Origin of the sequence: Pseudomonas sp. YNh (assembly GCF_037993085.1) — a bacterium.
GTDB lineage: Bacteria > Pseudomonadota > Gammaproteobacteria > Pseudomonadales > Pseudomonadaceae > Aquipseudomonas > Aquipseudomonas putida.
Genome location: NZ_JBBMRJ010000002.1, coordinates 342592 through 400262 on the forward strand (window position 1 = coordinate 342592; position 57671 = coordinate 400262).

Here is a 57671-nt window from a genome sequence, read left to right on the forward strand (position 1 = left end):
CTGAGGAGATAGCAAGATGCCCAAGGTCGGTATGCAACCCATCCGCCGCCAGCAGTTGATCGAAGCCACGCTGCAGGCGGTCGATCAGGTCGGTCTGGGGGACGCCAGCATTGCGCTGATTGCCCGTTTGGCCGGTGTGTCGAACGGCATCATCAGTCACTACTTTCGGGACAAGAACGGCCTGATAGCAGCGACGATGGGTTACATCATGAGCATGCTCAACGAAGGCGTCAGAGCACGCCGTCAGGCCCTGACGGACGACAGCCCGCGCGCTCACCTGAAAGTGATCATCGAGGGCAACTTCGATGCCAGCCAGGTGAACGGCCCGGCAATGAAAACCTGGTTGGCCTTCTGGGCTTCCAGCATGCACCAGCCCGATTTGCACAGGTTGCAGCGGATCAACGACCACCGCTTGTATTCCAACCTGTGCTGCCAGTTCCGCCGCGCCCTGCCGCTCTACCATGCGCGTAAGGCAGCCCGCGGCCTGGCAGCCCTGATCGACGGCCTGTGGCTGCGTGGCGCCCTGTCGGGTGATGCATTCGACACCGGCCAGGCGATACGGATTGCTTACGAATACATGGATCTACAACTGGCTAAACAGCACACCCTGGGCACAAACGACCAGGCCGCTGAACAAGCACGCACGGCCCTTGCCAACCCGGCAGGAGCGTGACGCGCAAGCCAAACCACACACTGCACTTGCGAGGACACTATGGCCCGTTTCGGAACGCAAAAACTCTACATTGATGGCGCTTACGTCGACGCTGGCAGCGATGCCACTTTCGAAGCCATCAACCCGGCTACCGGCGAAGTCCTCGCCCACGTGCAACGTGCCACCGAGGCTGACGTCGAGAAAGCTGTCGAAAGCGCCGAGCGTGGCCAGAAAGTCTGGGCTGCGATGACCGCCATGCAGCGTTCGCGCATCCTGCGCCGCGCCGTCGACATCCTGCGCGAGCGCAACGATGAGCTGGCCCAGCTGGAAACCCTGGATACCGGCAAGTCGTACTCCGAAACCCGCTACGTCGACATCGTCACCGGCGCCGACGTGCTGGAATACTATGCAGGCCTGGTGCCGGCCATCGAAGGCGAGCAGATCCCGCTGCGCGAATCGTCCTTCGTCTACACCCGCCGCGAGCCGCTGGGCGTGACTGTGGGTATCGGCGCCTGGAACTACCCGATCCAGATCGCCCTGTGGAAATCCGCCCCGGCCCTGGCCGCCGGCAACGCGATGATCTTCAAGCCGTCGGAAGTCACCTCGCTGACCACCCTGAAACTGGCCGAGATCTACACCGAAGCCGGCCTGCCAAATGGCGTGTTCAACGTTCTGACCGGCAGCGGCCGCGAAGTCGGCACCTGGCTGACCGAGCACCCGCGCATCGAAAAAGTCTCCTTCACCGGCGGCACCACCACCGGCAAGAAAGTCATGGCCAGCGCCTCCAGTTCCTCGCTGAAGGAAGTCACCATGGAACTGGGCGGCAAGTCGCCACTGATCATCTGCGCCGACGCCGACCTGGACAAGGCCGCCGACATCGCCATGATGGCCAACTTCTACAGCTCGGGCCAGGTGTGCACCAACGGCACCCGCGTGTTCATCCCGGCTGAAATGAAAGCTGCTTTCGAAGCCAAGATCGCCGAGCGCGTTGCCCGCATCCGTGTTGGCAACCCGGAAGACGAGAACACCAACTTCGGCCCGCTGGTCAGCTTCGCCCACATGGAAAACGTGCTGGGCTACATCGCCAAGGGTAAAGAAGAAGGTGCCCGCGTACTGTGCGGCGGCGAGCGTGTGACCGAAGGTGAATTCGCCAAGGGCGCCTTCGTGGCCCCGACCGTGTTCACCGACTGCACCGACGACATGACCATCGTCAAGGAAGAGATCTTCGGCCCGGTCATGAGCATTCTGTCCTACGAGACCGAAGAAGAAGTGATCCGTCGTGCCAACGACACCGAGTACGGCCTGGCCGCCGGTGTGTGCACCAACGACATCACCCGCGCCCACCGCATCATCCACAAGCTGGAAGCCGGCATCTGCTGGATCAACGCCTGGGGTGAATCGCCGGCCGAAATGCCGGTCGGTGGCTACAAGCAGTCGGGCGTCGGCCGTGAGAACGGCGTCAGCTCGGTGGCTCAATACACTCGCATCAAGTCGGTCCAGGTCGAGCTGGGCGGCTACAACTCGGTTTTCTAAGCCCTGTCTAGCCACGCCCGTGCCACTGTGCACGGGCGTTCCCGCTCCCTGATCACCGCCAACACGAGGGTACTTTCATGTCCCAAGAATTCGATTACATCATCGTCGGTGCCGGTTCGGCCGGTAACACCCTGGCTACCCGCCTGACCGAAGACGCCGGCGTCACCGTACTGCTGCTGGAAGCCGGTGGCCCCGACTACCGCTTCGACTTCCGCACCCAGATGCCAGCCGCCCTGGCCTTCCCGCTGCAAGGCCGCCGCTACAACTGGGCGTACGAGACCGACCCGGAGCCGCACATGGACGGCCGCCGCATGGAATGTGGCCGTGGCAAGGGCCTGGGTGGCTCGTCGCTGATCAACGGCATGTGCTACATCCGCGGCAACGCCATGGACTTCGACGGCTGGGCAGAGCTGCCAGGCCTGGAAGACTGGACCTACCTGGATTGCCTGCCGTACTTCCGTAAAGCCGAAACCCGTGACATCGGCCCGAACGATTACCACGGTGGTGAAGGCCCGGTCAGCGTTGCCACGCCAAAGGCCGGCAACAACCCGCTGTTCCACGCCATGGTCGAGGCCGGCGTGCAGGCTGGTTACCCGCGCACCGAAGACCTCAACGGCTACCAGCAGGAAGGCTTCGGCCCGATGGACCGTTCGGTCACCAAGAACGGCCGCCGCTCCAGCACCGCCCGTGGCTACCTTGACCAGGCCAAGAAGCGCCCGAACCTGACCATCGTCACCCACGCCCTGAGCGACCGCGTACTGTTCGACGGCAAGCGCGCCGTTGGCGTGACCTACCTGGTCGGCGACAGCGAAGAGCGTGTTGAAGCCCGTGCCCGCAAGGAAGTGATCGTCAGCTCCGGCGCCATCGCTTCGCCGCAGCTGCTGCAGCGCTCCGGCGTCGGCCCGCGTCACCTGCTGGAAAGCCTCGACATCCCGGTTGTACACGACCTGCCGGGTGTTGGTGAAAACCTGCAGGACCACCTTGAGCTGTACCTGCAGTACGCCTGCACCCAGCCGGTATCGCTGTACCCATCGCTGCTGTGGTGGAACCAGCCGGCCATCGGTGCCGAGTGGCTGTTCAACGGCACCGGCATCGGCGCCAGCAACCAGTTCGAGGCTGGCGGTTTCATCCGTACCCGCCCTGAATTCAAGTGGCCGAACATTCAGTACCACTTCCTGCCGGTGGCCATTAACTACAACGGCTCCAATGGCGTGAAGGAACACGGCTTCCAGGCGCACATGGGTTCCATGCGTTCGCCTGCCCGTGGTCGCATCCAGGCCAAGTCGAAAAACCCGCGCCAGCACCCGAGCATCCTGTTCAACTACATGTCCACCGAGCAGGACTGGCAGGAATTCCGCGACGGCATCCGCCTGACCCGCGAGATCATGGCCCAGCCGGCGCTGGACCCGTACCGTGGCCGCGAGATCAGCCCGGGCGCCGACGTGCAAACCGACGAGCAGCTGGACAAGTTCATCCGCGAGCACGCCGAAACCGCCTTCCACCCGTCTTGCTCGTGCAAGATGGGCACCGACGACATGGCAGTGGTCGACGGCGAAGGCCGCGTGCATGGCATGAAAGGCCTGCGTGTGGTCGATGCCTCGATCATGCCGCTGATCATCACCGGCAACCTCAACGCCACCACGATCATGATTGCCGAAAAGATCTCGGACAAGATCCGTGGCCGCAAGCCGCTGCCGCGCAGCACTGCCAAGTACTATGTGGCGGGCGATGCGCCGGTGAAAGGCAAGCCGATGCGTGAAGTGAAGCAGGGTTGAGACCTTGATCAGGGGCCGCACAGCGGCCCCTTTCACTTTTGCTCAGGTGGGCACCGCAAAGAAGGTGCGCATCAACGAGTCATCCTCACTGCCCAGTCGCACAGCCAGTGCCTGGCGGTCGAACAACATTCCGGTGCGCATCTCACGCACGGTATTCCCGCTTGGCGCCTGCGCCAGTGCCTTCAGGCACACCTCCGTAAAGTGATAGTTGTGCCCTTGAACGGCCGTTACCTTTTCCACTTGCAGGTAGCGCCCGGGCATCATCAAAGACTCTGCCTCATCTGGTCGCCTTGAAAAGGGCCCGATCGGCGTCGCCTGCATGTCCTCGCCTGGTTCCAATACATACACCAAGGCATTTTCATCAAAAGCACTCCGGCCACTGACCTGGGTCTGAGGGTCATTGAAAACCTCCCAGAGGGCATAGGGGTTTTCCGTGAATGACGTGAAGTCGGTGGTCACCAGTACATCACCCACTTCAATGGCACCCTCACCAGATACCTGAAAACCCGTGCCCCGCAGGCTGGAAGCCGCCCGGTACAGCCTCACCTGATTACTGACACCAATTTGCCCCAGTGCGCGGGCAAGGTCGTGGCTGCGCTGGATATTCCCGGCGCGACTGCCCTCTAGCGGCATGCCCCGCCACAGGTTGTTGTAGCGCTCCGGCGAGCTGGTGTACTCGGCAATGGCGGGCGAACCAAAGCCCTGCTCATCGCGATAGACGGGGTACGGCTCACTGAATGCATCCAGATACTCGCCATTGGCCCCCACGGCATCGAGATCAGCGCACGGCACCGCGCCCAACAGGGCTTCCTGCCGCGCCAGCGCCTTATCCGACGTAGCCAGCAATTCGTCTGCCGCCGGGGCCATGTAAGGCCCCCAGTCGACCTTGGCGGCAGAGGCTTGCGCCTGGCCAGCCACACGCGGGGGGATGTGGCCATCGGTGAACAGCTCGCTGGCACGCATCATGGCTATATCAAGCAGAATGAACAGAATATCCGTCAGTACTGACCACCATGCAGCTGTGCGCCAGGCCTGCTTGCCATTGATTGCCCGGTCCAGGTGCAGAGCCAGGCTTGCGGTACCCAGACCGAGCGATGCCAATATCACTGGCCAGCCAAGCGGCGTCATCGGCGCGATTATAAAACTCGCTGCTTGCAAGCCCGCCAGCCAATCGGCCTTGCGCAGTTGTGCGTTGGTGATCAGCCGCTCATGAGCATCGCTGGCCAGATCATCCATGACCGCATCGCGCAGATGTACGAACAGGTCCCCTGCAATGGCCGGCCCGGAAATCATGGTGTCGCCCCGCGACTGCGCGAACAACTTGAAGTAATTGCGTAAACGCGGGCGCAACGACTGCGCCAGTACCCCGTCCCCGACGAACAACCTGACCAGCCGCTCTCGCCCCACCTCCGTGGCTGCCTGGTCAGCCATCCATTCCTGAAACGCGTGGCGATCGTCGAATACCTGCACGACATCCTGTGCATCGGCAAGATAGAGGCACAACCTGCCAGTCTTCAGCTTATGCAGGAACAGCATCCTGGCGCTGATATCGCCGATGGCCAGTGCGCTCCATCCATGTTGGGCATTCGCTTGCTGGTCCTGTCGCAAGCCTTGCACGGTACTCGGCAAACCGGGTACAGCGACCGTTGCCATTACCAGCTCCTGGCGCTCAGGGTCGCTCAACGTAGATCGGCCCACAGCGGCAAGGAAGCGGGCGCGGGCCAAGACACAATAGTCTTCGCCATGGCGCGAGCGAAACTGGCGCAGTGCCTCGGTGTAGCGCCCCGCAAAATCCAATCGCCAGAACGCCGCCAAGACCTCCTGTGGGTCGAGCCGCACCTCGTTGCGCTCGTCATAGACCCTGTGGCTGGCATCGACCCGGTAGAAGCCACCGTAAATACTCAGCTCGTCAGCACTGGCCTGCTGCTGCGGGCTGAACCGCTGGATGACCAGCTCGGTCAGGCTCAAGGACCGCAGTGGCGGCCCGTTGTGGCACCAGCCAGTGAAGCTCGACGAACCACTGGCCGCAGACTGGAACTCGTGCCAGTAAAGCCCGTCCGGATCCAGCCAGTAACCTAGCTGGCGGCGAAGCACATGGCCCGCCGCCTGGCGCGCCAAGTTGTGCAAATCAGGAAATTGCCCGAGCAGGCGCTGGGCCACCTGGGCGAGAGAAATGGGTGCTTTGACGTTCATGTTACGCGGCTGCCTGATAGTGGGCGCACCATTGCAGCCGCAAGCCGCAGCAACGATGCGGTATCGCTTTACAGCCTGCGCTGGCCTCGGGTTAGAATCGATTGGCACGCGACCTGCTAGCTTTTGCTGAAAAACGCGCTACCACGTCCCTTCCCGCCGCTGTCTCGGAGTACCTGCCTTTGGATGCAAGCACCATCAACAGCCTGTTCTTGATCGGCGCATTGCTGGTGGGTGCAAGTATTCTGGTCAGCTCGCTGTCGTCGCGGCTGGGCATCCCCATTCTGGTCATCATCCTCGCCGTCGGCATGGTCGCCGGTGTCGATGGTGGCGGCATCATCTTCAACAACTACCCGACCGCCTACCTGGTGGGCAACCTGGCACTGGCCGTGATCCTGCTCGACGGTGGCTTGCGCACGCGCGTTGCAAGCTTCCGCGTGGCGCTGTGGCCGGCACTGTCGCTGGCCACGGTCGGGGTAATGATCACCACCGCCCTCACCGGCCTGGTCGCCGCCTGGCTGTTCAACCTGAGCCTGATACAGGGCCTGCTGATCGGCGCCATCGTCGGCTCAACCGACGCCGCTGCGGTGTTCTCGCTGCTGGGCGGCAAAGGCCTGAACGAGCGGGTTACCGCCACCCTTGAGATCGAGTCGGGCAGCAATGACCCGATGGCGGTTTTCCTCACGGTCACCCTGATCGACATGATCGCCAGCGGCCAGACCGGCTTGCACTGGAGCCTGCTGGGCCACCTGTTGCGCGAGTTCGGCATTGGCGGGCTGCTGGGCCTGGGTGGCGGCTGGGTGATGCTGCAGTTGGTCAACCGCATCAACCTGGCCGGTGGCCTGTACCCGATCCTGGTGGTAGCCGGCGGCCTGGTGGTGTTTTCGCTGACCAACGCCCTGCACGGTAGCGGCTTCCTCGCCGTGTACCTGTGCGGCCTGGTGCTGGGCAACAAGCCTATCCGCAGCCGCCACGGTATCCTGCACATGCTCGACGGCATGGCGTGGCTGGCCCAGATCGGCATGTTCCTGGTGCTGGGGCTGCTGGTCACGCCCCACGACCTGCTGCCCATCGCCTTGCCGGCGTTAGGCCTGGCATTGTGGATGATTCTGGTGGCGCGGCCGCTGTCGGTGGTCGCTGCACTGCTGCCGTTCAAGGCCTTCCATGGCCGCGAAAAGGGCTTTATCTCCTGGGTAGGCCTGCGCGGCGCGGTACCGATCATCCTGGCAGTGTTCCCGCTGATGGCGGGCCTGCCAGACGCCCAGCTGTTCTTCAACCTGGCGTTCTTCATCGTGCTGGTGTCGCTGTTGGTGCAAGGCACCAGCCTGCCGTGGATGGCCAAACTGCTGAAAGTGACCGTGCCGCCAGACCCGGCGCCGATCTCCCGCTCAGCCCTGGAAGTGCACATCACCAGCGAGTGGGAAATGTTCGTCTACCGCCTGGGCGCCGAAAAATGGTGCATCGGTGCCGCCTTGCGCGAGCTGAAAATGCCCGAGGGCACCCGGATTGCCGCCCTGTTCCGTGGCGAGCAACTGCTGCACCCCTCCGGCAGTACCGTGCTGGAAGTGGGCGACATGCTCTGCGTGATCGGTCACGAGCATAACCTGCCGGCGCTGGGCAAACTGTTCAGCCAGGCACCACAGCGTGGCCTGGACCTGCGGTTCTTTGGCGACTTCGTGCTCGAAGGCGATGCCGAACTGGGTGCGGTGGCAGCGCTTTACGGCCTGAAACTCGATGGCCTGGACGCGAAAATGCCGCTGGCGCAGTTCATCCGACAGAAGGTCGGAGGCGCTCCAGTAGTAGGTGACCAGGTCGATTGGCATGGCACGATCTGGACCGTGGCAACCATGGACGGGAACAAGATCCAGAAAGTAGGCGTCAGATTCCCCGAAGGAACGCGACCCGGACCAGGATTGTTCCTCTAAACTTCGTTTCTGCCGGATCCACAAGTAGTCTGCCTATGTCCCTGCGCGTGTACCTTCGCACAGCCCTGCTCGGGCTGTGCCTGTCCCTTTCCTTTGCGGCCACCGCAGCAGAGGCCCCGACCACCGCCAGCATCCAGAACAGCCTCGACAAGATCGCCGAGCGCAAACTGCCCGAGGCTGACCAGAAGGCCCTGCAGCAAGTGCTCGAACAGACGTTGAGCCTGCTTGCCAGCAAGGAAGACAACGAAAGGAAGCTCGCCGCGCTCAAGCAGCAGCTGACCAGCGCCCCCAAGGAAACCAGTGACAGCCAGAAGGAACTGGCCAGGCTCAAGGAAAGCAAGGCGCAGCCTGTCGCTCAACGCTACGCCGCCCTCAGCGTGCCACAGCTCGAGCAAATGCTCAGCGAACGCAACACCCAGCAGGGCGAGCTGCAGAAGGCGCTGTCCGAAGCCAACAGCCTGATCATCAATTCACAAACCCGCCCGGAACGCGCCCAGGCCGAAATCAGCAACAGCCAGGCCCGTACCCAGCAGATCAACAGCATCCTCAAAACCGGCAAGGATGGCGGCAAATCGATCAACGCCGACCAGCGCAACCAGCTCAATGCCGAGCTGGCCTCACTCAACGCACTTACCTTGCTGCGCCGCCAGGAACTGGCTGGCAACAGCCTGCTGCAAGACCTGGGCAACGCCCGCCACGACCTGCTGATCGAGCGTGCCGCGCGCCTGGAGCAGGAAATCCAGGACCTGCAGACGCTGATCAACGATAAACGGCTGGCCCAGTCGCAAGAGGCGGTTACCCAGCAATCGATCGAGGCCCAGAAAGCCGGCGGCAGCAGCCTGCTGGCCAGCGAGAGCGCGGCCAACCTCAAACTTTCCGACTACCTGCTCAAAAGCACCGACCGCCTCAACGAGCTGACCCAACAGAACTTGCGCACCAAGCAGCAACTCGACAGCCTGACCCAGGCCGATCAGGCGCTGGACGAGCAGATCAGCGTACTCAAGGGCAGCCTGTTGCTGTCGAAGATCCTCTACAAACAGAAGCAGGCGCTACCGCACCTCAAGCTCGACCGTGACCTGGCCGATCAGATCGCCGATATCCGCCTGTACCAGTTCGAGATCAACCAGCAACGCGAACAAATGAGCAGCCCGGTTACCTACGTCGACAAACTGCTGGCCAGCCAGCCGCAGGCAGACGTCACCCCGGCCTTGCGCAAAGCCCTGCTGGAGGTGGCGATCACCCGCAGCGATCTGCTCGAGCGCCTGAACCGCGAACTGTCGGCACTGCTCAACGAGTCGATTACCCTGCAACTCAACCAGAAGCAGCTGCTGGGCACCGCGCAGAGCCTGCGCACCACCCTCGACGAACAGATGTTCTGGATCCCCAGCAACAAGCCGTTGGACTGGGACTGGCTGAGCTATGTACCCCAGCGCCTGGCCGACCAGGTCGCCAACCTGCCATGGGGTTCGGGCCTGAAAGAGCTGGCCGACGGCCTGAGCCAGCGCCCGCTGCTGTTCCTGCCGCTGTTACTGGTCATCGGCGCCCTGTTGTGGCGGCGCAAGTACCTGTACCAACGGCTGGGCAAGGTGCACCAGGACATCGGCCACTTCCGCCGTGACAGCCAGTGGCACACGCCCCAGGCGATCCTTATCAACATCCTCCTGGCGATGCCGGTCAGCCTTGGCCTGGCGCTGTGCAGCTACGCCCTGCAGATCGACGCCCGCGGGCAAAACGCCAACCTCGGTGCCGCCCTCTGGCAACTGGCCCAGGCCTGGCTGGTGTTCTACACCGCCTACCGCATCCTGGCCCCCGGTGGCGTGGCCGAAATCCACTTCCGCTGGCACAAGCCGCAAGTCGAGTTCCTGCGTGGCTGGGTACGCCGCCTGGGCACCGTGGTGCTGGCGCTGGTGGGCGTGGTGGCGGTGGCCGAGCACCAGCCTTCGGCGCTGGCCGACGATGTGCTGGGTATCGGCGTGGTGCTGACCTGCTACGCACTGATGGCCTGGCTGCTCAGCCGCCTGCTACTCAGCAGCCCCGCGCACCGCGACACCTCGCTGTTCCGCAGGGCAGTGGGCGTAGCGTTCACCGCACTGCCCATCGCCCTGTTCGTCGCCGTGTGTTTCGGCTACTACTACACCGCATTGAAGCTCACCGACCGACTCATCTACACCCTGTACCTGCTGCTGTTCTGGCTGGTGATCGAGGCGGCGTTCGTGCGCGGCCTGTCGGTGGCGGCACGGCGCCTGGCCTACCAGCGCGCGCTCAGCAAACGGGCAGCGGCCAAGGAAGGGCTGGATGGCGAAGTCATCACCGAAGAGCCGACGCTGGACATCGAGCAGGTCAACCAGCAGTCGCTGCGCCTGATCCGCCTGGCCCTGCTCGGCGGCTTCATCGCCGGCCTGTACTGGGTGTGGGCAGACCTGATCTCGGTGTTCGCTTACCTCAACAACTTCGTCCTGTACGAATACACCAGCGGCACCGGCGCCGCCGCCAGCATGGTGCCGATAAGTCTTGGCGACCTGCTGGGTGCGCTGGTGATCGTCGGCATCACCTTCGCCCTGGCCGGCAACTTGCCGGGCCTGCTGGAAGTGCTGGTGCTGTCACGCCTGAACCTGGCCCAGGGCAGCGCCTATGCCACCACCACGCTGCTGTCGTACACCATTGTCGGCATCGGTATCGTCAGCACCCTGTCGACCCTGGGGGTGAGCTGGGACAAGCTGCAATGGCTGGTGGCCGCGTTGTCGGTGGGCCTGGGCTTCGGCATGCAGGAAATCTTCGCCAACTTCATCTCCGGCATCATGATCCTGTTCGAGCGCCCGGTACGCATTGGCGACACCATCACCATCGGCAACCTGTCGGGCACGGTGAGCAAGATCCGCATCCGCGCCACCACCATCACCGACTTCGACCGCAAGGACATCATCGTCCCCAACAAGACCTTCATCACCGGCCAGCTGATCAACTGGTCGCTGACCGACACGGTCACCCGGGTAACGCTGAAGCTGGGCATCGACTACGGCTCCGACCTGGACCTTGTGCGCGACCTGCTGCTCAAGGGTGCACACGAAAACCCGCGCGTGCTCAAGGACCCGGAACCGATCGTGTACTTCCTCAACTTTGGTGAAAGCTCGCTGGACCACGAGTTGCGCATGCACGTGCGCGACCTGGGCGACCGCAACCCGACGCTCGACGAGATCAACCGCTACATCAACCGCGAGTTCAAGGCTCACAACATCAAGATCTCGGTACGCCAGGTCGAGGTGTTCCTGATGGACCAGAAGGGCGGCAAGCAGCAGCTGATTCCGCTGGAGCAACCTAAACCGGATGGCACTGCACCGGCCTGAGTGGGCTCGAATGCTTTATTCTGTGCTGAATCTCAGGAGCAGCCCGTGAAAGCCCTCGACCAACTCACCTTCGACAACCGCTTCGCCCGACTGGGCGATGCGTTCTCCACCCAGGTGCTGCCCGAGCCCATTGCAGACCCGCGCCTGGTGGTAGCCAGCGAGTCGGCCATGGCCTTGCTCGAGCTCGACCCCGCCCAGGCCGACCTGCCGGTGTTCGCCGAGCTGTTCAGCGGCCACAAGCTGTGGGAAGAAGCCGACCCACGGGCGATGGTCTATTCCGGCCACCAGTTCGGCTCGTACAACCCACGGCTGGGCGATGGCCGCGGCCTGCTGCTGGCCGAAGTACTCAACGACAAAGGCGAGCACTGGGACCTGCACCTCAAGGGCGCCGGCCAGACCCCTTACTCACGCATGGGCGATGGCCGCGCCGTGCTGCGCTCGTCGATACGCGAATTCCTTGCCTCGGAAGCCTTGCACGCCCTGGGTATCCCAAGCAGCCGGGCGTTGTGCGTGATCGGCTCCAGCACCGCGGTGTGGCGTGAAACCCGCGAAAGCGCCGCCATGCTCACGCGCCTGGCGCAGAGCCATGTGCGTTTCGGCCATTTCGAGTATTTCTACTACACCAAGCAGCCCGAGCAGCAGCGCGTGCTGATCGACCATGTCCTTGAGCAGCACTACCCCGAATGCCGTGACGCCGAACAACCGTACCTGGCCATGTTCCACACCATCGTCGAGCGCAACGCCGAACTGATTGCCCGCTGGCAGGCCTATGGCTTCTGCCACGGGGTGATGAACACCGACAACATGTCGATCCTGGGCATCACCTTCGACTTCGGCCCTTACGCCTTCCTGGACGACTTCGACGCCAACTTCATCTGCAACCACTCCGACGACCGTGGCCGCTACAGCTACGCCAACCAGGTGCCCATCGCCCACTGGAACCTCAGCGCGCTGGCCCAAGCCCTGACCACCGTGATCGAAGTTGAGCCGTTGAAGGAAGCGTTGGGGCTGTTCCTGCCGCTGTACCAGGCCCATTATCTGGACCTGATGCGCCGGCGTCTGGGCCTGACCACTGCCGAGGACGACGACATGGCGCTGGTCGAGCGCCTGCTGCAGTGCATGCAGCGTGGCGGCGTGGACTACAGTCTGTTCTTCCGAAAACTCGGTGAGCAGCCGGTGGCCGATGCGCTGAAAGTGGTGCGCGACGACTTCATCGACCTGGCCGGCTTCGATGCCTGGGGTGCAGATTACCTGGCCCGCTGTGAACGTGAACCCGGCAATGCCGAAGGCCGCCGTGAACGGATGCATGCGGTGAATCCGCTGTATGTGCTGCGCAACTACCTGGCGCAGAAAGCCATCGAAGCGGCTGAAGCGGGGGACTACAGTGAGGTGCGGCAATTGCACCAGGTACTGACCAGACCCTTCGAGGAGCAGCCCGGGATGCAGGCCTACACCGAGCGGCCGCCGGAATGGGGCAAGCACCTGGAAATCAGCTGCTCTTCCTGATTGATGATTGCTCTAACGGCCCTATCGCCGGCAAGCCAGCTCCCACAGGTAACGTGCCAGACTTGAGGCAAGCGGTACCCCTGTGGGAGCTGGCTTGCCGGCGATAGGGCCCGAACAAACAACACAAGGAATTGATATGTCCGACCCACTGGTAATCCCCTGCCCCCACTGCAACGGCCTGAACCGCCTGCCCGCCGAGCGCCTGGGCGATGCACCGAAATGCGGCCGCTGCAAACAGGAGGTGCTGTTGAGCACCCCCTTTGAGCTCACCGAAGCCAGCTACGCCAGCCAGATCAAAGGCGACCTGCCGCTGCTGGTCGACATCTGGGCCGACTGGTGCGGCCCGTGCAAATCCTTCGCCCCCACCTTCGAACAGGCTGCCCGCCAACTTGCCGGCCGCTGCCGTCTGGCCAAGCTCGACAGCGAAGCCAACCGCAACCTCGCCGGGCAACTGGGCATACGCTCGATCCCCAGCTTGCTGCTGTTCAAGAACGGGCGCGAAATCAGCCGCCAGGCCGGGGCGTTTCCACTCCAGTCGTTGCTGGAGTGGGTGCGTAGCCAAGGGGTCTAATTCTCAGGCATTTGCCAGTAGCGACTCATAGGGAATACGAAGGCCATCATGCAGGCGCTTGATCATCGAAAGGCTTAGCCCACGCTTCCCATTCAATACTTCCGATACTCGGCCGCTTGGGCCGATATATGGCTCAAGATCACGTGGGGTAAGGCCCTGCTGATCCATGCAGAATTTGATGGCCTCGATGGGATTGGCGGGATGAATGGGATAGTGCTTGTTTTCGTACACTTCAATCAGTGTCACAAGCACCTCCATTTCATCAGCTTCTGGCGTGCCCGCTTCTGCCTGGAAAATGGCCTCGAGCCGCTGGAACGCGGCTCGAAGGTCGTCATCATTGCGGATCGGCTTAATATTCACAGACTGTCTCCACGTCAATCTCGTCGTAGCGCTTGTGCGTACCGACGAACTTCACCTAGGCAATACCGGCTCGATACTGCATCTCGACCACAAGCCGATACTTGTTCCCCCCGATGTTGAAAACCACGCGGTTCTTGCCGCAGATGCTGGCATTGCCAATCTGATCTTTTACATCCTGTGGCGTTCGCCAGATAGCTTTGAGCACCATATCGTGCCAGCTTTCCAAGGCCGCTTTGGCATCTTCATGCCCAGGCAATTCCCAGAACTTCACCAAGCTGCTTTTGGCAATGACGCGCATCCAAGCAAATCTCCCGTTTTGGGAGATTGTGCTCGGGACTTGGATAAAGTGCAAGCGTCAGGCAGGCGCTATTCGCTGCGCTCAAGCAAATCGTGCAACTCGACAAACTGCTGGGTCAGCTTGTGCCGCGGCTCCAGGTGAATCAGCGGCAGGCTGGCGTGGTGCGATTCGCGCATCTTCACCGAGCTGCCCAGGTACACCGGAAGCACCGGCAGGCCTTCGGCCAGCAGCTCGTCGAGCATCTGCTGCGGCAGGCTGGCACGCGACTGGAACTGGTTGACCACGATGCCTTCGACCATCAGGTCTTCGTTGTGGTCTTCCTTGAGGTCTTCGATCTCGGCCAGCAGGCCGTACAGGGCCTGGCGCGAGAAGCTGTCGCAGTCAAAGGGGATGAGCACACGATCAGCCGCGATCAACGCGGAAACCGCGTAGAAGTTAAGCGCCGGCGGGGTATCGATGTAGATACGCTCGTAGTCCTCGTCCAGCTCGTCGAGCAACTTACGCAGCTTGTTGATCTTGTGCTTGGCCTCAAGCTTGGGCTGCAGGTCGGCCAACTCGGCAGTGGCCGTGACCACGTGCAGGTTGTCGAACGGGGTTTCGTAGATGTCGACCTTGTTTTTCTTGCTGAACGGCCCGCTGGACAGGCTTTGCTTGAAGAAGTCGGCGATACCCATGGGGATGTCCTCGCCGGTCAGGCCGGTGAGGTACTGGGTCGAGTTGGCCTGGGCATCCAGGTCGATCAACAAGGTCCGATAGCCTTCATTGGCACTGACCGCCGCCAGGTTGCAGGCGATGCTCGACTTGCCCACGCCACCTTTCTGATTGAACACCACGCGCCGCATGATTGACCTCCGTGTTTCAACGAATGCCCGAGTATGTGGCGGCACTGCGGCAATGGCCAGCGCCATTTGGCCTGCATCACCCCTGGCCGACCACCTGCCCCGTCAACAGCTCGGCAAACGCCTTGGCCATCACCGAATTGCCGCGCTCGCGCTGCACCAGCCACACCGCCGACATCGCCCCCTCATCCAGCAGCGTGCGGTACACCACGCCTTCGATGCGCATGCGCTGGAACGACGCCGGTAACACCGACACCCCCAACCCCGCCGACACCAGGCCGATGATGGTCATCGCCTCCCCGGCCTCCTGGGCAAAGTGCGGGCTGAAGCCTGCCTGCCGCGCCAGGCTGAGCAACTGGGCATGCAGGCCGCTGCCATAACTGCGCGGGAAGAATACGAACGGCTCGTGGGCCAGCGCCGCCATGTGCACCCCTTGCTCAGTGCTTTCAGCCAGCGGATGCGATGCGTTGATGACCGCCACCAGCGGCTCGCGGAACAACTCAGTGGCCACCAACCCTTCTGGCAACGGCATCGGCCGCATCAGCCCCACTTCGATGGACTCGTCGAACACCCCTTCGGCCACATCGCGGCTGCTCATTTCCTTGAGGTTCAGGTGCACCGCCGGGAAGCGCTGGCGGAAGGCATGAATGGCCTTGGGAATCTTCGAGGTGAACGGGGCCGACGAGGTAAAGCCGATCTTCATCTCGCCCAGCTCCCCCAACTGCGCGCGCCGAGCCACGTCGGCGGCCTTCTCCACCTGCGCCAGCACCTGACGGGCCTCTTCGAGGAACAGCCGCCCTGCCTCGCTCAGTTCCACCCGACGGTTGGTACGCTCGAACAGCCTGGCCCCCAGTTCCTGTTCCAGGGCCTGGATCTGCTGGCTCAGGGGCGGCTGGGAAATACCCAGTTGCTGGGCGGCACGACCAAAGTGCAGTTCTTCGGCCACGGCGATGAAGTAACGCAGATGACGCAGCTCCATGATCAGCTCCAAATGATTCGAAAAACGTCTTAAATAGGTCGAACAATATATTGGATCTAATCATTAGCCAGCTATATGCTTTTTTCATTGCGCCAGAGGTACCCGCCCGTGAAAACTGCTGTAGCCCCCCTTCCCGCCGAGCCAGAGCCTGCTCTACTGAACGAAATGTGGATTGAAAAAGGCACCCCGGCCTTCATGAAGACCGTGCTGGCCCTGTTCAGCGGCGGCTTCGCCACCTTCGCCCTGCTGTACTGCGTGCAGCCGATGATGCCGCTGCTGTCGAAGGAGTTTTCCATCAACGCGGCCCAGAGCAGCCTGGTACTGTCGGTGTCCACCGCCATGCTGGCGTTCGGCCTGTTGATCACCGGCCCCATTTCTGACCGTATCGGGCGCAAGCCGGTGATGGTCTTTGCCCTGGTTTGCGCCGCCCTCTCCACCTTGGCCAGCGCGGTGATGCCAAGCTGGGAACTGGTACTGGCCACCCGCGCCTTGGTTGGTCTGTCACTGAGCGGCTTGGCTGCCGTGGCCATGACCTACCTGAGCGAAGAAATCCACCCACAGCACATCGGCCTGGCCATGGGCCTGTACATCGGCGGCAATGCCATTGGCGGCATGAGCGGCCGGCTGATTACCGGCGTGCTGATCGACTTCGTCAGCTGGCACACGGCCATGCTGACCATCGGTGGCCTGGCCTTGGTCGCCGCACTGGTTTTCTGGAAGGTGCTGCCCGAATCGCGCAACTTCCGCCCGCAGATGATGAGCCCGCGCAGCCTGCTGGACGGTTTTGTCATGCACTTCAAGGATGCCGGGCTGCCTTGGCTGTTCCTTGAAGCCTTCCTGCTGATGGGCGCCTTCGTCACCTTGTTCAACTACATCGGCTACCGCTTGCTGGCCGAGCCTTACCATATGAACCAGGCGCTGGTGGGCTTGCTGTCGGTGGTCTACCTGTCCGGCATCTACAGCTCGGCACAAGTCGGCGCGCTGGCGGACAAGCTGGGCCGGCGCAAGGTGTTCTGGGCCAGTATCGTGGTGATGGCGGGTGGCTTGCTAATGACCCTGGCCAGCCCGCTGGCGATGGTGATTGTGGGCATGCTGGTGTTCACCTTCGGCTTCTTTGGCGCGCACTCGGTGGCCAGCAGCTGGATCGGCCGCCGGGCGCTGAAGGCCAAGGGGCAGGCATCGTCGCTGTACCTGTTCAGCTATTACGCAGGGTCCAGCGTGGCGGGTACGGCGGGCGGGGTGTTCTGGCACCAGTGGGGCTGGAACGGCATAGGACTGTTCATTGGCAGCTTGTTGGCCGTGGCATTGCTGGTGGCGCTGCACCTGAGCAAGTTACCACCCAAGACAGCCTGAGCATGGGGCTGCTTCGCAGCCCAATCGCCGGCAAGCCAGCTCCCACAGGAACCCACAAGGCTCATGACCTGTGGAGTACTTGTGGGAGCTGGCTTGCCGGCGATTGGGCCATCAGATCAGTTGATGATCTCGACAATATCCACATCCACTTCCCGGCTCATCAGGTGCTTTTCCACCTCACCGGTCAGCTTCACCTTGGTCTTGTCGTTGAACGGCGTCGGTGGCAAGTCTTCGTCGTCGATTTCAACAGTGATGGTGCCGGTGTTGTCCTTGAACTCGTACTTGTCGTCGTTGTTGATCTTCTTGGTCACATACCCCTGCAGCACCACAGGCGTGTCATCGGCGGCATCGTTGGCAGCCGCAACAGTGGTGACAGACTGGGCGCCAGGGCCGGTATAGGTTGCGGCCAGAGCAGCGGTGCTGAACAGAGGGGCAAGGATCAGGGCGAGGTAACGGGCTTTCATGGGGAACGGGTCCTGTTTCGATTTCGATGGGACCAGATTAACGACGATCGCTGAATTAAAACTTAATGCAACAAAAAGCCCGGCACAGGGCCGGGCTTTTTGTTTTCAGCATTCAACTCACTGGTGGTACTGCGCAGACAGCTCGTGAACGGCATTGATGAACACGCCAGCGTGCTCCGGGTCGACTTCCGGGGTAATGCCGTGGCCAAGGTTGAACACATGGCCGGTGCCGTGGCCGTAGCTGGCCAGGATGCGCGCCACTTCCTGGCGGATGGCTTCCGGCTTGGCGTAAAGCACGGTCGGGTCCATGTTGCCTTGCAAGGCTACTTTGTCGCCCACGCGGCGGCGGGCATCGCCGATTTCGCAAGTCCAGTCCAGGCCCAGCGCGTCGGCACCGGCTTCAGCAATGCTCTCCAGCCACAGGCCGCCGTTCTTGGTGAACAGGATCACCGGCACCTTGCGCCCTTCGTGTTCGCGGATCAGGCCGCTGACGATCTTGCGCATGTAGGCCAGGGAGAATTCCTGATAGGCCGCCGCAGACAGGTTGCCGCCCCAGGTGTCGAAGATCTGCACAGCCTGGGCGCCGGCAAGGATCTGGCCGTTGAGGTAGCTGGTGACTGACTGGGCCAGCTTGTCCAGCAGCAGGTGCAGGGCTTGCGGGTTGTCGTAGGCCATGGCCTTGGTCTTGCGGAAGTCTTTCGACGAGCCGCCTTCGACCATGTAGGTGGCCAGGGTCCACGGGCTGCCCGAGAAGCCGATCAGCGGCACGCGGCCGTTCAGTTCGCGGCGGATGGTGCTGACCGCGTCCATCACATAGCCCAGATCTTTCTGCGGGTCGGGGATCGGCAACGCTTCGATGTCGGCCGGGGTGCTGATGACCTTCTTGAAACGCGGGCCTTCGCCGGTTTCGAAGTACAGGCCCAGGCCCATGGCATCGGGGATGGTGAGGATGTCCGAGAACAGGATCGCCGCGTCCAGCGGGTAGCGCTCCAGCGGCTGCAGGGTGACCTCGCAGGCAAACTGCGGGTTCATGCACAGGCTCATGAAGTCACCGGCCTTGGCGCGGCTGGCGCGGTACTCCGGCAGGTAGCGCCCGGCCTGGCGCATCATCCACACCGGGGTGACGTCTACAGGTTGCTTGAGCAGTGCACGCAGGAAACGGTCGTTCTTCAGGGCAGTCATGTCGGCATCCGGAAAAATAGTGCGGGCATTTTCTCAGACGCCAGCGCAAAAGGCACGGCCATGGCCATGCGTTTTGTCTATTGGATGCCACAGATCAAGCGTTTTTGTATACAAAAATGCCCTGGGGGCTGCTTTGCAGCCCTATTCGCGGCACAAGGCCGCTCCTACAGGGAATCGCATATCTCCTGTAGGAGCGGCCTTGTGCCGCGATGGGCCGCGATGGGCCGCGAAGCTGCCCCAACAATGGATCAGACTTCCAGATAGTCCAGGATACCTTCCGCAGCCGTACGCCCTTCGAAGATCGCCGTCACCACCAAGTCCGAACCGCGCACCATGTCGCCACCGGCAAACACTTTCGGGTTGCTGGTCTGGTGCTTGAACTTGCCCTTCTCCGGCGCTACCACGCGGCCCTGGCTGTCCAGCTGGATGCCGTGCTGCTCGAACCACGGCGCCGGGCTTGGGCGGAAGCCGAAGGCGATCACCACGGCATCGGCCGGCAGGATCTCTTCGGAACCCGGGATCGGCTCAGGGCTGCGGCGGCCACGGGCATCCGGCTCGCCGAGACGGGTCTCCACCACTTTCACACCTTCCACCTTGTCCTCGCCGACGATGGCGATGGGCTGGCGGTTGTAGAGGAACTTCACGCCCTCTTCCTTGGCGTTTTTCACCTCTTTGCGCGAACCCGGCATGTTGGCCTCGTCACGACGATAGGCGCAGGTGACCGCTTGCGCGCCCTGGCGGATCGACGTGCGGTTGCAGTCCATTGCGGTGTCACCACCGCCCAGCACCACAACCTTCTTGCCCCGCATGTCGACGAAGTCTTCCGGCGACTTCTCGAAGCCCAGGTTGCGGTTGACGTTGGCGATCAGGAAGTCCAGCGCGTCATGCACGCCCGGCAGGTCCTCGCCCGGGAAGCCGCCCTTCATGTAGGTGTAGGTGCCCATGCCCATGAAGACTGCGTCGTACTCGGCGAGCAGCTGCTCCATGGTGATGTCGGTGCCCACCTCGGTGTTCAGGCGGAACTCGATGCCCATGCCGGTGAACACTTCACGGCGGTTGCTGAGCACGGTCTTTTCCAGCTTGAACTCAGGGATGCCAAAGGTCAGCAGGCCGCCGATTTCCGGGTTCTTGTCGAAGACCACCGGGGTTACCCCAGCGCGTACCAGCACGTCGGCGCAGCCCAGGCCAGCCGGGCCGGCACCGATGATGGCGACGCGCTTGCCGGTTGGCTTGACCTTGGACATGTCCGGGCGCCAGCCCATGGCGAAGGCGGTGTCGGTGATGTACTTCTCCACCGAACCGATGGTCACCGCGCCGAAGCCGTCGTTCAGGGTACAGGCACCTTCACACAGACGGTCTTGCGGGCACACGCGGCCACACACTTCCGGCAGGGTGTTGGTCTGATGCGACAGCTCCGCCGCAGCCAGGATGTTGCCTTCGGACACCAGCTTCAACCAGTTGGGGATGAAGTTGTGCACCGGGCACTTCCATTCGCAATACGGGTTACCACAGCCCAGGCAGCGGTGCGCCTGGTCTACGGACTGCTGCGGCTTGAACGGTTCGTAGATTTCCACGAACTCCTTCTTGCGCTGGCGCAGCAGCTTTTTCTTCGGGTCCTTGCGGCCCACTTCGATGAACTGGAAGTCGTTATTCAGACGTTCAGCCATTTTTCAAAACCTCTTTACAGCAGCTGCAAGCTACACGCTGCAAGCCGCAAGACGATCACTTAAGCCGGGCAAACCTCGTACTGCCTTTACGTGCAGCTTGAGGCTTGCCACTTGCAGCTGTTTTTACTGCGGGTTGGCACGAGTACTGGACAACAGTTGCTTCAGGTTGGCTGCCTTCGGCTTCACCAGCCAGAAGCGCCGCACGTAGTCGTCCAGGTTCTCGGAGAGCTCACGCCCCCACTCGCTGCCGGTTTCTTCCACATACTCGCCAAGGACGCGCGCCAGGTGGCTGCGGTAGGCCTCCATCGCTTCACCACTGATACGCTGGATTTCCACCAGCTCGTGGTTGAGCTTGTCGACGAAGCTATTGTCCATGTCGAGCACGTAGGCGAAGCCGCCAGTCATGCCAGAACCGAAGTTGTAACCGGTCTTGCCCAGGACGCAGACAAAGCCGCCGGTCATGTACTCACAGCAGTGATCGCCAGTGCCCTCGACAACAGCGTGGGCGCCGGAGTTACGCACAGCGAAGCGCTCGCCCGCAGTGCCTGCGGCAAACAGCTTGCCGCCAGTGGCACCGTACAGGCAGGTGTTGCCGACGATGGCGCTGTGCTGGGTTTCGAACGGGCTGCCGGCTGGCGGCACGATGGTGACCTTGCCACCGGTCATGCCTTTGCCGACGTAGTCGTTGGCATCGCCTTGCAGGTGCAGGTTCAGGCCACCGGCGTTCCATACGCCGAAGCTCTGGCCGGCAGTACCCTTGAAGCGGAAGGTGATCGGGTTGGCGGCCATGCCCTGGTTGCCGTACAGCTTGGCGATTTCGCCAGAGATACGGGCACCGATGGAACGGTCGCAGTTGCAGATGTCGAGGTTGAACTCGCCACCGGCCTGATCACGGATCGCCGGCAGGGCCATGTCCACCATCTTCTCGGCCAGCTCGCCTTTGTCGAACGGCGGGTTCTTGTCGACTTCGCAGAACTGCGGCTTGTCCGCAGGAATGTGCGAGCTGCCCAGCAGCGGCGACAGGTCCAGGTACTGCTGGCGCTCGGTATCGCCTGGCAGCATTTCGAGCAGGTCGGTACGGCCGATCAGCTCGCCCAGGCTGCGCACGCCCAGCTTGGCCAGCCACTCACGGGTTTCTTCGGCGACGAAGGTGAAGAAGTTGATCACCATGTCGACGGTGCCGATGTAGTGGTCCTTGCGCAGCTTGTCGTTCTGGGTGGCTACGCCGGTGGCGCAGTTGTTCAGGTGGCAGATGCGCAGGTACTTGCAGCCCAGGGCGATCATTGGCGCGGTACCGAAACCGAAGCTTTCGGCGCCGAGGATGGCCGCCTTGATCACGTCCAGGCCGGTTTTCAGGCCGCCGTCGGTCTGTACCCGTACCTTGCCGCGCAGGTCGTTGCCGCGCAGGGTCTGGTGGGTTTCGGCCAGGCCCAGTTCCCACGGGGCGCCGGCGTACTTGATCGAGGTCAGCGGCGAAGCACCGGTACCACCGTCATAACCGGAGATGGTGATCAGGTCGGCATAGGCCTTGGCAACGCCAGCGGCGATGGTGCCCACGCCGGCCTCTGCCACCAGCTTGACGGACACCAGGGCCTGCGGGTTGACCTGCTTGAGGTCGTAGATCAGCTGGGCCAGGTCTTCGATCGAATAGATGTCGTGGTGCGGCGGTGGCGAGATCAGGGTCACGCCCGGTACCGCATAACGCAGCTTGGCGATCAGGCCGTTGACCTTGCCGCCTGGCAACTGGCCGCCTTCACCCGGCTTGGCGCCCTGGGCAACCTTGATCTGCAGCACTTCGGCGTTCACCAGGTATTCCGGGGTCACACCAAAGCGGCCGGTGGCCACCTGCTTGATCTTGGAGCTCTTGATGGTGCCGTAGCGGGACGGGTCTTCACCGCCTTCACCGGAGTTGGAACGCGCGCCCAGGCGGTTCATCGCCTCGGCCAGCGCTTCGTGAGCCTCTGGCGACAGTGCACCCAGCGAGATACCGGCGGAGTCGAAGCGCTTGAGGATGGCCTCCAGCGGCTCGATCTGCTCCAGCGCCAGTGGCTGGTCGGCCACTTTCACCTTGAGCAGGTCACGGATCATCGACACCGGGCGCTGGTCGACCAGCGTGGTGTATTCCTTGAACTTGGCGTAGTCGCCCTGCTGCACGGCGGCTTGCAGGGTGTTGACCACGTCAGGGTTGTAGGCGTGGTACTCGCCACCGTGGACAAACTTCAGCAGGCCACCTTGCTGGATCGGCTTGCGCGCGCTCCAGGCTTCGGCCGCCAGCAGCTTCTGGTCGCTTTCCAGGTCTACGAAGCGCGCGCCCTTGATGCGGCTGGAAACGCCCTTGAAGCTCAGGCCGACCACTTCCTCGGCCAGGCCGATGGCTTCGAACAGCTGCGCACCGCGGTACGAGGCGATGGTGGAGATACCCATCTTCGACAGGATCTTCAGCAGGCCCTTGGAGATGCCCTTGCGGTAGTACTTGAACACTTCGTCCAGGTCGCCCAGCACTTCGCCGGTACGGATCAGGTCGGCCAGTACTTCATACGCCAGGTACGGGTAAACGGCCGAGGCACCGAAGCCCAGCAGCACGGCAAAGTGGTGCGGGTCGCGGGCGGTGGCGGTTTCCACCAGGATGTTGCTGTCGCAACGCAGGCCCTGTTCGGTCAGGCGGTGGTGTACCGCGCCAACGGCCAGCGATGCGTGCACCGGCAGCTTGCCCGGGGCGATGTAGCGGTCGCTCAGCACCAGCTGGGTCTTGCCAGCGCGCACGGCTTCTTCAGCCTGGTCGGCGATGTTGCGAATGGCCGCTTCCAGGCCGACGCTCTGCTCATAGTTGAGGTCGATCAGCTGACGGTCAAAACCTTCACGCTCCAGGTTCATCAGCGAACGCCACTTGGCGGGCGAGATGACCGGCGAGCTGAGGATGACCCGCGAAGCATGCTCCGGGGACTCCTGGAAGATGTTGCGCTCGGCGCCCAGGCAGATCTCCAGCGACATCACGATGGCTTCGCGCAGCGGGTCGATCGGCGGGTTGGTCACCTGGGCGAACTGCTGGCGGAAGAAGTCGAACGGCGAACGCACACGCTGCGACAGCACGGCCATCGGCGTGTCGTCACCCATCGAGCCAACGGCTTCCTGGCCCTGCTCACCCAGCGGGCGCAGCACCTGGTCACGCTCTTCGAAGGTGACCTGGAACATCTTCATGTATTGCTTGAGCTGGTCAGCGTCGTAGCTGGCCGCGCCCTGGTCGTCGGTCAGCGTCGCCTGAATGCGGGTAGCGTGCTGACGCAGCCAGCGCTTGTACGGGTGGCGCGACTTCAGGCGGTTGTCGATGGCGTCGGTGTCGAGGATCTGGCCGGTTTCAGTGTCCACGGCGAGGATCTGACCCGGGCCGACACGGCCCTTGGCCAGCACTTCCTCAGGCTGGTAACCCCATACGCCGATTTCCGAGGCGATGGTGATGTAGCCATTGGTGGTGGTCACCCAGCGCGCCGGGCGCAGGCCGTTGCGGTCGAGCAGGCACACCGCGTGGCGGCCTTCGGTCATGACGATACCGGCCGGGCCATCCCACGGCTCCATGTGCATGGAGTTGTATTCGTAGAAGGCGCGCAGGTCGGCGTCCATGGTCTCGACGTTCTGCCAGGCTGGCGGTACCAGCATGCGCACGCCGCGGAACAGGTCGATGCCACCGGTCACCATCAGCTCCAGCATGTTGTCCATGCTCGACGAGTCGGAACCGACGCGGTTGACCAGCGGGCCGAGCTCTTCGAGGTCGGGAATCTGGTCATTGGCGAACTTGGTGCGACGGGCCATGGCCCAGTTGCGGTTGCCGGTGATGGTGTTGATCTCGCCGTTGTGGGCGAGGAAGCGGAATGGCTGCGCCAGCGGCCATTTCGGCAGGGTGTTGGTGGAGAAGCGCTGGTGGAACACGCAGATCGCGGTTTGCAGGCGCTCGTCACCCAGGTCTGGATAAAACGCCGCGAGATCGCGCGGCATCATCAGGCCTTTGTAGATGATGGTCTTGTGCGAGAAGCTGCAGATGTAGTGGTCGCTGTCGTGGGCGTTAGCCACCGACGAACGGCGACGGGCACTGAACAGCTTGATAGCAAATTCCTGGTCGCTCAGGCCTTCACCGCCGATGAACACCTGCTCGATCTGCGGCAGGCGCTCCAGGGCCAGGCGGCCGAGTACGCTGGTGTCGATCGGTACCTTGCGCCAGCCGACCAGTTTCAGGCCAGCGCCGAGGATTTCGCGGTCCATGTTGGCGCGGGCAGCTTCGGCTTTGACCGGGTCCTGGTTGAAGAACACCATGCCGACGGCGTACTGCTTGGGCAGTTCGACGGCGAAGTGTTCCTGGGCCACGGCTCGCAGGAATTGATCGGGCTTCTGCATGAGCAGACCGCAACCGTCGCCGGTCTTGCCGTCGGCGTTGATACCGCCGCGGTGGGTCATGCAAGTCAGCGCCTGCATGGCGGTTTGCAGAAGGTGGTGGCTCGGTACGCCCGTCATATGGGCGATCAGGCCAAAACCACAGTTGTCCTTGAATTCTTCGGGATGGTACAGACCTGTTTTCATAGACACATTCTCACCAGGTTCACCTCTCAACGGAGGCAAATCTCTTTTTTAACAACCACTTACCATCCACGCCGATCAAACGCCAGCTTTTTTGCGGTGGTCATGGAAAACCATTGTTGCACAGCGACAGCGATGCCCACAAATTTTCATGTCTCACCATTGAAAATTTATGTCGCAATTTTGAATGTTTTTGCGCCATGCGCCGTGATAACGGCTTGGCTCGAGTCTGAAGCGTTTCAGCCATGACTGCAACTAGGGGCTTGTGGCCGGCAGTCTGGGACAGAAAAGCCTGCCGCGTTGAAACGCAGCAGGCTATTCGAAAGTCAGTAATCGCTCAGCAACTGGGCGGCGGGGTGATGCCGCCCGGAAGGTATCAGCGGGCCGTGGCCAGCTCTTGTTGGACGCTGCCGACGGTACGTGGCCAAGGTTTACCAGCCTGGACCTTCTCTGGCAAGTTCTTGATTGCCGCAACCGCTGCATCGCGGTTGGCGAAGCTGCCGTAGGTGACTACGTACAGCGGCTTGCCCTGCAGGTTTTTCTTGAAGTAGCGATAGTCGCCACCCTGGTTCTTGACGAACGCCTGGGCCGAGGCCTCAGAGCTGGTGCCCAGGATCTGCACCACGTAATTGCCCGGTTTCTGCGCGGAGTACCAGCCGCTGTTGCCGCTGCCACTGACGGCAGGTTTTTCGGCAGGCTTGGCGGCCGGCTTGGCAACGGCGACCTGGGTAGGCGCGGGTGCAGGCTTGGCAGGTGCAACCGGCTTCGCAGGCTGGGTTGCAACAGGCTTGGGCGCAGGCGCAACCGGCTGTACCGGCGCAGTAGCCACAGGCTGTGCAGGCACAGGTGCCGGGCCAGCTGGCACGCCTTGCGGCGGCGCAATGGTGGTCACGGTTGGGGGCGGGTTGCCAGGCTGCAGGGCAGTGTCACCCGCCGGGCTGCCTTCTTCACCCTCACCCATGCCCGCGGCCTGGGCCAGCGGTTCGCGCATTACAGGCTGGGACTGACCAACCAGCGGCAACGGCATCGGCTGGGAAGAGCCGGAAAACTCGATATTGGCACCCTGCTTGCCATCGCCAAGCGGCAACTGGGCTTGGGCGGCCGGCGCCTCAGCGGGTGGTTTGTCACCTTTCTTGGGCATCAACACCGCGGCCGCCACAGCGACCACGACCACAGCGGACAGCGCGAGCACATGTTTTTTAGGCATCTTGAACCCCATGGATGGTCGCTTGACCGTCGAACGGCTGGCGATCATGGCTTCGATCAAAGTGTCACGGGCGACCTGGTTGATGTTGCCAGGCCAGCCGTCGGAGTGTTCATGGATATCGACGATCTGTTCACGGCTGAACACCTCGATGCCCCGGCCAGCCCCTTCCAGGCGCTGCTCCAGGTACTCGCGGGTTTCTTCTTCACTGTAGGGGGCAAGCTCGATGATGTGGAAGCGTTCTTCCTCGACATTGAGCTCGTCCAGCCCGGCAATCAGTGAAGGCTCACCGAACAGGAACACGTGCGGGCGCCCTTCCGGTACCCCCGCCGCCAACTCCAGCAACGCTTGGAGTGCCGACTCGTCGAGTTGTTCCGCATCGTCCACCAGCAAATACACTTCCTGCCCGGTCAGTGCCAGCTGCACCACCTTGGACAGGATCGCCTGCACTTCGGGCTGGGCCACACCCAGGTCCTGCGCGACCTGGGCAAGCATGCTGGAAGCATCGCTGGCACTGCGGGCAGACACCACCACGCTCTGCACAGCCTGCTTGTTGGTGCTGGCCACCAGGGCCTGGCGCAGCAGCGACTTGCCGCTGCCCAGCGGGCCGCTGACCACCAGCATCAGCTGGCTGTAGCGCGCCAGGTGGTGCAGTTGGCCAAGCACGGGCTTGCGCTGGGCCGGGAAGAACTTGAAGCCGGGCACACGGGGCGCGAACGGATCGTGGCTCAACTGGTAATGGTCGAGAAAGGCCTCATCGGCATGCAAACTGGTCATTGCGCTGTCACAACCTCAAAGCTGGGCCACGATCGCGCGGTAATCCGCCGACAGCGTGGCCTGAAGAATCTCTTTCGGATAGTCGTCGGTCACAACGGCTTCGCCCATCTGGCGCAACAGCACCAGACGCAAGCGGCCGTCGATCACTTTCTTGTCGACCGCCATGTGCTCCATGAAATGCGCCGGGGTCATTTCCTGTGGTGGCACCACCGGCAAACCTGCGTCCTGCAACAGGCGGATTCCGCGATCGCGCTCGGCCTGGTCGATCCAGCCAAGGCGCATGGACATTTCCAGGGCCATCACCGTGCCCGCTGCCACGGCTTCGCCGTGCAGCCACACGCCGTAGCCCATGTGGGTCTCGATGGCATGCCCGAAGGTATGCCCCAGGTTCAGGGTGGCCCGTACGCCGGACTCGCGCTCGTCGGCACCGACCACTGCAGCCTTGGCCGCGCAGGAGCGGCGGATGGCTTCAGTCAAGGCAGCGGAATCGAGGGTGCGCAAGGCCTGCATGTTGTCTTCAAGCCAGCCGAGAAACGGCTTGTCGCAAATCAGGCCGTACTTGATCACTTCGGCCAGGCCTGCAGACAGTTCGCGCGCCGGCAGGGTCTTCAGGCTGGTGGTATCGATCAGCACCGCATTGGGCTGATAGAAGGCACCGACCATGTTCTTGCCCAGCGGGTGGTTGATACCGGTCTTGCCGCCCACCGACGAGTCGACCTGGGAAAGCAGGGTGGTCGGTACCTGGATGAAGTCGACACCGCGCTGGTAGCAGGCGGCAGCGAAGCCGGCCATGTCACCGATCACGCCGCCGCCCAGGGCAACCACAGTCGTGCGACGATCATGGCGGGCTGTCAGCAGGCCGTCGAAGATCAGCTGCAGCGTTTCCCAGTTCTTGTGGGCCTCGCCATCGGGCAATACCACCGGCAGCACCGAGTAGGCACCCAGGGTCTTGCTCAGACGTTCGAGATACAGGGGCGCGACGGTCTCGTTGGAAACGATGGCGACCTGCCGGCCGGCAATGTGCGGTGCCAGCAGCTCGGGCTGGTCCAGCAGGCCTTCGCCAATGTAGATCGGGTAGCTGCGCTCGCCCAGGTCGACCTTAAGTGTCTGCATGTATCCCCACAATGTACTTGGGCGCGGCGCCATTCGGGCAACCCACGCGCTATCGTTGAACCTCGCCTCGGCGCTGGTGGCCGAGAATAGTCCCGGGTTAACGGGGCGGCAACTGCTGCAAGCGTTCGAGAATATCGATCACCACCATGCGCGGCGGCCGCTCGTCGGTTTCCACCACCACGTCGGCGATCTCGCGGTAGAGCGGGTCGCGGGCTTCCAGCAGGGCGCGCAGGGTCGCCTCGGGGTTGGCGGTGCGCAGCAGCGGGCGATTGCGATCACGCGCGGTACGGCCCACCTGCTGTTCCACCGAGGCATGCAGGTAGATCACCCGGCCGCCCCGGCGCAATGCCTGGCGGTTGGCTTCGCGCATTACAGCGCCACCGCCGGTGGCCAGGACCACGCCGTCAAGTGCGCACAGTTCGGCGATCATCGCCTGCTCGCGCTCACGGAAACCTGGCTCGCCTTCCTTGTCGAAAATCCACGGGATGTTGGCGCCGCATCGCAGTTCGATTTCCTTGTCGGAATCCTTGAACAGCAGGCGCAGCTCTTTGGCCAATAGGCGTCCGATGGTGCTTTTACCAGCGCCCATGGGCCCCACAAGTATCAAATTTCGCACAGAATCAACGACTCACAGCAATCGCCTGGTCACTCATGATACGCGGAGTCAGGAAGACCAGCAGCTCGGATTTTTTCTCTTGTAATGCATCGCGTCGAAACAGCCGCCCAACATACGGCAGATCGCCTAAAAATGGCACCTTGTCGACCACATTGTTTTGCGAAGTCGAGTACACGCCACCGATCACGATCGTTTCGCCGTCCGCCACCCGAACCTTGGCATTGACCTCGTTCTTGCGGATCGGCGGTACGTTGTTCAAGGCATTGACGTAATCCGGCTCGTCCTTGGTCACCCGGACCGCCATGATCACCTTGTTGTCCGGTGTAATCTGCGGGGTCACCTCCAGCGACAGCGAGGCTTCGCGAAAGGCGACCGAGGTGGCGCCGCTCTTACTGGTTTCCTGGTATGGCACCTCGGTGCCTTTGAGGATCCTGGCCGTTTCCTTGTCGGCCGTGACCACCTTGGGTTGCGAGATGATTTCGCCGTTGCCGCTTTTTTCCATGGCGCTGAGTTCCAGGTCGAGGAGCACGCCGCCGCGCAGCAGGCCCAGGCCGACACTGCTGCCCGCCCGCTCCACGCCGAGGTCGATGAACAGCTCCTTGCCCGGCCGCAGGCTTTCACCGTACAGCGGCCCACCCCAGCGCACCCCCAGGCTTTTCTCGTAGTCGACATTGGCCTCGACGATACGTGCCTCGATCGCCACCTGGCGCACCGGCACATCCAGTTGCGCAACCAGTTGTCGCAACTCGGCCAGTCGGTCGGCGGGCTGGTGCGCCACCAGGGTATTGGTGCGCTCATCGACACCCAGGCTGCCACGAACGGCGAGTGTGCTGTCATCCGCCAGGCTGGTCATCAACAGCTCGACCAGTTCCGCGGCGTTAGCATGGTGGATCGGTATCAATTCACGACGTAACGGCTGCAATTGTGCATCCGGCAACAGGCCGACATGGGCATCAAACGGCTGTGGGGCAAACGCTGCCGCAGGCGCCACCAGCAGCACATTGCCCTCTTGCTGCCGGGCAAGGCCCTTGCTGCGCAGCACCAGGTCAAGGGCCTGGTCCCAGGGCACGTCCTGCAACCTCAAGGTCACGCTGCCCTGCACGTCATCGCTGGCAACCAGGTTGACGCCCGCATAATCGGCCAGTACCTGCAGCACCGAACGCACCTCCACATCCTGAAAGTTCAACGACAGGGGTTCACCCTGGTAAGGCGTCGCCCACACCAGCGGGATCGGCAGCAGGGCTGCCAACATCCATTTCATCACTCTCTTCATTCTGGTTCGGGGCCTCCTTGCCCACGCGGTTTGCAAGGGTGATGAACGCCGTGCGCTCGTGCCACACCCCTGCCATGAATAGCCGTTCGTGCACTTCGACCTGGCCTTGATCAATCCGCGCCACCACACCGTGGTTACGCCCCAAGCGCTCACCTGCCCGCACGCGATAGAGCCTGCCAGCCGCCATCAACAGAGCCTCATGCGCCGCACCTCGCGACAGGCTGCCGACCATTTCCAGTTGCGCCAGCGGCACGCTGGCCAGCCCTGAGCCAGCCGTTCGCGTCGCCCCTGGCGCGAAGGGGTCGACCGCAGGCACTGGCGTCGCGGCCATGGCCGGCATATGCGCAAGCACGTCAGGTGCCGGTACGGGCGCGGTGGCCTGGAAGGCATCGACCCGCAGTTGCAGACGCAATAGGCCGGGCTGACCCTCGACTGCGGCCAGGTTCATGTCACCGCTGCGCAGCAGGCGTGCCTGGCCCAGCCAGTCGCCCAGCCACTGACGCAAGTCCACGTACCGCCCCACCACCTGTACTTCCAGCGGCACTTTCCAATAGCCTGCCTGTTGCTCGGCTTCTTGTACGTCGAACCGCTCGACCAGTAACCCGTGCGCATGCCCCGAAGCCGCCAGGCGCTCAAGCAGGTCGCTCATGCCCTCCCCTGCGGCCAGGTACCAGTGGGCCTCCAGCAACCGCCGCTCGGCAAAAACCAGAGACGCCTGCAATCGCTCCAGCTCGACCAGTTGCGCCGCACTGGCTGCCTGCTGCTCGTTCAATGTGGCGTGCCTGACCGCCTCCTGCACCTGCTGCTGTAACCCTGCCGGCAGGCGAAACGCACAACCCAGGCCGAACACCAGCACAGCGACCAGCACTGGCGCGATACGCCTGATGCTTCTGGAACGCTCGGCTACCGCCAGCCAGGCAAGGATCGGTGCTGCATTCACGACCAGAACGCCGAAACGCGCGCAACGAGCAGAAATTCATCGCCACCCGGCATGCTCCTGACGCGCTTGAGCGCCAGATCGAGCAGAACACCCGACCGATCCAGATCGCGCATGAACTGCGCAACCACTGCGCCGGACGTAGCCAGCCCGGTCATCTGCAGATGGCCGTTTTCCAGGCTGAGGTCGAGAAGCTGGACCCCAACCGGTAGCGCCCTTTCGAGGTCAGCGAATACATCGCCTAGAACACCCTGCTGGGCACGCAAGCCCTCTAGCGCTGCCGACCGTGCGATGAGTGCCTCATGCTGTGCACGCACATCAGCCAGCGGCTGCAGTTGCCCGGCCAGCACCTCAAGGGCGGCATGGTGTTGGGCATTGGCCACCACCTGTTGCTGCCCGCGCTGACGGGCCAACTGGTCGACCAGCGTCACGGCGCACAGCGCCAGCAGTGCGCCGGCAATCAGCTGGCTACGAAAGCGCCGAATCGCCGCCTCGCGCTGCCGTTCACGCCAGGGCATCAGGTTAAGCCGCATCATGGGCGCAACCCTCCAAGTGCCAGGGCGCACGCCAGGAGCATCGTGCCGTCAACGTGTTCCAGCCCCTCCAGGCCAGGTAAATGCCTGCACGGCGTAGTCAGCTGGTGACCAAGGTTTTGCAACCAGGTTGGGTCCACCGATGAGCTGCTGGTAATCCACAGGCCACCAGGCAAATGCTCATCGGCAAGCAGCGCGTGCAGTTGCTCCGACAACTGCCCCATGTTGTTCAGCCCCTGCACTTGAAGCTCACGACGCTGGTAAGGCCGGTCGGGCTGCCAGTCATAAAGCACTGCGCTGTGCGCTTCGACCCGCAGCAGTGCCGAACCTTCGAGGCAGCCCTGAGGCAACATGCGGCACAAGGCAATGTTGTCGACCTCGATAGCCTCCAGTTGCAACCCGGCCTCTTTGACGATGGCATCAAGAGACGCCAACGCACTTTGCCGACACGCGGCCACCATCACCTCGGCGCACCCCGGTTGCGTGGGGGATGCCCCCAGGACTTGAAAGTCCAGGGCCAAGTCCTCCAACGGAAACGGAAACAGCCGCTCGGCGTCGGCCAGCAACTGCGTCTCCAGTTCTGCCCCGGCCTGCTCCATCGGCAAATGACACCGCTTGCAGATCACCTGGCTGGCCGGTAACGCCAACGCTACCCGACGCTGCCTCAGGCCGCTGCGCAGGTAGGCACGGCGCAGGGCTGCCACCACGGTAGCGGGCTCCGCGACCCAATCCTTGCCTGCCAGTAATTCGAACGGCTCTTGTGCCGATGCAAGCACCCGGCAGCGCCGATTGCGCCGCTGAAGTTGCACAACACGAACAGCGTCAGGGGCAATTTCCACCCCCACGAGTGAACTGGCATCCTTGCCAAAGCGTCCTAACATGCGGCTTCCTTGCTGCCTGCTGCAGCGGTCGGTCGCAACCCCGCGTCAACACTAGGCCCGGCCTGCCCATCGAGGCGACGGGCAGCCTGGCCGGTAACCCGGAGAGGCGAAAAAATGCTTATAATGCCCAGCGCTTTCTGGTCCGCCGGGCCTGCGTGCTACCCACTCTCAACCTGGACACCGAAAAGCCTTGATACGTCTGCTGAAGTTCTTCTGGTGGTCTTCCGTCGCAGTCATTTGCGCGCTCGTACTCGGTGTGAGCGGTGCGTTTCTGTATCTTAGCCCCAGCCTGCCCTCGGTCGAGTCCCTCAGAAGCATCCAGTTGCAGATCCCCCTCAGGGTGTACAGCAGCGACGGCAAACTGATTGCCGAATTCGGCGAAATGCGCCGCTCGCCGATCCGTTTCGCGGAAATTCCGCCACAGTTCATTCAGGCGCTTCTGTCAGCCGAGGACGACAATTTCCTCAATCACTACGGTGTCGACCCCAGCAGCCTGATGCGTGCAGCGACCCAGCTGGTGAAAACCGGGCACATCCAGACCGGCGGCAGCACCATCACCATGCAGGTGGCGAAGAACTTCTTCCTCACCAGCGAACGCAGCTTCTCGCGCAAGACCAACGAGATCTTGCTGGCCCTGCAGATCGAGCGTGAACTGACCAAGGACGAAATCCTTGAGCTGTACGTGAACAAGATCTACCTGGGCAACCGCGCCTACGGCATCGATGCCGCCGCGCAGGTGTACTACGGCAAATCGATCCGCGACGTGAGCCTGGCGCAGATGGCGATGATCGCCGGCCTGCCCAAGGCACCGTCACGCTTCAACCCGCTGGCCAACCCGGTGCGCGCCAAGGAGCGCCGCGACTGGATCCTCGGCCGCATGTACAAGCTGGGCAAGATCGACCAGGCCAGCTACCAGACCGCCCTGGCCGAGCCGCTCAATGCCAGCTACCACGTGCCGACGCCTGAGGTGAATGCGCCTTACATCGCCGAAATGGCCCGCGCCGAAATGGTCGGCCGCTACGGCAGCGACGCCTACACCGAAGGCTTCCGCGTCACCACCACGGTGCCCAGCGACATGCAGGACATGGCCAACAAGGCCATTCTCAAAGGCCTGTCTGATTACGACGAACGCCACGGCTACCGTGGCCCCGAAGCACGCTTCCCGGGCCGCACCCAGGCAGCCTGGCTGCAGGAGCTGGGCAAGCAGCGCATCCTTGGCGGCCTGGAACCGGCCATCGTCACCCATGTCGACAAAACCGGCCTCCAGGTACTGACCCGGGACGGCCAGCAAGCCGAAGTTGCCTGGGACACCATGAAATGGGCGCGCCCGTTCATCAACAGTAACGCCCAGGGCCGCTCACCGCAGTCACCGGCAGACGTGGCGCAGGTCGGTGACCTGGTGCGCCTGCAGCGCCTGGAAGATGGCAAGCTCAAGTTCAGCCAGGTGCCTGGCGCGCAAAGCGCCCTGGTCACCCTCGACCCTTACAACGGTGCCATCCGCGCGCTGGTTGGCGGCTTCTCGTTCGAGCAGAGCAACTACAACCGCGCCATGCAGGCCAAGCGCCAGCCTGGTTCGAGCTTCAAGCCGTTCATCTACAGTGCTGCGCTGGACAGCGGCTACACCGCATCCACCCTGGTCAACGATGCGCCGATCGTGTTCGTCGACGAATCCGTGGACAAAGTGTGGCGTCCGAAGAACGACACCAACACCTTCCTCGGCCCGATCCGCCTGCGCGAAGCGCTGTACAAGTCGCGTAACCTGGTGTCGATCCGCTTGCTGCAGGCCATGGGTGTAGACCGCACCATCGACTACATCGCCAAGTTCGGCTTCAACAAGCAGGACCTGCCGCGCAACCTGTCGCTGGCCCTGGGCACCGCCACCCTGACCCCGATGGAAATCGCCACAGGCTGGAGCACCTTTGCCAACGGCGGCTACAAGGTCACCCCGTACCTGATCGACCGCATCGAAAGCCGCAACGGCGAAACCCTGTTCACTGCCAACCCGCCCCGCGTACCGCAAGGTGCCGAGGACCAGGCTGGCCTGGCGGCACCCGAACAGCCGATCAGCACTGCTGCCATGCCAGGTGAGGCGCCATCCGCCTTCAACCAGGCGGCCGCTGCACCGCAAACGCCGGCTGTGGCTGAACAGATCGTCGACGGGCGCACCACCTACATCCTCACCAGCATGCTGCAGGACGTGATCAAGCGCGGTACCGGCCGCCGGGCGCTGGCCCTGGGCCGCACCGACCTGGCGGGCAAGACCGGTACTACCAACGAGTCCAAGGACGCCTGGTTCTCCGGCTACAACGCCGATTACGTGACCACCGTATGGGTCGGTTTCGACCAGCCGGAAACCCTCGGCCGCCGCGAATACGGCGGCACGGCGGCGCTGCCGATCTGGATGAGCTTCATGGGCGCGGCGCTCAAGGACAAGCCGGCGCATGCGCCAGCAGAGCCGGAAGGCATCCTCAGCCTGCGCGTCGACCCGATCAGCGGCCGAGCTGCCTCCCCGAGCACGCCGAATGCCTTCTTCGAGCTGTTCAAGGCCGAAGATTCGCCACCCTCCGTGGACGAACTGGGCAATGGCGCAGCACCGGGCAGCCCGCTGCCGGCCGATGAAGCGGCGCCGATGGATCTGTTCTGAGGCAGGGTGCCTGACTGGGGTTATGTGGGGCTGCTGACATCGAGCGCCACAAGTGCCCTGACGAACACATTTCAGCCCTGGCACATTCCCAAGCCCCAACAAAAAGCCCCGGTTCAAAAGAACCGGGGCTTTTTCATTACAGCTACAGCGGCAATCAGCCGTTGAACACTTCATCCACGCTGGTCAGCGGGTAGTGCTTCGGATACGGCAGGGTAGCCACGCCGGATTCGATAGCGGCCTTGGCCACAGCGTCGGAAACGACAGTGATCAGGCGTGCGTCCAGCGGCTTCGGAATGATGTACTCACGACCGAACTCCAGGCCTTCGACACCGTAGGCTTCGCACACTTCTTTCGGCACTGGCAGCTTGGCCAGGTCCTTCAGGGCGATGGCGGCGGCGATCTTCATTTCTTCGTTGATGCGCTTGGCACGAACGTCCAGGGCACCACGGAAGATGAACGGGAAGCCCAGAACGTTGTTGACCTGGTTCGGGTAGTCGGAACGACCGGTGGCCATGATCACATCGTTGCGAGTGGCGTGCGCCAGCTCAGGCGAGATTTCCGGATCCGGGTTCGAGCAGGCGAACACGATCGGGTTGGCAGCCATCGACTTCAGGCCTTCAGGGCTCAGCAGGTTCGGGCCGGACAGGCCTACGAACACGTCAGCACCGTCGAGCGCGTCAGCCAGGGTGCGCTTGTCGGTAGCGTGGGCGAACTGGGCCTTGTACTGGTTCAGGTCGTCACGGCCAGCGTGGATGACACCGCTGCGGTCGATCATGTAGATGTTTTCGACCTTGCCACCCATGCTCACCAGCAGCTTCATGCAGGAGATGGCAGCAGCCCCGGCACCCAGGCAGACGATCTTGGCGTCTTCGAGCTTCTTGCCGGCGATTTCCAGGGCGTTGATCATGCCGGCTGCGGTAACGATGGCGGTACCGTGCTGGTCATCGTGGAACACCGGGATGTCGCACTGTTCGATCAGGGTGCGCTCGATTTCGAAGCACTCAGGTGCCTTGATGTCTTCGAGGTTGATGCCACCGAAGGTGATCGAGATACGGCGAACGGTGTCGATGAACGCTTGCGGGCTTTCCGATTCGACTTCGATGTCGAACACGTCAATACCAGCGAAACGCTTGAACAGAACGCCCTTGCCTTCCATGACCGGCTTGGAAGCCAGTGGGCCGAGGTCACCCAGACCGAGGATGGCGGTGCCATCGGAAATCACCGCAACCAGGTTGCCTTTGCCGGTGTATTTGTAAGCCAGCTCTGGATCACGGCCGATTTCACGCACGGGCTCAGCAACACCTGGGCTGTAGGCCAGGGCGAGGTCACGGGCGGTGGCAGTGGGCTTGGAGAGTTCGACGCTCAGTTTCCCCGGACGAGGTTGAGCGTGGTATTCGAGAGCGGCGGTTTTCAGGTCTGACATGGTGGGCATTCCGCTATTTACTGTTCTGACGGACCGCCGAGGATACGCAAAGAGCCGGGGAGTCACAAGACTGGTCGGTCACTTGTGTCAAGGCCTTTAGCCTACGACTTTACGCTATAACCCACGGGGGCATACGGCTAACAGTGTGTACAATCCAATAGCTAAATGTCTACATCTTTTAGCCTGAAAAACGCTCCAACATGCTCGGATCGGTCAATGGCAACACCCAGCGTCGCTGCCCAGGCTTCAGGCCGCCCTTGCGGGAACGGTCCAGCACCCAGCCTCGCGCTTCGACCTGGCGTCCCTTGAGGTTATCGAAGAAGCTGGCGGGGAAGTTGCGTTGCAGACGAGCGGGAACCTGCAGCACCACAGTGTCGTCCAGGGTGAGCCAGACCCCACCACGATTGCGCTCGATACCCTTGATGCGGCCACCGACCACAGCGAAGCCCGACTGCCTGACATTGCCTGCAGGCACCACGGGCGAGCGTCGCCACACACCGACACCGCCCTTGCGCGCCGCTTGCTCGGCAACCTGCAGGCAGCCGCTGAGGCTTACATTGGGGGCAACTGCCACGCGGTAGCCCAAACCCTCGCTGAGCAACCGTGCTTCCATATTGTCGCCATTCAGGCCGTAGATATGCGCCAGTGTGCGGCCATACTTGTCTTTTCCCTCAACGCCCGGCACCAGCCCGACGCGGCCGTCACTGGCATTGACCAATGCTTGAAGGCGTCGCCTGGCGGCCTCGGCATAGGGCTCGCTGCTGCGCCCTTTGCGGCCGACTTCCGGGGTATTGATGCCGATCAGGCGCACGCTGCGGCCATCGACCAGGCGCAAGGTATCGCCATCCACCACCTGGCGTACCTGCACTTGCTGTGGCTGCTCCGGCAGCGGGCAGAACGCCAGGGCTGGGAAATGCCAGATGACGCCCATAAAAAAAGCGCCCACAAGGGGCGCTTTTTTTTGCAGCAATGCGAAACCCGAGGGGTTCGCCATGCGCATGATTACTTCTTGGCACCGAACATGCCGAAGCGATCGGCGAACTTCTGTACGCGACCACCGGTGTCCAGGACTTTCTGCTTACCGGTGTAGAACGGGTGGCACAGGTTGCAAACGTCGATCGACAGGGTGTTGCCCAGGGTCGAACGGCTTTCGAACTTGTTGCCGCAGCTGCAGGTGACTGCAACTACTTCATAGTTCGGGTGGATACCTTCTTTCATGGTCGCTTCCTCGAGCTGCGTGCCGCCATCCAACACCAATTGTTGAATACCGCACGTAATTAGGCGGCAAATAATACCAGAGCGCTGCGCTAGTGCAAGTTGTCGCTTGCACCGACCGTCGTCTGCTAGGCTCGCCAGTCTTTGATACGCCCTCCGAGACCTTCCGCGTGCCCGACGTCATCCTGCGCCTTGCCCTGCCCTCCCCGCTGCGTCGCCTGTTCGACTACAAGGCACCCGCGAGCATGGCGCGCCAGGCCTTGACCCCAGGCATGCGCATTCGCGTGCCATTCGGCCGCCGCGAGATGATAGGCGTGCTGGTGGAGGTGTGCGCGCAGAGCGAGGTGCCCGCCGACAAGCTCAAGCCGGCCAGCGCCCTGCTCGATCCGGTATCGCCGATCCCGCCATCGCTATTCAAACTGTGCCTGTGGACCGCCCAGTACTACCAGCACAGCCTGGGCGATACCCTGAGCTGGGCCCTGCCGACGCTATTGCGCCAGGGCGAACCTGCCGAGATGCGCCAGGAGCGCTTCTGGCATATTGCCCCCGGTGCCCGCCTGGAAGACCCCCGGATCGCCCGCGCGCCGCGCCAGCGCGACGCCCTCAAGACCCTGGCCCAGCATCCGCACGGCGTGGCCCACAGCCTGCTGGCCAAGCTCAACCTGAACAAGGACAGCCTCGACCTGCTGCTGGCCAAGGAGCTGGTGCAGATTGAAGTCCGCCGGCACTCGCCGGCGCTACGCCACGAACACTGGCTGGCGCAGCCGGAACTGCCGCTCAACGATGAGCAGCGCGACGCCTTTGACGCTGTGCGCGAAGGCTTTGGGGGCTTTGGCGCATTCCTGCTGGCCGGCGTCACCGGCAGCGGCAAGACCGAGGTCTACCTGCAGCTGATTCGTGAAACCCTGGAAGCCGGGAAGCAGGCGCTGGTGCTGATCCCGGAGATCAACCTCGGCCCACAGACCCTGGCGCGCTTCGAGCAACGCTTCAACGCCCGCATCGCGCTGCTGCATTCGGCGGTGAACGACCGCGAGCGCCTGGACGCCTGGCTGGCTGCCCGGGACGGCGAGGCCGATATCATCATCGGCACCCGCTCGGCATTGTTCACGCCGATGAAAAACCCCGGCCTGATCATCATCGACGAGGAGCACGACGGTTCCTATAAACAGCAGGAGGGGCTGCGCTATCACGCCCGCGACCTGGCACTGGTGCGCGCCCACCAGGAGAACATCCCGATCCTGCTAGGTTCTGCCACGCCGTCGCTGGAAACCCTGCACAACGCCCTGACCGGTCGCTACCGCCTGCTGCGCATGAACCAGCGCGCCGGTGGCGCCCGCCCGCCGCGCATGCTGCGCCTGGACGTAAAGAGCCTGCCACTGGACAGCGGTATCAGCGGCCCGCTGCAGCAAGCCATCCGCCAGACCCTGGAGGCGGGCCAGCAAGTGCTGGTATTCCTGAACCGCCGCGGCTTCGCCCCGACCTTGCTGTGCCACGATTGTGGCTGGCTGTCCGAGTGCCCGCGCTGTGATGCACGCATGACCGTGCACCAGCGTTCTGGCGTGCTGCGCTGCCACCACTGTGGCTACGACGAACGCCTGCCGCACCAGTGCCCGCAGTGCAACCACGTGGACCTGCGCCCGGTCGGCGCGGGCACCGAGCGCGCCGAAGAACGCCTGAAGGTGCTGTTCCCGGACTACCCGATCCTGCGGGTGGACCGCGACAGCACGGCGCGCAAGGACGCCATGCACAACCTGTTCACTACCATACAGCGCGGCCAGCCGAGCATCCTGGTCGGTACGCAGATGCTTGCCAAGGGCCACCACTTCCCCCGGGTGACCCTGGTGGCCATCCTCGACGCCGATGGTGGGCTGTTCTCGGGTGATTTTCGCGCCAGTGAGCGCATGGCGCAGCTGATCGTGCAGGTGGCCGGGCGCGCCGGTCGGGCCGAAGAGCCAGGCAAGGTCATCATCCAGACCCACCTGGCCGACCACCCGCTGTTGGTGCAGCTTACCGAGCAGGGCTACTTCGCCTTTGCCGAACAGGCCCTGGACGAACGCCGCGCCGCCGGGCTGCCGCCCTACTCCCACCTGGCCCTGCTGCGCGCCGAAGCGCACAAGCCGGGGCAGGCCGAAGGTTTCCTTGACGAAGCCTGCGCCGCCGCCGAACGCCTGGTGGCCGAGCAGCGCCTGCCGGGCATCGAACTGCTGGGCCCGGTGCCGGCGCCCATGGAGCGCCGCGCCGGGCGCTTCCGTGCGCAACTGTTGATACAGGCCAATACCCGGGCGCCTTTGCATCGACTGATCAGTGCCTGGTTGCTAGTGTTGGAGCAGATGCCCAGCGGGCGGCAGGTACGCTGGTCGCTGGACGTCGACCCGGTCGACCTGTACTGACGTCTGGCGCTGCTTTGCAGCCCCAAAGGTTGGCAACCCGCTCCCGGCAACGGATAATGCCCAGTTTTTCCACCTGCGCATCCAGGCGCTCACCGCGCTTGCGGTCGAAAAGAGATCCCCATGAAAGACACCATTCGCCAGCTGGTCCAGCAAGCCCTCACCCAACTCGTCACCGACGGTGTGCTGCCTGAAGGGCTGTCGCCGGCGATCCAGGTGGAAAACGCCCGGGACAAGACCCACGGCGACTTCGCCAGCAACATCGCCATGATGCTGGCCAAGCAGGCAGGCATGAAGCCACGCGACCTGGCCGAAAAACTGATCAACGCCCTGCCGGCCAGCGCCGACATCAGCAAAGTGGAAATCGCCGGCCCCGGCTTCCTCAACTTCTTCCAGAACACCGACGCCCTGGCCAACCGCCTGGACGCTGCCCTGGCCGATGACCACCTCGGCGTGCGCAAGGCCGGCCCGAGCGAAAAGGTCGTCATCGACATGTCGGCGCCAAACCTGGCCAAAGAGATGCACGTCGGCCACCTGCGCTCGACCATCATCGGTGACAGCGTCGCACGCGTGCTGGAATTTTTGGGTGACAACGTCATTCGCCAGAACCACGTCGGCGACTGGGGCACCCAGTTCGGCATGCTGATGGCCTACCTGCAGGAAAACCCGATCACCAGCGACGAGCTGTCGGACCTGGAGAACTTCTACCGGGCGGCGAAGAAGCGCTTCGACGAATCGGAAGAGTTCGCCACGCGCGCCCGTGGCCTGGTGGTCAAGCTGCAAGCCGGCGACCCTGAGTGCCTGGCCCTGTGGACCCGCTTCAAGGACATCTCGCTGTCGCACTGCCAGAAGACTTACGAGCTGCTCAACGTCAAATTGACCATGGCCGACGTGATGGGCGAAAGCGCCTACAACGACGACCTGGCCAACGTGGTGGCCGACCTCAAGGCCAAGGGCCTGCTGGTCGAAGACCAGGGCGCCCAGTGCGTGTTCCTGGAAGAATTCAAGAACAGCGAAGGCGAACCCCTGCCGGTGATCGTGCAAAAAGCCGACGGCGGCTACCTGTACGCCACCACAGACCTGGCCGCAGTGCGCTATCGCAGCAACGTGCTCAACGCTGACCGCGCCCTGTACTTCGTCGACCAGCGCCAGGCCCTGCACTTCAACCAGGTATTCGAAGTGGCACGCCGTGCAGGCTTTGTCGGCCACCCGATGCAGATGGAGCACATGGGCTTCGGCACCATGAACGGCGCCGACGGCCGCCCGTTCAAGACCCGTGACGGCGGCACCGTCAAGCTGATCGACCTGCTCACCGAGGCCAAGGAGCGCGCCTACGCGCTGGTCAAGGAAAAGAACCCGAGCCTGGCTGACGAAGATCTGCGCCACATCGGCGAAGTGGTTGGCATTGGCGCAGTGAAATACGCCGACCTGTCCAAGCACCGCACCAGCGACTACAGCTTCAACTTCGAGCTGATGCTCAACTTCGAAGGCAACACCGCCCCGTACCTGCTGTACGCCTACACCCGCGTAGCCGGCGTATTCCGCAAGCTGGGCAAGGGCTTTGACGAAGTCGAAGGCAAGATCGTGCTGCAGGCCGCCCACGAGCAGGACCTGGCTGCGCGCCTGGCGCAGTTTGGCGAAACCCTCAATAGCGTCGCCGAAAAAGGCACACCGCACGTGCTGTGCAGCTACCTGTACGACCTGGCCGGGCTGTTCTCCAGCTTCTACGAGAACTGCCCGATCCTCGCCGCCGAAACCCCGGAGCAACAGCAAAGCCGCCTGCGCCTGGCCGCCCTGACCGGCCGCACCCTCAAACAAGGTCTGGAACTGCTCGGCCTGGAAACCCTGGAGCGCATGTAAGTTGGCTGCCAAGAAAAAACCCGCCCCAAAACGCGGCGCCAGCCGCCAGACGGCACCGGCCAAACAGCCGATCCCTGGTTGGGTATGGATGGCCGTCGGCCTCACCGTCGGCGCGTTCATCGTGTTCCTGATGAAGCTCGAGCCGGGGGGCGATGACATCAAGCGTGCCAAGCCCGAGCAGCAGAAGACGGAAAAGGTGACCGAAGCCAGCAAGCCTGCGCAGGCCACCCCGCAGCAGCCGGTGAAGCCGAAGTACGACTTCTACACCCTGCTGCCGGAGTCTGAGGTGATCGTGCCGCCAGAAGCGGTACCGGAGAAGACGCCACCGGTACCGGCCCAGCCCGTGACCCCGGTGACGCCGGCAGAAGCGGCAAAAATCGACACCGCGCGGGCCCAGGCGGCATTGCTGGGCCAGACCCCGCCACCGCCACCACCGGTGATCAAGCCGGCTGCGACCACCCAGTACTTCCTGCAGGCTGGCTCGTTCCGCAAGCAGGCCGATGCCGACAAGGTCCGTGCGCAGATCATCCTCCTGGGCCAGTCGGTGAAGGTGGAGTCGGGTACGGTCAAGGACGAGACGTGGTACCGCGTACTGGTCGGGCCCTTCAGCAACCGTGAACAGCTGACCGGTGCGCAGAAGCAACTGGCCGGGGCCGGGTTCAGCAACCTGCTGCTGCAACAACGGCAGACCCGGCAGTAACCCAGCCACAAAAAAAGGCCTTGCCGCTTCGGTGCGACAAGGCCTTTTTCATTACCCGCGAAGCATTTCAACGCAAGGCGTTGCGCTCGGACACCTGGCTGTTCAACGTCCAGAAGTCATACAGCACCCCCACCAGGAACAAGCCGCCGGTAAAGAAGTAAATGATCGCGGTGATCCACTTGCCCTGATACAGCCGATGCAGGCCAAACACCCCAAGGAAGGTCAGCAGGATCCAGGCGATGTTGTAGTCGATACGCCCGGACTGGAACCGCAGGTCTGCTTCACGGTCCATGGCCGGGATCAGGAACAGGTCGATCAACCAGCCAATGCCCAGCAGGCCCAAGGTGAAGAACCAAATGGTGCCGGTGATGGGCTTGCCGTAGTAGAAGCGATGCGACCCGGTGAAGCCGAAAATCCACAGCAGGTAACCGATGACCTTGCTGTGAGTGTCGTGATAGGGCGCCCCCTGTTGATAAGTATTCATTCATAGCCCTCGTGGGTTATCCGAAAATTTTCTAAAAAAAAATGTGACTTTCTTGTCGCAGGCCGACGTACGGCACCTGGGCAATCGACCAACGGATCAAAGATTGATCAAAAAGCTGTTATAAAGTTGCGCGCCCAACACATAACTATTCATAAGAGCTTCATCTATGCCGCCTTTGATCAAGACATGGCTGACCCTCTGCCTATTATTGCCCCTGGCCGCCCACGCCACCAATCGTGAGCAACGTCTTCCCAATGGTTTCACCGGCTACACCACCAATGCCTCGGTGAAACACGCGCCGGTCAAGCAGACCGCTCTACGCGCACGCCCAGCCAATGCCGCCAGCAACCGCGGCTTGCCAGTGGCTGCCATGTCGCCGAAGCAGAGCAGCGATGTGCTCAGCCGTGCCGTGAATGTGCTCGGTACCCCTTATGTTTGGGGTGGCAGCAGCCCGAAAAAAGGGTTCGACTGCAGCGGGCTGGTGAAATACGCCTTCAACGATGTCGCAGACGTCGACCTGCCGCGCACCTCCAATGCCATGGCCCAGGGCCATGGCGTCAAGGTGGCCAAGGGTGACCTCAAGCCTGGCGACCTGATTTTCTTCAACATCAAGAGCCGCCGGGTGAACCATGTTGCCATCTACCTGGGCAACGACCGCTTCATCCACGCACCACGGCGTGGCAAGCGGGTAAGCATCGACAACCTGAGCAAGCCCTACTGGCAGAAGCACTACGTAGTAGCCAAGCGGGTGCTGCCTAAGGAGCAGCAGCAGCTGAACCTGGCCAAGCGCTGAGCAGGCCCGGCCCTTTCGCGGGTGAACCCGCTCCCACAGGGACCGCACAGTCTTCAAAGGCTGCTTCGTACTTGTGGGAGCGGGTTTACCCGCGAAGAGGCCAGAACAGGCACTATAGGTCTTTGATCAGCCCCTTCTCTCTCAGCTCCCGCATTGCCCCCTCCATCGTCCGCATCCCCTGCGCCGCCCCGCCCTGCATCACCGAACACAACTGCGCCATTCGCCCCTCCCGCACCAGGTTGCGCACCGCCGGCGTCGCCACCAGCACTTCCCGCGCCGCCACCCGCCCACCGCCCACACGCCTGACCAGTACCTGAGCCACCACAAGGCGCAACGACTCGGCCAACATGCTTCGCACCAAGGGCTTTTCCTCGGCAGCAAACACCTCCACCAACCGGTCAACGCTGCTGGCCGCCGACCGCGTATGCACGGTCGCCAGCACCAGGTGCCCGGTCTCGGCTGCGCGCAAGGCCAGGCGAACGCTTTCCAGGTCACGTAGCTCACCGATCATGATCACATCCGGGTCCTGGCGCAGCGCACTGCGCAGCCCTTGGGCGAAGCCGCCGCTATGGCGGCCAATCTCACGCTGGTTGATCAGGCTGCGCTGGCTGCTGTGGATAACTTCGACCGGGTCTTCGAGGGTGATGATGTGCAGCGCCCGTTCGCGGTTCAGCTGGTCGATCAACGTCGCCAGGGTGCTGGACTTGCCACTGCCGGTAGGCCCACCGACCAGAATCAGGCCATCAGTGCATTGCGCAACAGCTTGATACACATCCCCCAGGTCGAGCTCATCCAGCGTGGCGATCCGCCCCGGGATCAGCCGAAAGGTAGCCCCAGCGCCGTTCAGTTGGCGAAACAGGTTCAGCCGAAAGCGGCCAAGCCCGGGCAACTCCAGCGCCAGGTCCAGCTCATCGCCCTGGGCCCATTGCCGCCGTTGGTGTTCAGCCAGCAAGGGCGCCATGCCTTCGGCCAGGTCTGCCGGCACCAGAGCCGGCAAATTCATGCGTTGCAAGTCACCCTCAATGCGCAGCATCGGGATCTGGCCCGCCGCCAGGTGCAGGTCCGAAGCCCCCGCATCCACGGCCCGGGCCAACAGGTCGGTCACATCCATGAGACTCCCCAAGGGCCTTCAAGTAGGTAGAATGCCGCAGACCCTCTAGCCGCCGGCATCCGTCCATGTCCACCCTAGCAGACAACCTTTCCGCTATTTCCGCCCGCATCGCCAGCGCTGCCCAGGCTGCCGGGCGCGATCCGGCCAGCGTCCAGTTGCTGGCCGTGAGCAAGACCAAGCCCGCCAGCGCCATTCGCGAAATCCACGCCGCTGGCGTGCGCGATATCGGGGAAAACTACCTACAGGAAGCGCTGACAAAGCAGCAGGCGCTAAGCGACCTGCCCTTGATCTGGCACTTCATCGGCCCCATTCAGTCGAACAAGACCAAAGCCATCGCCGAGCATTTCGACTGGGTGCATTCCGTGGACCGCCTGAAAATTGCCCAACGCCTGTCCGAGCAGCGCCCTGCCGGCCTGGCGCCACTGAACCTCTGCCTGCAAGTGAACGTGAGCGGCGAAGACAGCAAGTCTGGCTGCGCCCCCGCAGACCTTCCGGCCTTGGCCAAGGCCGTGGCCGGGCTGCCCAACCTGCGCTTGCGCGGGTTGATGGCAATCCCCGAGCCCACCGACGACCGCGCCGCCCAGGAAGCTTCCTTCGCCCGCTTGCGCCAGTTGCAGGAAAGCCTGGGCCTTGGCCTGGACACCCTGTCCATGGGCATGAGCCACGACCTGGAAGCGGCTATTGCACAGGGTGCGACCTGGGTACGCATCGGCACCGCCCTGTTCGGTGCCCGCGACTACGGCCAAAACTGACTCCATGCTTTACTCACTCTTCCCCACAAGGACCTGACATGAGCAAGACACGTATTGCCTTTATCGGCGCCGGCAACATGGCCGCCAGCCTGATCGGTGGTTTGCGTGCCCAGGGCCTGGACGCCTCGCAGATCCGCGCCAGCGACCCGGGCGCCGAGACCCGCACCCGCATCCAGGCCGAGCACGGCATCGAAACGTTCGAGAACAACGCCCATGCCATCGACGGCGCCGACGTCATCGTCCTGGCGGTCAAGCCGCAGGTCATGAAAGCCGTGTGCCAGGCCCTGCAACCCAACCTGCAGGATGGCCAACTGATCGTTTCCATTGCCGCCGGCATCACCTGTGCCAGCCTGCAAAGCTGGGTGGGCGCTCGCCCGGTGGTGCGCTGCATGCCCAATACCCCTGCGCTGCTGCGCCAAGGCGTAAGCGGCCTGTACGCAACCGCTGAAGTGTCCGACACGCAGCGCCAGCAGGCCGAACAACTGCTGTCGGCCGTGGGCACAGCCCTGTGGCTGGATCAGGAACAACAACTGGACGCCGTGACCGCAGTGTCCGGCAGCGGCCCTGCGTACTTCTTCCTGCTGATCGAGGCCATGACCGCAGCAGGCGAAAAGCTCGGCCTGCCACGTGAAACCGCTTCGCAGCTGACCTTGCAGACCGCCCTTGGCGCTGCCCGCATGGCGGTTGCCAGCGATGTCGATGCCGCCGAGCTTCGCCGCCGCGTCACCTCGCCCGCCGGCACCACCGAAGCTGCGATCAAGTCGTTCCAGGCCAGCGGCTTCGAAGCCATCGTCGAGCAGGCGCTGCAGGCTGCGGCTACGCGCTCCGCGGAACTGGCCGAACAACTGGGCAAATAAGGAGCTTTAGATGAATGCACTGTCCGGCGCCGCGATCTTCGTGGTGCAAACCCTGGTCAGCCTCTACCTGGTGATCGTCCTGTTGCGTTTTGTCCTGCAACTGGTCAAAGCCAACTTCTATAACCCGCTGTGCCAGTTCGCAGTGCGCGCCACGCAGCCGCTGCTCAAGCCAATCCGCCGGATCATCCCCAGCATCGGTGGGCTGGACACCTCGTCGCTGCTGCTGGCGGTCATCATCCAGGCCCTGCTGATGGGCTTCGTGCTTATGGTCACCTACGGCACCTTCGGTGACGTCCTGCACCTGCTGATGTGGGCGATCATCGGTATCACCTCGCTGTTCCTGAAGATTTTCTGGGTGGCGATGATTGTCATGGTGATCGTCTCCTGGGTTGCCCCCAACAGCCACAACCCGGCCGCCGAGCTGGCCTACCAGATCAGCGAGCCGGTACTGGCACCGTTCCGCCGCCTCGTGCCCAACCTGGGCGGCATGGACATCTCGCCGATCTTCGCCTTCCTGGCGATCCAGGTGATCCAGTCGTTCGTCATGCCCCCCCTGGCCGCCTACGCAGGCATGCCACAAGAACTGTGGCGCATGATCTGACCCTGGTTGCTTCCAGCGGCAAGCCTTTGCTTGCCGCTGGGGGTAGCGCTCTTTAGACTTACGCCTCCGTCAAGCGTGAGCAGGGTCGATGTCCACTGTCTTTCCCGAAGATTCCGTCGGTCTGGTAGTACCGCAAACCGCCCGGTTCGATGAACCGCTGGCACTGGCTTGTGGCCGCTCCCTGGCCAGTTACGAGCTGGTCTACGAGACCTATGGCACCCTGAACGCCAGCGCGAGCAACGCCGTGCTGATCTGCCATGCCCTCTCCGGCCACCACCATGCCGCCGGCTACCATGCCGCCACCGACCGCAAACCGGGATGGTGGGACAGCTGCATCGGCCCTGGCAAACCGATCGACACCAACCGCTTCTTCGTGGTCAGCCTGAACAACCTCGGCGGCTGCAACGGTAGCACCGGCCCCAGCAGCGTCAACCCGGCCACGGGCAAGCCTTACGGCGCCGACTTTCCGGTACTGACCGTAGAGGACTGGGTGCACAGCCAGGTGCGCCTGGGCGAGCGCCTGGGCATCCAGCAATGGGCCGCTGTCGTCGGCGGTAGCCTGGGCGGCATGCAGGCACTGCAATGGACCATCAGCTACCCGGAGCGTGTGCGCCATTGCGTCGACATCGCCTCGGCACCCAAGCTGTCGGCACAGAACATTGCCTTCAACGAAGTCGCTCGCCAGGCCATCCTCACCGACCCCGAATTCCATGGGGGTTCGTTCCAGGACCAGGGCGTCATCCCCAAGCGCGGCCTGATGCTGGCGCGCATGGTCGGCCATATCACCTACCTGTCCGACGACTCGATGGGTGAGAAATTTGGCCGTGAGCTGAAAAGCGACAAGCTCAACTACGACTTCCACAGCGTCGAGTTCCAGGTCGAAAGCTACCTGCGCTACCAGGGCGAGGAGTTTTCTGGCCGTTTCGACGCCAACACCTACTTGCTGATGACCAAGGCGCTGGACTACTTCGACCCGGCCGCAGCCCAGGGCGGCGACCTGGCCGCCACCCTGGCCCACGTGAAGGCGCAATACTGCATCATGTCGTTCACCACCGACTGGCGCTTCTCGCCGGCCCGTTCGCGCGAGATCGTCGACGCGCTGATGGCTGCGCGCAAGAACGTCTGCTACCTGGAGATCGAATCGCCTTACGGGCACGATGCCTTCCTGATCCCCACACCTCGCTACATGCAGGGTTTCTCGAACTACATGAACCGCATTGCCATCTGAGGACAGCATGAGAGCCGATCTGGAAATCATCCACGACTGGATCCCCGCCGGCAGCCGGGTACTCGACCTGGGCTGCGGCAGCGGCGAACTGCTGGCCTCGCTGCGTGACCGCAAGCAGGTCACCGGCTATGGCCTGGAGATCGACGCCGACAACATCGCCGCCTGCGTGGCCAAGGGCGTCAACGTCATCGAGCAGGACCTGGACAAGGGCCTGGGCAATTTCGCCAGCAACAGTTTCGACGTAGTGATCATGACCCAGGCCCTGCAGGCCGTGGAGTACCCCGACCGCATCCTCGACGAGATGCTGCGCGTGGGCCGCCAGTGCATCATCACCTTCCCCAACTTCGGCCACTGGCGCTGCCGCTGGTACCTGGCGACCAAAGGCCGCATGCCGGTATCGGACTTCATGCCGTATACCTGGTACAACACGCCGAACATCCACTTCTGCACCTTCGCCGACTTCGAGGAGCTGGTGCACGAACGCAGGGCCAAGGTGCTTGACCGCCTGGCCGTCGACCACTTGCACCGCAACGGGTGGGGTGGCCGGCTTTGGCCTAATCTTCTAGGTGAGATCGGCATCTACCGCGTCAGCAGCCCGGGCCTGCCAGAGCACCAGCTCGCTGTCTGACGCCCACCGGAGGAATTGCCCCATGCGTCGCCTAGCCCTGTTCCTGATCAGCCTGTGCCTGGCATTGCCAGTACTGGCTGCCGATGCCGCCCGGCCCGAGCGCAAGGAAGTGTTTGGCGACGTGACGGTGCATTACAGCGCATTCACTTCGAGCATGCTCACACCCGAGGTGGCTGCAGCCACCGGGCTTGTGCGCAGCAAGAACCAGGGCGTGCTCAACATTGCCGTGCTCAAGGCCGGCAAGCCCACTCCAGCACTGGTCAGCGGCAAGGTCAAAGACCTGACCGGGCGCATCAGCCCGCTGTCGTTCAAGCAGGTTACCGAACCGGGCGCGGTTTACTACATCGCCCAGTTCAAGATCGAACAAGCAGAAACCGTCACCTTCGACCTGACCATCGAAACCGGCGGCATCAGCAACTCCCTCAGCTTCAACCAGGAAGTGTTCCCAGGCGAATGATGAATTTCCAGCAACTCGTATTGGCCAGCCATAACGCCGGCAAACTCAAGGAACTCCAGGCCATGCTCGGCCAGTCCGTGCAGCTGCGCTCGATTGGCGAGTTCAGCCAGGTCGAGCCGGAAGAAACCGGCCTGTCGTTCGTCGAGAACGCCATCCTCAAGGCACGCAACGCCGCGCGTATTTCCGGCCTGCCGGCCCTGGCCGACGATTCTGGCCTGGCCGTGGACTTCCTCGGTGGTGCGCCGGGTATCTACTCGGCACGCTATGCCGACGGCAAGGGTGATGCAGCGAACAACGCCAAGCTGCTCGAAGCCCTGAAAGACGTGCCCGAAGCGGAGCGCGGCGCGCAGTTCGTCTGCGTCCTGGCGCTGGTGCGCCATGCCGACGACCCGTTGCCGATACTGTGCGAAGGCCTGTGGCACGGCAGCATCCTGTTCGAGGCCAGCGGCGAGCACGGTTTCGGCTACGACCCGCTGTTCTGGGTACCGGAGCGCAACTGCTCCAGCGCCGACCTGGCCCCGGCAGATAAAAACCAGCTCAGCCACCGCGCCCGTGCCATGGCCCTGCTGCGCCAACGTCTGGGCCTGGCATGATCGAAATGCTGTCTTCTCCCGGCGCGGCGGCCTTTACCAGCCTGCCGCCGCTGGCGCTGTACATCCACATCCCGTGGTGCGTACGCAAATGCCCTTACTGCGACTTCAACTCCCACGCTGCCGGGCCTGAACTGCCGGAAGACGCCTACGTCACAGCCCTGCTGGACGACCTCGACCAGGAGCTGGCCGCCGTACAGGGCCGCCCGATCAGCTCGATCTTCTTTGGTGGCGGTACGCCCAGCCTGTTCAGTGCCGATGCCCTGGGCCGGCTGCTGCGCGGCGTGGAACAACGCATCCCGTTCGCGCCAGACATCGAAATCACCCTGGAGGCCAACCCGGGCACGTTCGAGCAGGACAAGTTCAAGGCCTACCGGCAAACCGGCATCAACCGCCTGTCCATCGGCGTTCAGAGCTTCCAGGCCGCCAAGCTGGAGGCGCTGGGACGCATCCACAATGGCGACGAAGCGGTCCGTGCTGCCGGCATGGCGCGTGCTGCCGGCTTCGACAACTTCAACATGGACCTGATGCACGGCCTGCCCGACCAGTCGCTGGATGACGCGCTGGGCGACCTGCGCCAGGCCATCGACCTGGGCCCGACGCACCTGTCGTGGTATCAGCTGACCGTGGAACCGAACACGGTGTTCTGGAACCAGCCGCCAGAGCTGCCCGAGGACGACATCCTCTGGGACATCCAGGAGGCCGGCCAGGCACTGATGGCCGAGCACGGCTATCGCCAATACGAGGTCTCGGCCTATGCCCAGACGGGCCGTGCAGCCCAGCACAACCTCAACTACTGGCGCTTTGGCGACTTTATCGGCATTGGTGCCGGTGCCCACGGCAAGCTGACCTTCGCCGATGGCCGCATCCTGCGCACCTGGAAAACCCGCCTGCCCAAGGACTACCTGAACCTGGCCAAGCCGTTCAAGGCCGGCGAGAAGCTGCTGCCAGTCGACGAACTGCCGTTCGAGTTCCTGATGAATGCCCTGCGCCTGACCGATGGCGTGGAAGCCGAACTGTTCACCCAGCGCACCGGTTTGCCGCTGGCACAGCTGCGCGAGGCACGCCGCGCCGCCGAACAAAAAGGCCTTTTACAGGTCGAACCGGATCGACTGGTAGCCACGCCAAGGGGCCAGTTGTTCCTCAATGACCTGCTGCAGTATTTCTTGACCTAAGGATGACCCATGGATCTGGTACTTGATCTGCTCGCAACGGTTTCCCGCTGGAGCCGCGGCAACCTGTCGGAGATTTCACTGGCCTTGGTAGGCTGCCTGCTGGTGCTGTTCGGCAGCGATGTGAAAGCCTGGGCCGAACAACGCCTGGGTGGCCTGGCGGGAGCACTGCGGGTGCCGTTCATGGCGCTGATGGTGATGATCGGCAGCGGTGCGGCGCTGATCTACGCCACGCCGTGGGTGGTGAAGGGGTTGGCACAGTTCAACAACTACGCGCTGGCGCCGGTGTTGCTGGTGGTGCTGGTGTTGATTGGTGTGGTGGCTGATCGCCGAGGCTAAGGGTTGCAAAAAGCTGCCCCGGGAAACCAGGGCAGCCCTACCACCTGACTAGCCCTTAACGGGCATCATCGAAGTGGTCACGCATGAAGTCCCGAACGGTCTTGAGCACAATCAAGATCCGAATGAGCTTCCAAACGCGGCTCAGCGCATCAAGCAAACGCTTCATATGCCTTGGCCTCCGTGTTGGCGGGCCAATCTTCCAGCATCTAACCGGCACTTCGATGCCTTCGAAAACTCTGGGGACGTTTTCGGTGAAGTGGCCAGGTTAATGGCCCTTCGAAGTCAGTTACCGGCACGGTTCTCAGGCCGTGTCGAAGGGGCCGGAAAGCAGAATTCTTCTCCTACCCGACCCATCACCGAATTTTTCCCCACAGGAGCAACACGATGATAATTGGGATGCGCAATCAAAGCTGTTAACCGCGCAGACACACGTGATGCTGGATATTTCTGATCGTTGACGCGCGCTTTTTGGCTGCTTATGATCCCCTGACTGTGGGGGCGTTTTCGGTGAAGTCCCAGAGCGAAGGATACTCAGTCCTGTCGCTCACAAAAAAACCGCCTTTCTCAAGGCGGTTTTTTTTCGCCCGCATTTCTGCAAGCACCAGCACATCGAAAGGCCAGATCAGCCGATCAATCCACCTTCTCGAACTTCAAATCCCACACCCCATGCCCAAGCCGCTCGCCGCGGCGTTCGAACTTGGTGATCGGGCGCTCTTCCGGGCGTGGCACGTAGGTGCCGTCGGCTGCACGGTTGCGATAGCCCGGGGCGGCGCTCATCACTTCCAGCATGTACTGGGCATACGGCTCCCAGTCGGTGGCCATGTGGAACACGCCACCGGGCTTGAGCTTGCGACGTACCAGCTCGGCAAACTCCAGCTGGACGATGCGGCGCTTGTGGTGACGCGCCTTGTGCCAAGGGTCTGGGAAGAACAGCATCAGGCGGTCGAGGCTGTTGTCCGCCACGCAGCGGTTCAGCACTTCGATGGCATCGCAGTCGTACACCCGCAGGTTCTTCAGGCCCTGAGTCAGTACGCCGTTGAGCAGCGCGCCGACACCCGGGCGGTGCACTTCCACACCGATAAAATCCTGCTCAGGCGCGGCAGCCGCCATTTCCAGCAGGGAATGGCCCATGCCGAAGCCGATCTCCAGGGTGCGGGGCGCCGAACGGCCGAACACCTGGTCGTAGTCCACCGGGCTGTCGGCCAGCGGCAGGATGTACAGCGGGCCGCCCTGGTCCAGGCCGCGTTGCTGGCCTTCGGTCATGCGCCCGGCGCGCATCACGAAGCTCTTGATGCGGCGGTGTGGGCGGGCTTCGCCGTCGGGGGTGATCGGCGTATCGTGCGATTCAGTCATCAGGAGCTCTTACTTGATCAGACCATCCAGCGGCGAAGAGGCGCTGGCATAGAGTTTCTTCGGCATACGGCCGGCCAGGTAGGCCATGCGACCGGCGACGATGGCGTGCTTCATGGCTTCGGCCATCAGCACCGGCTGCTGGGCGTGGGCGATGGCCGAGTTCATCAGCACCGCCTCGCAGCCCATTTCCATGGCGATGGTGGCGTCGGAAGCAGTACCCACACCGGCATCGACCAGCACCGGCACCTTGGATTCTTCCAGGATGATCTGCAGGTTGTAGGGGTTGCAGATGCCCAGGCCGGTGCCAATCAGGCCAGCCAGCGGCATGACCGCGATGCAGCCGACTTCGGCCAGCTGACGGGCGATGATCGGGTCGTCGCTGGTGTACACCATCACGTCGAAACCTTCCTTGACCAGCACTTCGGCGGCCTTGAGGGTTTCGATCACGTTGGGGAACAGGGTCTTCTGGTCGGCCAGCACTTCCAGTTTCACCAGCGTGCGGGATTCGTGCGACTTGCGCCCGTCCAGCAGTTCACGAGCCAGACGGCAGGTACGCACCGCTTCCACCGCGTCAAAGCAGCCGGCGGTGTTCGGCAGGATGGTGTACTTGTCGGGCGACAGTACGTCGAGCAGGTTCGGCTCGCCCGCATTCTGCCCAAGGTTGGTGCGGCGTACGGCGACGGTGACGATTTCGGCACCCGAGGCCTCGGTGGCCAGGCGGGTTTCTTCCATGTCACGGTACTTGCCGGTGCCGACCAGCAGGCGCGACTGGAAAGTACGCCCGGCCAGGGTGAAGGGCTTGTCGCTACGAACGTTGCTCATCGTTGTTCCTCGGGAATAGGTTGCTGGGCTTGCTTGTAAACCGCCGGGCTGCTGTCAGCCACCACCGATGGCGTGGACCACTTCGACCTGGTCGCCGTCGTTCAGCAGCGTGCTGTCGTGCTGGCTACGCGGCACGATATCCAGGTTCAGCTCTACTGCCACACGGCGCCCGGTCAGTTCCAGGCGCGTCAGCAGGGCTGCAACGCTTTCGCCAGCAGGCAGTTCGTAAGGTTCACCGTTCAGTTGAATGCGCATGCGCACGGCCACCATTGTTCTTTGGGGCCCGCATTCTAGCGCCGAACCCACCTGCAACCCAAGGCCGGTGCACGCCATTAGTCGCGATTGTGGACCACTCGGTCAGCCCAGCCGCCAGGCTGCCAGGCCCAGGCACAGCCAGCCGGCCAGGAAGCACAGGCCGCCGACCGGCGTGATGATGCCCAGCTTGCCGAGGCCGCTGAGGGTCAGCAGGTACAGGCTGCCGGAGAACAGCACGATGCCTAAGGCAAACAGGCCGCCAGCCCAGCCGACCAGGCGCCCGGGCAGGTGCACCGAGAGCACGGCGACACCGAAGATCGCCAAGGCATGCACCAGCTGGTAGGTCACGCCCGTGTGGAAGATCGCCAGGTAGTCTGCCGTCAGCCGGCTTTTCAGGCCGTGGGCAGCGAAGGCACCCAGGGCGACCCCGGTAAAGCCGAAAAAGGCGGCAAGCATCAGGAAGCTGCGAAGCATGGGACGACTCCTTGTATCGGGTCTGTATAATGGCCCCTTCCACCCGTACGGCCAAGCCATCGCCATGCTGCCAACCCTTCTCCGCCGCCTTTCCCGTGCCCTGCTATGGTTCGCTGCCGGCAGCATTGTGCTGGTACTGGTGTTCCGCTGGGTGCCACCGCCCGGCACGGCCCTGATGGTCGAGCGCAAGGTGCAGTCTTGGGTGAATGGAGAATCCATCGACCTGCAGCGCGACTGGGAGCCGTGGGAGAACATCTCCGATGAGCTGAAGGTTGCCGTCATCGCCGGCGAGGACCAGAAGTTCGCCAGCCACTGGGGGTTCGACATCCCGGCTATCCAGGCGGCCCTGGCCTACAACGAGCGCGGCGGCAATGTTCGCGGTGCCAGCACCCTGACCCAACAAGTGGCCAAGAACCTGTTCCTGTGGTCCGGGCGCAGCTGGTTCCGTAAAGGGCTGGAGGCCTGGTTCACGGCCCTGATCGAGCTGTTCTGGTCCAAGGAGCGGATTCTTGAGGTTTACCTGAACAGTGCCGAATGGGGCAAAGGCGTATTTGGCGCCCAGGCAGCGGCGCGTTATCACTTTGGTGTCGATGCCAGTCGTCTTAGTCGCCAGCAGGCGGCGCAGCTGGCGGCGGTGCTGCCTAGTCCGATCAAGTGGAGTGCCAGCCGGCCGAGCGCCTATGTGGCCAGCCGGGCGGGGTGGATTCGCCGGCAGATGAGCCAGTTGGGCGGGCCCAGCTACCTGATGCAGCTCGATACTTCGCGCAACAAGCTTTGAGTTTTGCGGTGATGCGCAAATTGAGCGCCGCGCGGGCGGCGCTCAATCTCACGGGCATCACAACATTCACGCCGAGCACAAAAAAGCCGCTCGCCCCATCGGGGCCAGCGGCTCTATCTACAACCAAGGCCCGATCAGATCGCGATCAGTGCCTTGACCTTGTTCATCGCATTTTTCTCCAGCTGGCGAATCCGCTCAGCCGATACGCTGTACTTGTCTGCCAGCTCATGCAGCGTGGCCTTCTCTTCCGCCAACCAGCGCTGATAGAGAATATCGCGGCTACGCTCGTCCAGCCCTTGCAGCGCTTCGTGCAGGTTGCTGGTGGAGTTATCGCTCCAGTCGGCATCCTCCAACTGCACCGCCGGGTCGTAACGGTGGTCTTCCAGGTAATGCGCAGGCGACTGGAAGGCGCTGTCGTCGTCAGCTTCCGCTGCCGGGTCGAAGGCCATGTCCTGGCCACTCAGGCGGCTTTCCATCTCACGCACTTCACGCGGTTCGACGCCAAGGCTTTCTGCCACGCGATGCACTTCGTCGTTGTTCAGCCACGCCAAGCGCTTCTTCTGGCTACGCAGGTTGAAGAACAGCTTGCGCTGGGCCTTGGTGGTGGCCACCTTGACGATGCGCCAGTTGCGCAGGATGAACTCGTGGATCTCTGCCTTGATCCAGTGCACGGCGAACGACACCAGGCGCACGCCCATTTCAGGGTTGAAGCGCTTGACGGCCTTCATCAGGCCGACGTTGCCTTCCTGGATCAGGTCAGCCTGTGCCAGACCGTAGCCTGCATAGCTACGGGCGATGTGTACGACGAAACGCAGGTGGGCCATCACCATTTGACGAGCGGCCTCGACATCCTGCTCATAATAGAGACGCTCGCCCAGATCACGCTCCTGCTCGACCGTCAGCAGCGGGATGCTGTTGACCGTGTGCACATAGGCTTCCAGGTTTGCACCGGGTACCAGGGCATAGGCAGGTTGCAACGATGTGGTCATTCAAGAACCTCCGACTTACAAAACTCGCGCCTTGTGGGCGCTGCCAACATAGACCTGGAACGACGGTACAAGTTCCGTAGTGAACAAAATGTCAATGCTGGCACGTAAAAACTATCGCGGCGCCAGCTCGTTCAGATGACGAGCGACGGCAATCCATGCACCGATATACCCCAACAGCACCGCTCCGATCAAGAGCGACAGACCATCGGACGCCGGCACCCCGCCCAGGGCGAAGTCACTGCCGTACAGTCCGGAAAGCCCTACAACCGCGTCGTTGAGCCAATTCAGGCCAAACGCCAGGATACCCCACGCCAGCAGCCCCGCACCCAGGCCATACAAGGCGCCCATGTACAGGAAAGGCCGGCGCACGTAGGCGTCAGTGCCGCCTACCAGCTTGATCACTTCGATCTCGACACGGCGGTTTTCAATGTGTAGACGAATTGTGTTACCGATTACTAACAGCAGGGCAGAAATCAGCATCACGGCCAGGCCGAAGACGAAGCGGTCACCGAGTTTGAGGATGGCCGCCAGGCGCTCGACCCACACCAGGTCAAGTTGCGCCACTTCCACCCGCGGCAGCTCCGACAGGCGTTGACGCAAGGCATCCAGGGCGGGCTTGTCGACCTCGGTCGGGGTTACCACCACCACGCCAGGCAGCGGGTTGTCGGGCAGTTCGCGCAAGGCCTCGCCCAAGCCGGACTGCTGCTGGAATTCTTCCAGCGCCTGCTCGCGGCTGACAAATTGCGCGTCCGCCACCCCGGGCATGCCCTTGATCTCGTCGCGCAGGGACTCACCATCGCGGCTGCCGGCATCGAGCTTGAGGTACAGGGAAATCTGCGCAGCACGCTGCCATGAGCCGCCAAGCTGCTCGATGTTCTTCAGCAGCAACGACAGGCCCATGGGCATGCTCAGCGCCACCGCCATTACCAGGCAGGTGAAAAAGCTGCCGATCGGCTGCTTGCCCAAACGACGCAGGCTGTCGGCCATGCTGGCACGGTGGCTTTCCAGCCAGGCATTCAGCAATGTGCGGAAATCCGGGCCGTCATCGTCCTCGCCGCGTTTTTTCTTCTCCGGTTGCGGGTCGGCCGGCTTTGGCGCAACCCGCTCGGAAACCTTCGGCGTACGTATAGTGCTCATTGCCCGGCCTCCCCATCGCCGATCAAGCGGCCGCGCTGCAAGGTCAGCATGCGGTGGCGCATGCGCGCAATCAGTGCCAGGTCA

General features: G+C 62.9%; 50 protein-coding genes and 1 pseudogene (1 of these 51 running past the window's edge). 23 read left to right on the plus strand and 28 right to left on the minus strand.

From position 1 onward, the window contains the following. The first annotated feature begins 16 nt into the window (after nt 1–16). The 3 genes from betI to betA all read left to right on the plus strand — a co-directional run bounded on the left by betI (nt 17) and on the right by betA (nt 3960). Nucleotides 17–673: a transcriptional regulator BetI gene (betI, locus tag WF331_RS03550; RefSeq protein WP_016502023.1), complete on the plus strand. Its 657-nt coding sequence runs from the start codon at nt 17–19 to the stop codon at nt 671–673. 39 nt (nt 674–712) lie between these two features. Beyond that, complete coding sequence (gene betB, locus WF331_RS03555) at nt 713–2185, plus strand: betaine-aldehyde dehydrogenase (RefSeq protein WP_340622655.1); 1473 nt, start codon at nt 713–715, stop codon at nt 2183–2185. 77 nt (nt 2186–2262) lie between these two features. Then, complete coding sequence (gene betA, locus WF331_RS03560; protein ID WP_016502025.1) at nt 2263–3960, plus strand: choline dehydrogenase; 1698 nt, start codon at nt 2263–2265, stop codon at nt 3958–3960. A gap of 42 nt (nt 3961–4002) precedes the next feature. On the opposite strand, the gene WF331_RS03565 is transcribed toward betA, so the two are convergent. Next, nucleotides 4003–6153: a dermonecrotic toxin domain-containing protein gene (locus WF331_RS03565; protein WP_016502026.1), complete on the minus strand. Its 2151-nt coding sequence runs from the start codon at nt 6151–6153 to the stop codon at nt 4003–4005. A gap of 179 nt (nt 6154–6332) precedes the next feature. On the opposite strand from WF331_RS03565, the gene WF331_RS03570 reads away from it, so the two are divergent. The 4 genes from WF331_RS03570 (at nt 6333) to trxC (ending at nt 13496) form a co-directional block, all read left to right on the plus strand. Then, nucleotides 6333–8075 carry a potassium/proton antiporter gene (locus tag WF331_RS03570; protein WP_041167927.1) on the plus strand — a complete coding sequence of 581 codons (1743 nt, stop codon included), beginning with the start codon at nt 6333–6335 and terminating at the stop codon, nt 8073–8075. 35 nt (nt 8076–8110) lie between these two features. Further along, nucleotides 8111–11419, plus strand: a complete 3309-nt coding sequence (mscK, locus tag WF331_RS03575; protein WP_049274621.1) for a mechanosensitive channel MscK — start codon at nt 8111–8113, stop codon at nt 11417–11419. Between the two features lie 45 nt (nt 11420–11464). Continuing rightward, nucleotides 11465–12925: a protein adenylyltransferase SelO gene (selO, locus tag WF331_RS03580; RefSeq protein WP_284358992.1), complete on the plus strand. Its 1461-nt coding sequence runs from the start codon at nt 11465–11467 to the stop codon at nt 12923–12925. Between the two features lie 136 nt (nt 12926–13061). Beyond that, entirely contained in the window at nt 13062–13496 is a 435-nt protein-coding gene (gene trxC / locus WF331_RS03585) for a thioredoxin TrxC (RefSeq protein ID WP_049274623.1), read from the plus strand. A gap of 3 nt (nt 13497–13499) precedes the next feature. On the opposite strand, the gene WF331_RS03590 is transcribed toward trxC, so the two are convergent. From WF331_RS03590 to WF331_RS03605, 4 genes and pseudogenes are all read right to left on the minus strand, one after another. Then, nucleotides 13500–13856 (minus strand): helix-turn-helix domain-containing protein, encoded by a 357-nt coding sequence (locus tag WF331_RS03590; RefSeq protein WP_016502031.1) that lies wholly within the window; start codon nt 13854–13856, stop codon nt 13500–13502. Next, nucleotides 13846–14154 (minus strand): annotated as a pseudogene (locus WF331_RS03595) (type II toxin-antitoxin system HigB family toxin). The gene WF331_RS03590 and the pseudogene WF331_RS03595 overlap by 11 nt, the downstream one beginning before the upstream one ends. Before the next feature lie 68 nt (nt 14155–14222). Next, complete coding sequence (locus WF331_RS03600) at nt 14223–14996, minus strand: ParA family protein (RefSeq protein ID WP_016502033.1); 774 nt, start codon at nt 14994–14996, stop codon at nt 14223–14225. Nucleotides 14997–15072: 76 nt separating this feature from the next. Next, nucleotides 15073–15972, minus strand: a complete 900-nt coding sequence (locus WF331_RS03605; RefSeq protein ID WP_016502034.1) for a LysR family transcriptional regulator — start codon at nt 15970–15972, stop codon at nt 15073–15075. A 75-nt stretch (nt 15973–16047) separates the two neighbouring features. Between WF331_RS03605 and WF331_RS03610 the strand changes: the two genes are divergently transcribed. Beyond that, complete coding sequence (locus WF331_RS03610; protein WP_217436064.1) at nt 16048–17325, plus strand: MFS transporter; 1278 nt, start codon at nt 16048–16050, stop codon at nt 17323–17325. Between the two features lie 116 nt (nt 17326–17441). On the opposite strand, the gene WF331_RS03615 is transcribed toward WF331_RS03610, so the two are convergent. The 11 genes from WF331_RS03615 to pilM form a co-directional block, all read right to left on the minus strand. Continuing rightward, nucleotides 17442–17789, minus strand: a complete 348-nt coding sequence (locus WF331_RS03615) for a YgiW/YdeI family stress tolerance OB fold protein (protein WP_016502036.1) — start codon at nt 17787–17789, stop codon at nt 17442–17444. Nucleotides 17790–17906: 117 nt separating this feature from the next. After that, the gene (gene hemE, locus WF331_RS03620; protein WP_174371093.1) at nt 17907–18971 is read right to left on the minus strand and encodes a uroporphyrinogen decarboxylase; all 1065 of its coding nucleotides are present in this window, start codon (nt 18969–18971) and stop codon (nt 17907–17909) included. A gap of 248 nt (nt 18972–19219) precedes the next feature. Continuing rightward, complete coding sequence (locus WF331_RS03625) at nt 19220–20638, minus strand: FAD-dependent oxidoreductase (protein ID WP_016502038.1); 1419 nt, start codon at nt 20636–20638, stop codon at nt 19220–19222. Nucleotides 20639–20761: 123 nt separating this feature from the next. Beyond that, complete coding sequence (gene gltB, locus WF331_RS03630) at nt 20762–25207, minus strand: glutamate synthase large subunit (protein WP_284359002.1); 4446 nt, start codon at nt 25205–25207, stop codon at nt 20762–20764. A 373-nt stretch (nt 25208–25580) separates the two neighbouring features. After that, nucleotides 25581–27185: an SPOR domain-containing protein gene (locus WF331_RS03635; protein ID WP_197897819.1), complete on the minus strand. Its 1605-nt coding sequence runs from the start codon at nt 27183–27185 to the stop codon at nt 25581–25583. 15 nt (nt 27186–27200) lie between these two features. Beyond that, complete coding sequence (gene aroB, locus WF331_RS03640) at nt 27201–28298, minus strand: 3-dehydroquinate synthase (RefSeq protein ID WP_016502041.1); 1098 nt, start codon at nt 28296–28298, stop codon at nt 27201–27203. A 97-nt stretch (nt 28299–28395) separates the two neighbouring features. After that, nucleotides 28396–28914 (minus strand): shikimate kinase AroK, encoded by a 519-nt coding sequence (aroK, locus tag WF331_RS03645; RefSeq protein WP_024717571.1) that lies wholly within the window; start codon nt 28912–28914, stop codon nt 28396–28398. Between the two features lie 4 nt (nt 28915–28918). After that, complete coding sequence (locus tag WF331_RS03650) at nt 28919–30187, minus strand: type IV pilus secretin PilQ (protein ID WP_080642824.1); 1269 nt, start codon at nt 30185–30187, stop codon at nt 28919–28921. Further along, nucleotides 30111–31112: a pilus assembly protein PilP gene (locus WF331_RS03655; protein ID WP_284359477.1), complete on the minus strand. Its 1002-nt coding sequence runs from the start codon at nt 31110–31112 to the stop codon at nt 30111–30113. Before WF331_RS03655 ends, WF331_RS03650 begins: the two co-directional genes overlap by 77 nt. An 11-nt stretch (nt 31113–31123) precedes the next feature. Then, nucleotides 31124–31660, minus strand: a complete 537-nt coding sequence (locus WF331_RS03660; RefSeq protein ID WP_059394472.1) for a PilN domain-containing protein — start codon at nt 31658–31660, stop codon at nt 31124–31126. Beyond that, nucleotides 31657–32538: a type IV pilus biogenesis protein PilM gene (gene pilM, locus WF331_RS03665; protein ID WP_049274632.1), complete on the minus strand. Its 882-nt coding sequence runs from the start codon at nt 32536–32538 to the stop codon at nt 31657–31659. The genes WF331_RS03660 and pilM overlap by 4 nt, the downstream gene beginning before the upstream one ends. Before the next feature lie 193 nt (nt 32539–32731). Between pilM and WF331_RS03670 the strand changes: the two genes are divergently transcribed. Beyond that, on the plus strand, nt 32732–35182 hold the full coding sequence (locus WF331_RS03670; RefSeq protein ID WP_415752964.1) for a penicillin-binding protein 1A: 2451 nt from the start codon (nt 32732–32734) through the stop codon (nt 35180–35182). Between the two features lie 154 nt (nt 35183–35336). Here WF331_RS03670 and WF331_RS03675 read toward each other — a convergent pair whose 3' ends face one another. The 3 genes from WF331_RS03675 to rpmE all read right to left on the minus strand — a co-directional run bounded on the left by WF331_RS03675 (nt 35337) and on the right by rpmE (nt 37823). Then, nucleotides 35337–36605 carry a malic enzyme-like NAD(P)-binding protein gene (locus WF331_RS03675; RefSeq protein WP_016502048.1) on the minus strand — a complete coding sequence of 423 codons (1269 nt, stop codon included), beginning with the start codon at nt 36603–36605 and terminating at the stop codon, nt 35337–35339. 178 nt (nt 36606–36783) lie between these two features. Continuing rightward, a complete protein-coding gene (locus WF331_RS03680; protein ID WP_174371083.1) occupies nt 36784–37605 on the minus strand; it encodes a thermonuclease family protein in 822 nt (273 codons plus the stop codon). Between the two features lie 2 nt (nt 37606–37607). Next, nucleotides 37608–37823 (minus strand): 50S ribosomal protein L31, encoded by a 216-nt coding sequence (gene rpmE, locus WF331_RS03685; RefSeq protein ID WP_016489630.1) that lies wholly within the window; start codon nt 37821–37823, stop codon nt 37608–37610. A 167-nt stretch (nt 37824–37990) separates the two neighbouring features. Here rpmE and WF331_RS03690 point away from each other — a divergent pair, with 167 nt between their 5' ends. The 3 genes from WF331_RS03690 to WF331_RS03700 all read left to right on the plus strand — a co-directional run bounded on the left by WF331_RS03690 (nt 37991) and on the right by WF331_RS03700 (nt 42767). Next, nucleotides 37991–40210 (plus strand): primosomal protein N', encoded by a 2220-nt coding sequence (locus WF331_RS03690; RefSeq protein ID WP_041167932.1) that lies wholly within the window; start codon nt 37991–37993, stop codon nt 40208–40210. A 120-nt stretch (nt 40211–40330) separates the two neighbouring features. Continuing rightward, entirely contained in the window at nt 40331–42067 is a 1737-nt protein-coding gene (argS, locus tag WF331_RS03695) for an arginine--tRNA ligase (protein ID WP_016502051.1), read from the plus strand. Nucleotide 42068: 1 nt separating this feature from the next. Then, a complete protein-coding gene (locus tag WF331_RS03700; RefSeq protein ID WP_016502052.1) occupies nt 42069–42767 on the plus strand; it encodes an SPOR domain-containing protein in 699 nt (232 codons plus the stop codon). Between the two features lie 67 nt (nt 42768–42834). Here WF331_RS03700 and WF331_RS03705 read toward each other — a convergent pair whose 3' ends face one another. Then, complete coding sequence (locus WF331_RS03705; protein ID WP_016502053.1) at nt 42835–43251, minus strand: NINE protein; 417 nt, start codon at nt 43249–43251, stop codon at nt 42835–42837. 166 nt (nt 43252–43417) lie between these two features. Here WF331_RS03705 and WF331_RS03710 point away from each other — a divergent pair, with 166 nt between their 5' ends. Next, on the plus strand, nt 43418–44044 hold the full coding sequence (locus tag WF331_RS03710; RefSeq protein ID WP_016502054.1) for a C40 family peptidase: 627 nt from the start codon (nt 43418–43420) through the stop codon (nt 44042–44044). Nucleotides 44045–44156: 112 nt separating this feature from the next. On the opposite strand, the gene WF331_RS03715 is transcribed toward WF331_RS03710, so the two are convergent. Continuing rightward, nucleotides 44157–45155 (minus strand): type IV pilus twitching motility protein PilT, encoded by a 999-nt coding sequence (locus WF331_RS03715; RefSeq protein WP_340622656.1) that lies wholly within the window; start codon nt 45153–45155, stop codon nt 44157–44159. A gap of 65 nt (nt 45156–45220) precedes the next feature. Here WF331_RS03715 and WF331_RS03720 point away from each other — a divergent pair, with 65 nt between their 5' ends. The 9 genes from WF331_RS03720 (at nt 45221) to WF331_RS03760 (ending at nt 51779) form a co-directional block, all read left to right on the plus strand. Beyond that, the gene (locus WF331_RS03720; protein ID WP_084966662.1) at nt 45221–45907 is read left to right on the plus strand and encodes a YggS family pyridoxal phosphate-dependent enzyme; all 687 of its coding nucleotides are present in this window, start codon (nt 45221–45223) and stop codon (nt 45905–45907) included. A 38-nt stretch (nt 45908–45945) separates the two neighbouring features. Then, nucleotides 45946–46764: a pyrroline-5-carboxylate reductase gene (gene proC, locus WF331_RS03725; RefSeq protein ID WP_284359008.1), complete on the plus strand. Its 819-nt coding sequence runs from the start codon at nt 45946–45948 to the stop codon at nt 46762–46764. 10 nt (nt 46765–46774) lie between these two features. Continuing rightward, nucleotides 46775–47365, plus strand: coding sequence for a YggT family protein (locus WF331_RS03730; protein ID WP_016502058.1), 591 nt, complete (start codon nt 46775–46777; stop codon nt 47363–47365). Between the two features lie 88 nt (nt 47366–47453). Then, the gene (metX, locus tag WF331_RS03735; RefSeq protein ID WP_016502059.1) at nt 47454–48593 is read left to right on the plus strand and encodes a homoserine O-succinyltransferase MetX; all 1140 of its coding nucleotides are present in this window, start codon (nt 47454–47456) and stop codon (nt 48591–48593) included. A gap of 7 nt (nt 48594–48600) precedes the next feature. After that, nucleotides 48601–49221: a methionine biosynthesis protein MetW gene (gene metW / locus WF331_RS03740; RefSeq protein WP_016502060.1), complete on the plus strand. Its 621-nt coding sequence runs from the start codon at nt 48601–48603 to the stop codon at nt 49219–49221. Between the two features lie 22 nt (nt 49222–49243). Next, entirely contained in the window at nt 49244–49678 is a 435-nt protein-coding gene (locus tag WF331_RS03745; protein ID WP_016502061.1) for a DUF4426 domain-containing protein, read from the plus strand. Beyond that, complete coding sequence (gene rdgB, locus WF331_RS03750) at nt 49675–50271, plus strand: RdgB/HAM1 family non-canonical purine NTP pyrophosphatase (protein WP_016502062.1); 597 nt, start codon at nt 49675–49677, stop codon at nt 50269–50271. Before WF331_RS03745 ends, rdgB begins: the two co-directional genes overlap by 4 nt. Further along, the gene (gene hemW / locus WF331_RS03755) at nt 50268–51443 is read left to right on the plus strand and encodes a radical SAM family heme chaperone HemW (protein WP_340622657.1); all 1176 of its coding nucleotides are present in this window, start codon (nt 50268–50270) and stop codon (nt 51441–51443) included. The genes rdgB and hemW overlap by 4 nt, the downstream gene beginning before the upstream one ends. A 9-nt stretch (nt 51444–51452) precedes the next feature. Further along, nucleotides 51453–51779 carry a DUF3392 domain-containing protein gene (locus tag WF331_RS03760; protein ID WP_019472081.1) on the plus strand — a complete coding sequence of 109 codons (327 nt, stop codon included), beginning with the start codon at nt 51453–51455 and terminating at the stop codon, nt 51777–51779. A gap of 630 nt (nt 51780–52409) precedes the next feature. Here WF331_RS03760 and trmB read toward each other — a convergent pair. The 4 genes from trmB to WF331_RS03780 all read right to left on the minus strand — a co-directional run bounded on the left by trmB (nt 52410) and on the right by WF331_RS03780 (nt 54683). Further along, the gene (trmB, locus tag WF331_RS03765; protein WP_197897823.1) at nt 52410–53132 is read right to left on the minus strand and encodes a tRNA (guanosine(46)-N7)-methyltransferase TrmB; all 723 of its coding nucleotides are present in this window, start codon (nt 53130–53132) and stop codon (nt 52410–52412) included. 9 nt (nt 53133–53141) lie between these two features. Continuing rightward, the gene (locus tag WF331_RS03770; RefSeq protein WP_003249091.1) at nt 53142–53954 is read right to left on the minus strand and encodes a thiazole synthase; all 813 of its coding nucleotides are present in this window, start codon (nt 53952–53954) and stop codon (nt 53142–53144) included. 54 nt (nt 53955–54008) lie between these two features. Then, nucleotides 54009–54209 carry a sulfur carrier protein ThiS gene (gene thiS, locus WF331_RS03775; protein ID WP_033692437.1) on the minus strand — a complete coding sequence of 67 codons (201 nt, stop codon included), beginning with the start codon at nt 54207–54209 and terminating at the stop codon, nt 54009–54011. Between the two features lie 102 nt (nt 54210–54311). Continuing rightward, nucleotides 54312–54683 (minus strand): DUF423 domain-containing protein, encoded by a 372-nt coding sequence (locus WF331_RS03780; protein WP_340622658.1) that lies wholly within the window; start codon nt 54681–54683, stop codon nt 54312–54314. Nucleotides 54684–54747: 64 nt separating this feature from the next. Between WF331_RS03780 and mtgA the strand changes: the two genes are divergently transcribed. After that, a complete protein-coding gene (gene mtgA / locus WF331_RS03785; protein ID WP_041168150.1) occupies nt 54748–55461 on the plus strand; it encodes a monofunctional biosynthetic peptidoglycan transglycosylase in 714 nt (237 codons plus the stop codon). Between the two features lie 134 nt (nt 55462–55595). On the opposite strand, the gene rpoH is transcribed toward mtgA, so the two are convergent. From rpoH to ftsE, 3 genes are all read right to left on the minus strand, one after another. After that, on the minus strand, nt 55596–56450 hold the full coding sequence (gene rpoH, locus WF331_RS03790) for an RNA polymerase sigma factor RpoH (RefSeq protein WP_016502070.1): 855 nt from the start codon (nt 56448–56450) through the stop codon (nt 55596–55598). A gap of 111 nt (nt 56451–56561) precedes the next feature. Continuing rightward, on the minus strand, nt 56562–57587 hold the full coding sequence (ftsX, locus tag WF331_RS03795) for a permease-like cell division protein FtsX (protein WP_340622659.1): 1026 nt from the start codon (nt 57585–57587) through the stop codon (nt 56562–56564). Further along, nucleotides 57584–57671, minus strand: the final stretch of a protein-coding gene (ftsE, locus tag WF331_RS03800) for a cell division ATP-binding protein FtsE (RefSeq protein ID WP_012274659.1). 584 nt of this gene lie beyond the right edge of the window; 88 of the gene's 672 nt are visible here — the last part of the coding sequence; its start codon lies beyond the right edge, outside the window; its stop codon occupies nt 57584–57586. The genes ftsX and ftsE overlap by 4 nt, the downstream gene beginning before the upstream one ends.

Bases quoted from the DNA above. Each gene is read 5' to 3' on its own strand.
- rdgB (WP_016502062.1), top strand. From the start codon at position 49,675: ATGATGAATTTCCAGCAACTCGTATTGGCCAGCCATAACGCCGGCAAA.
- betB (WP_340622655.1), top strand. From the start codon at position 713: ATGGCCCGTTTCGGAACGCAAAAACTCTACATTGATGGCGCTTACGTC.
- WF331_RS03615 (WP_016502036.1), bottom strand. From the start codon at position 17,789: ATGAAAGCCCGTTACCTCGCCCTGATCCTTGCCCCTCTGTTCAGCACC.
- thiS (WP_033692437.1), bottom strand. From the start codon at position 54,209: ATGCGCATTCAACTGAACGGTGAACCTTACGAACTGCCTGCTGGCGAA.
- WF331_RS03780 (WP_340622658.1), bottom strand. From the start codon at position 54,683: ATGCTTCGCAGCTTCCTGATGCTTGCCGCCTTTTTCGGCTTTACCGGG.
- WF331_RS03650 (WP_080642824.1), bottom strand. From the start codon at position 30,187: ATGAAGAGAGTGATGAAATGGATGTTGGCAGCCCTGCTGCCGATCCCG.
- WF331_RS03600 (WP_016502033.1), bottom strand. From the start codon at position 14,996: ATGCGGCGCGTGGTGTTCAATCAGAAAGGTGGCGTGGGCAAGTCGAGC.
- pilM (WP_049274632.1), bottom strand. From the start codon at position 32,538: ATGTTAGGACGCTTTGGCAAGGATGCCAGTTCACTCGTGGGGGTGGAA.
- WF331_RS03680 (WP_174371083.1), bottom strand. From the start codon at position 37,605: ATGCGCATGGCGAACCCCTCGGGTTTCGCATTGCTGCAAAAAAAAGCG.
- gltB (WP_284359002.1), bottom strand. From the start codon at position 25,207: ATGAAAACAGGTCTGTACCATCCCGAAGAATTCAAGGACAACTGTGGT.
- ftsX (WP_340622659.1), bottom strand. From the start codon at position 57,587: ATGAGCACTATACGTACGCCGAAGGTTTCCGAGCGGGTTGCGCCAAAG.
- trmB (WP_197897823.1), bottom strand. From the start codon at position 53,132: ATGACTGAATCGCACGATACGCCGATCACCCCCGACGGCGAAGCCCGC.
- aroB (WP_016502041.1), bottom strand. From the start codon at position 28,298: ATGCAGACACTTAAGGTCGACCTGGGCGAGCGCAGCTACCCGATCTAC.
- metX (WP_016502059.1), top strand. From the start codon at position 47,454: ATGTCCACTGTCTTTCCCGAAGATTCCGTCGGTCTGGTAGTACCGCAA.
- WF331_RS03715 (WP_340622656.1), bottom strand. From the start codon at position 45,155: ATGGATGTGACCGACCTGTTGGCCCGGGCCGTGGATGCGGGGGCTTCG.
- betI (WP_016502023.1), top strand. From the start codon at position 17: ATGCCCAAGGTCGGTATGCAACCCATCCGCCGCCAGCAGTTGATCGAA.
- WF331_RS03565 (WP_016502026.1), bottom strand. From the start codon at position 6,153: ATGAACGTCAAAGCACCCATTTCTCTCGCCCAGGTGGCCCAGCGCCTG.
- WF331_RS03770 (WP_003249091.1), bottom strand. From the start codon at position 53,954: ATGAGCAACGTTCGTAGCGACAAGCCCTTCACCCTGGCCGGGCGTACT.
- hemW (WP_340622657.1), top strand. From the start codon at position 50,268: ATGATCGAAATGCTGTCTTCTCCCGGCGCGGCGGCCTTTACCAGCCTG.
- rpmE (WP_016489630.1), bottom strand. From the start codon at position 37,823: ATGAAAGAAGGTATCCACCCGAACTATGAAGTAGTTGCAGTCACCTGC.
- rpoH (WP_016502070.1), bottom strand. From the start codon at position 56,450: ATGACCACATCGTTGCAACCTGCCTATGCCCTGGTACCCGGTGCAAAC.
- mscK (WP_049274621.1), top strand. From the start codon at position 8,111: ATGTCCCTGCGCGTGTACCTTCGCACAGCCCTGCTCGGGCTGTGCCTG.
- WF331_RS03745 (WP_016502061.1), top strand. From the start codon at position 49,244: ATGCGTCGCCTAGCCCTGTTCCTGATCAGCCTGTGCCTGGCATTGCCA.
- WF331_RS03705 (WP_016502053.1), bottom strand. From the start codon at position 43,251: ATGAATACTTATCAACAGGGGGCGCCCTATCACGACACTCACAGCAAG.
- trxC (WP_049274623.1), top strand. From the start codon at position 13,062: ATGTCCGACCCACTGGTAATCCCCTGCCCCCACTGCAACGGCCTGAAC.
- WF331_RS03625 (WP_016502038.1), bottom strand. From the start codon at position 20,638: ATGGCTGAACGTCTGAATAACGACTTCCAGTTCATCGAAGTGGGCCGC.
- WF331_RS03610 (WP_217436064.1), top strand. From the start codon at position 16,048: ATGCTTTTTTCATTGCGCCAGAGGTACCCGCCCGTGAAAACTGCTGTA.
- argS (WP_016502051.1), top strand. From the start codon at position 40,331: ATGAAAGACACCATTCGCCAGCTGGTCCAGCAAGCCCTCACCCAACTC.
- WF331_RS03605 (WP_016502034.1), bottom strand. From the start codon at position 15,972: ATGGAGCTGCGTCATCTGCGTTACTTCATCGCCGTGGCCGAAGAACTG.
- WF331_RS03720 (WP_084966662.1), top strand. From the start codon at position 45,221: ATGTCCACCCTAGCAGACAACCTTTCCGCTATTTCCGCCCGCATCGCC.
- WF331_RS03675 (WP_016502048.1), bottom strand. From the start codon at position 36,605: ATGTCAGACCTGAAAACCGCCGCTCTCGAATACCACGCTCAACCTCGT.
- proC (WP_284359008.1), top strand. From the start codon at position 45,946: ATGAGCAAGACACGTATTGCCTTTATCGGCGCCGGCAACATGGCCGCC.
- WF331_RS03760 (WP_019472081.1), top strand. From the start codon at position 51,453: ATGGATCTGGTACTTGATCTGCTCGCAACGGTTTCCCGCTGGAGCCGC.
- WF331_RS03710 (WP_016502054.1), top strand. From the start codon at position 43,418: ATGCCGCCTTTGATCAAGACATGGCTGACCCTCTGCCTATTATTGCCC.
- betA (WP_016502025.1), top strand. From the start codon at position 2,263: ATGTCCCAAGAATTCGATTACATCATCGTCGGTGCCGGTTCGGCCGGT.
- metW (WP_016502060.1), top strand. From the start codon at position 48,601: ATGAGAGCCGATCTGGAAATCATCCACGACTGGATCCCCGCCGGCAGC.
- WF331_RS03660 (WP_059394472.1), bottom strand. From the start codon at position 31,660: ATGATGCGGCTTAACCTGATGCCCTGGCGTGAACGGCAGCGCGAGGCG.
- WF331_RS03635 (WP_197897819.1), bottom strand. From the start codon at position 27,185: ATGACCAGTTTGCATGCCGATGAGGCCTTTCTCGACCATTACCAGTTG.
- mtgA (WP_041168150.1), top strand. From the start codon at position 54,748: ATGCTGCCAACCCTTCTCCGCCGCCTTTCCCGTGCCCTGCTATGGTTC.
- WF331_RS03730 (WP_016502058.1), top strand. From the start codon at position 46,775: ATGAATGCACTGTCCGGCGCCGCGATCTTCGTGGTGCAAACCCTGGTC.
- hemE (WP_174371093.1), bottom strand. From the start codon at position 18,971: ATGACTGCCCTGAAGAACGACCGTTTCCTGCGTGCACTGCTCAAGCAA.